Genomic DNA, 57,671 nt, shown 5'->3' with positions numbered 1-57,671 from the left:
TCGCCTTTGCCTTTTTCGACCCCTCTGGGCGCTTCGTCCGGGTCAACTCGACCTTTACGGAGTTGACCGGGCACCCTGTCGAGCGGCATCTGGACCGCCGTCCGGCCGAGCTGCTCCCGGCCGACCTGACGGCGCTGATCGACTCGGCGCTCCGCAGGATCGGTGAGGAGGGCCTGCCGGTCACCGACCAGCGCATCAGGACCCGGGCGGGGAACGGCGACACCCGGCACTGGGCTGTGTCGTTATTCCCGATGCACGGCGAGGAGGGCGTCGTCATGGGCGCCGCGCTGTTCGGCGTTGACCTCACCGAGCGGCAGATGACCGAGGAGGAGCTGCGGCGGAGCGAGGAGCGGTACCGGTCGCTCGTCGAGTCCCAGCAGCAGCTCGTCTGGATCACCTCGCCGACCGGCACGGTGGCCGAGGACGCCCCGCAGTGGCGCGCCATCACGGGCCAGGGGCTCGAGGAGTACCTCGCCCACGGCTGGCTCGAGGCCGTCCACCCGGACGACCGCTCCGGCGCGGAGGAGGCCTGGCGTGAGGCGCTGCGCGGCCGGACCATGTTCGAGTGGAGCTACCGGGTGCGCACCCGGGCCAGCGGATACCGGCACTTCGAGGTGCGGGCCGTGCCGATCATCCGGCACGGCGGCGTGGTGGAGTGGGTGGGCGCCAACACCGACGTCACGCCGCAGCGCGAGGCCGAGGAGATGCGGGGCCGCCTGACCGACCAGCTCGGCGCCGCCGCGCTGCGCACGGCCCGGCTCCAGGGCGCGACCGCCCAGCTGGCCGAGGCGCTCACGGTCGAGCAGGTCGTCCAGGTCATCATCGACGTCGGCCGTACGGCTCTCGCCGCCGACCACTCCGCGGTGGCCCTGCTCGACCCGGACCGGGGAACCCTGAAGGTGATCAACAGCGGTGGCATCCCCGACGCGCCCGGCGCGCCGGGAGAGGAGCTCCAGCTCTCCCAGTCCAGCGTGATGACGATGGCGGTCAACAGCCGGCGCCCGGTCTTCGCCGAGTCGCCGGACAGCCTGCGGGCCCAGCTCGTCGACGCCGGGGCCGAAGCGGACCAGATCGCCAGCTTCGTCGCCCACACCGACGAGCGCGCCTGGGTGGGCCTGCCGCTCCTCGCGGCCGGCCGGGCCCTCGGGGCGCTGCGGTTCTCGTTCACCCGGCCGCAGAAGATCTCGCAGGAGGACGGCGTCTTCCTGGAGGCCCTTGCCGGGCAGTGCGCCCTCGCGGTCGAGCGGGCCACGCTGTTCGAGCGTGAGCACCGGACCGCCGAGACGCTCCAGCGGAGCCTGCTGCCCGACCGCCTGCCGGTCGTGCGGGGCCTGACGCTGGCCCAGCGGTTCCGGTCCGGCTCCCGCCACGTCCAGGTCGGCGGCGACTGGTACGACGCGTTCGTCCTGCAGGACGGGCGCGTCGCGGCCGTCGTCGGCGACGTCATGGGCAAGGGCGTGAAGGCCGCGGCCGGCATGGGCCGGATCCGCAACGCGATGCGGGCCCTCGCGCTGACCAACCCGCCTCCGGCGGCCGTCCTCACCGGTCTCGACCGGGTCTTCGAGGCCACCGAGGAGGAAGAGCAGGTCACGACCCTGGCGTACATGGTCGTCGAGCCGGGCACCGGGGAGGGTACGCTGGCCCTGGCCGGTCACCCGCCGCCGCTGCTGGTGTCGCCCCAGGGCACCGCCCTGCTGCACGAGACCGAGCCCGGGACGCCGCTCGGCTGGGCCACCAGCCGGAGGCAGTTCCGGTTCTGTGTGCCGCCGGGGCACACCGCGGTGCTGTACTCGGATGGTCTCGTGGAGAACCGCAAGCGCGGGCTCGACGCGGGGCTACGGGAGCTTTCGTCCGTTGTGGCCGAGGCGCCCCCGGAAGTCGTGGCCAGCCCGCATATGCTCCTTGATTTCCTGGTGGATCGGATGTTGTCCGGGTATGAACAGGATGATGACGTGACGGTCCTCGCGGTTCATGTACCAGCCGCCACGAAGAGTGACTGAATGAAACAGTCATAACGGTTGCTTTCGGGTATCGGTGACCTCCTTCCGTACGCACTAGTGTCTCGGTCGGCCTAGGGTGGAGGAGCAACCGGCGGGACGTGGCCGTTTCAGGCGTCGTGGCGTGCCACAATGGCATGTCGCGATCCGCGCGGCCTCACCACCGGAAAAGAAGAAGCACCTGGGTCCATTCTCGCCATGCGTTCGTTCGAGAGGTGTTCGTGTCGCCTGCAAGTTCGACTCGCTCGAAGCCATCGGAGCTGAACGAGCCAGTGATTCAGCAGCTCCTCGAGCGTGGGCGCTCGCAGGGTTTCCTCGAGTCCGAGGATGTCCGCAAGGCCTTCGAGGAAGCGGACATCCCGCTGTCGCACGCCGCTGGATTCCTGCGCAGCCTCAGCAAAGAGGGTGTGACCGTCGTGGTGACCGCGGCGGACTCCGCGGCGGCGCCCAAGCGGTCTCGAGGTCAAGCCAAGCGCCGCACCACCGCGCCCGTCAAGAAGACCACCAAATCCGCCGCGGCGAAGGAGTCGCAGCCGGAGACCGTCACCGCCGTGGTGACCGACTCCGCTCCGGCCGCCAAGCCCGCCGCCAAGAAGGGGCCTGCCAAGCCCGCGGCCGCCAAGGCTCCGGCAAAGGCGGCGCCTGCCAAGAAGACCGCGCCGGCTGCGAAGCCCGCCGCCAAGGACGGCCCCGAGGCCCCCTCGGCCGGTCCTGAGCTCAAGGCCGCCAAGGCCGAGCCCAAGCCCAAGTCCGCCGGCTCCGCCGAGGACGACGAAGACCTCGACCTCGAGGCCGACGTCGAGATCGAGGACTTCGACCTGGAGGTCGAGGACGTCGAGATCGAAGCCGAGGTGGAGATCGAGGGCGACGCCGAGGCCGACGTCGAGGTGGAGGCCGACGCAGAGGGCGACGAGCCCAAGGCCGAGGTCATCGTCCAGTCCGAGGACGAGGTTCTGATCCTCACCGACGACGATGACGACGCGCCCGTGGCCCAGGTCGCGGCCGCCGGAGCCACCGCCGACCCGGTCAAGGACTACCTCAAGCAGATCGGCAAGGTCCCCCTCCTCAACGCCGAGCAGGAGGTCGAGCTCGCCAAGCGCATCGAGGCCGGTCTGTTCGCCGAGGAGCAGCTCGCCACGGACGGGGAGCAACTCCCGGTCGACGTCCGCGCCGAGCTTGAGTGGATCGCCGAGGACGGCCGCCGTGCCAAGAACCACCTGCTGGAGGCCAACCTCCGTCTCGTCGTCTCGCTGGCCAAGCGGTACACCGGGCGCGGCATGCTCTTCCTGGACCTGATCCAGGAGGGCAACCTGGGCCTGATCCGCGCGGTCGAGAAGTTCGACTACACCAAGGGCTACAAGTTCTCCACGTACGCCACGTGGTGGATCCGGCAGGCGATCACCCGGGCCATGGCCGACCAGGCGCGGACCATCCGCATCCCGGTCCACATGGTCGAAGTGATCAACAAGCTGGCCCGGGTCCAGCGGCAGATGCTGCAGGACCTCGGCCGGGAGCCCACGCCGGAGGAGCTGGCCCGGGAGCTCGACATGACCCCCGAGAAGGTCATCGAGGTCCAGAAGTACGGCCGCGAGCCGATCTCCCTGCACACCCCCCTCGGCGAGGAGGGCGACAGCGAGTTCGGTGACCTGATCGAGGACTCCGAGGCCATCGTGCCGGCGGACGCCGTCAGCTTCACGCTGCTGCAGGAGCAGTTGCACTCCGTTCTGGACACGCTGTCCGAGCGGGAGGCGGGCGTCGTCTCGATGCGGTTCGGCCTCACCGACGGCCAGCCGAAGACCCTCGACGAGATCGGCAAGGTCTACGGCGTGACCCGGGAGCGGATCCGCCAGATCGAGTCGAAGACCATGTCGAAGCTCCGCCACCCGTCCCGGTCGCAGGTCCTCCGCGACTACCTCGACTAGGTCGCGCCCGGAGACGGTTAACACCGGCGTTACATCGTGGTAGCGCCGGACCACCTTTGCACTCCTAGGCTCGCGCCTCATGGGAGTGATCGAAGTGGATCGGGCGCGTGCTCGGGGGCCACGAGTGATCCCAGACCGCCCGTGGGCGGACAGCGTGCTGGACGACGCGGTCGGCGCCGTCCAGCGAGGCGATCCGGCGGCCGGGGTCACCGCGCTCATGGCGAGCCGGGGAGACGCTGAGCTGCGTTCGCTCCGGCTGGACGCGCTGTCGCGTGCCGCGATCGGCTCCAGCCGGTCGATCGAGGAACTCGTCGCCCGCGACCAGGCCAACGCGGACCTGTGGCTGTGGCTGGGCCGGGTCAGGATCGAAGAGGCCTGGGCTCTCAAGCCCGATGTGCGGGCGCGAGCCGTACAGGCCGATCGGCTGCGGACCTATCACGCGGCGATGGAGCTGGCCCGGCAGCCGCTGCTGTCGGCCGCGGCCCTCTCGCCCGGCGACCCGGTGCCGTGGGAATGCATGATGTGGCTGGCTCTGGGCCTGGAGCGGCCCAGGGCCGACAGGGACTCGGTCTGGTTCGAGTGCTCCCGCCGCTGGCCATGGCTGTATCCGGCCGCGGTCGCCCGCATGATGACCCTTTCACCCGGTTGGGGCGGCACCGCGCAGGAAATGCTGGACTTCGCGCGGATGGCCGCCGCCCGCGCCCCAGAGGGCAGCCCGCTTCCCGCGCTCGTGCCGCTGGCGCACTTCGAGAACGTCGTCTCCGAGCGCACTCCGATCTCGCGCGGCGGCTGGTTCTCGTTCGACGTCCAGCGTGAGGTGGTGTCCGCCGCCGCCCGCTGGTCGGAGCGGCGGCTGGGGGGCGCTCATCCCCGGTCCATCGAGGCCCACAACGCGTTCGGGGCGGCCTTCTACCTCTCCGACCTCCGCCGGCCCGCCAGGGGACACCTGGCCCGGACGGCGGGGCGGTTCAGCAGGCTGCCGTGGTCCTATCTGGGGGATCCCGGGCATCAGTACCAGCGGGCGTGCGGCCGCCTGAATGTGATCAGCGAATGACGGTCACGAAGTGACGATCACGTCCAGGTTCCAGGGCCGGCCCGGCCGGGGCGGGCCGCCCAGCTCCGCGCGGTGCCCGAGGCCGGTCAGGACCTCGGCGAGCTCGTGCGGGTTCCTCGGCCGGTCGGCGCTCTCGGCCAGGGCTCGCGCCACGGCTCCGCGGGTTGCCTTGGCCATGTGGCTGACGACCGTGCGCCTGCCGTCCTCCTCTCGCAGGACGCGGACGGTCACCGACCGCTCGCCCGGCTGCCAGGCCGCGGCGTAGGTGGCCGACCGCATGTCCACGACCAGGCCCTTCACCGGTTCGAGGGCGGCCGTGATCGAGGGCCGCCAGAACGCGGCCAGCCCGCCCATGGGCGGGAGCCGTACGCCCATGGAGAGCCTGTACGGCGGGACGCGGTCGGTGAGCCGCAGGAGGCCCCACAGCCCGGAGAAGACGACGATCCGCCTGGCGGCCCGCCTCCTGGCCTCGGGGGACAGTGTGGAGAGCCCGAGGTTGTCGTACAGCACGCCGGTGTAGAGCTCGGCCACCGGGAGCGCGGGCGCCGTGTGCAGCTCCCGGTTGCGGGCCAGGTCGCCCGCCTCTCCACCCGCCTGGCCTTCCGACAGCCCGAGGACGGTCTGCGCCTCGTCCGTACGGCACAGCGTGACCAGGGCGTCCAGCACCTTCTCCCGGGGCGACGCCAGCTCCGGGAAGCTCAGGCGCCTGAGCCTCGAGGTTCCACGGGCGGCCTTGCCCTCGGACGGTGGTAGCAGGATGAGCACGGTCCACCAGCGTATTAGCCCCGCTGACCGGTCGTGGCGATGCCCTCCACGAAGTATCGCTGTCCGACGAAGAAGATCACGATCAGCGGCAGCGTGGTGATCACACCGGCGGCCAGGACGATCTCCCACTTGGGGTCGCCGCCCTGGTAGAACTGGTCGACGATCGCCTTGAGCCCCCTCGGCAGCGTGAAGAGCCGGGGATCCTGCAGGTAGATGAGCGGCTTCATCAGGTCGAACCAGCTCGCCTTGAGCTCGAAGACGAACGCGATGACCAGAGCGGGCCGCGCGAGCGGCAGCGCGATCCGCCAGAAGAGGTCGAGGTAGGAGGCCCCGTCCACCCGGGCCGCCTCGAACACGTAGCGCGGGATGCTGAGGAAGAACTGGCGCAGCAGGAAGATGTAGAACGCCGACCCGAACAGGTTGCCCGCCCAGAGCGGGACCTGGGTCCCCGTCAGGCCGACGGAGTTCCAGATCAGGTAGGTCGGCACCAGCGTGACGGCCGACGGGAGCATCATGGTGCCGAGCACGCTGCCGAAGAGCACGCCCCGGCCGGGGAAGCGGAAGTACGCGAACCCGAAGGCCACGAACGCGCTCGACACCGTCACGGTCAGCGCCGCCATGAACCCCACGATCACCGTGTTGACCAGCCAGGCGAGCATGGGCGCCGCGTCCCAGACGGCGGCGTAGTTCTGCGGGGAGAACGGGTGCGGCCATGGGACGAACGGGTCGGCGAAGGTCCGCGAACGCGGCTTGAGCGACGCCACGACCAGCCACACGAAGGGGTAGAGGAACACCGCCGAGGCCGCGGCCAGCATGACGAGGAAGAACGCCCGTCTCGTCCCCGGGGTCCGGGTCCGGGTCATCGGGTCTCCCGCTCTGCCGCTCCATGCGGCTCCGACTCGTAGTAGACGAACCGGTTGCCCGCCTTCACCTGGATCACCGTGATGACCGCGATGATGGCGAACAGCAGCCACGCCAGCGCGGAGGCGTAGCCCATGTGGAGGAACTGGAAGCCCTGCTGGAACAGGTAGACGACGTAGAACAGGGCCGCGTCGCCCGACGACTGCTGGGCGCTCTGGCTTCCGAAGAACATCGTGTAGACCTGGTCGAACATCTGCAGCGACGTGATCGTGTTGACGATCACCACGAAGAACAGCGCCGAGCTGATCATCGGCACGGTCACCGACCGGAACCGCTGCCACGGCCCCGCTCCGTCGATCATCGCGGCCTCGTACAGCTCGCGCGGCACGTTGCGCAGCGCCGCGAACAGGATGATCGTGGTCGTCCCGAGGTTCCACAGCGACATCAGCACGATGCCCGGCTTCACCCACGCCGGGTCGGTGGTCCACTGCGGCCCGTCGATCCCGAACAGCCCGAGGAACTGGTTGACCAGCCCCGCCTGGCCGTTCAGCAGGAACAGGAACAGCACGCCGACGGCGACGTACGGCGTCATCGACGGCAGGTAGAAGACGGTGCGGAAGAAACCGGCCGCCCGCCCGGTGATCCGGTTGAGCATGAGGGCCAGCAGCAGCGCGATGGCGATCGCCAGCGGCACGTGCAGCACGGTGTAGAAGGCGGTGTTGCCGATCGCCGCGGCGACCTTGGGATCCTGCAGCATCTCGGCGTAGTTGCCCAACCCGGCGAACCTCGGGCTGGAGATCAGGTCGTAGTCCGTCAGCGAGAGCACGAAGCTGGCGACCATCGGCCCGACCTGGAAGATCACCAGACCGAGCAGCCAGGGAAGCAGGAAGACGTAGGCCCAGCGGGTCTCGGTCCTCAACCGCGGTCGGGTTCTCACGGCTCAGCCCGCTCCGCGCAGGGCCCTCTGGGCCTCACCGTGGGCCCGCAGCAGCGCGTCCTGCGGCTCCGCCCGGCCCTGCATGACCCGGGTGGCCGCGTCGAGCCATGCCGTACGGAACTCCGCGGCGGCGGGGGAGGGCGGCACGACGAAGCCCTCGGCCTGCGCGGCGAGGATCGTCTTGATCGCGTTGTCGTACGGCTCGTGCCCGCTCGGCCTGACGATCTGGGAGAAGATGACCTTGTCGGCCTTCGCGTTGCCGGTGTAGGTGCCGGTGTAGACCTTGCCCTCCTGGGCGCGCTTGGCGGCCCGCGCCTTCGCGGCGGCGATCCAGGTGTCCGCCGAGGTCATGGTTTTGATCCACTGGCAGGCCGCGTCCGGGTTCCGGGCCCCGTTGGGGATCGCCCACGCGTTCCCGCCGACGTTGTTGATCGGGTGGCCCTGCCGGTCCTCGAACGGCAGGACGGTGATCCGGGCGTCCGGGCTGGTGTCGGCCATGGACGTGATCAGGAACTGCTCCGTGAGCATCATCCCGATCTGGTCCTGCGTGACCGGGTTCTTCTCGCCGAAGTAGTCGAAGGTGTCGGTGAACGCCTTGAGCCTGGTCCAGCCGCCCTGCTCCTTGAGCAGGCCGTTGGCGTAGGCGAGGGCCTCGATGACCCGGGGATCGGTGAGCTGGGAGGTCCTGCCGTCGGCCGTCATCAGGTCGGCGCCGTTGGCCTTGGCCCACAGCGGCAGGAACTCGGGGAGCTTGGGATAGAAGCCGAACCGCTCGATCTTGCCGCCGGACACCTTGTTCATCTTCTTCGCGAGGGCGGACAGGCCGTCCCAGTCGGAGGTGTCGATCTTCGCGGGGTCGACCCCGGCCTCCCTGGCGGCCTTGTCGTTCACCAGCAGGACGATCGAGTTGTAGAACTCGGGCATGCCGTACCACTTGCCGGCGAGCCGGACCTGCTGCTGGGCGGCGGGGTAGAAGTCCCCGGTCGCGATGCCCTGCTTGGCGACGCAGTCGCCGAGCGGCTGGATCGCACCCCTGGCGGCGTAGGTGCCGAGCATCTCGCGGCTGAGGTAGACGACGTCCGGCGGGTTGCCGCTCGCGACCGACGAGAGGAAAGCCTGCTCGTCGAACTGGCCCTGGTTGATGGTGAGCTTGACGTCCGGATGGGCCTTCTCGAAGGCGGCCACGCGGGTCGTGGCGATCTCGTCGGGCAGGCCGAAGCCCATCGTCGTCAGGCTGGCCGCGCCGCCCGCGGGCGTGCCGCCCTTGGCCCCCACACCGCCGCACGCGGCCAGTGCCAGTGCCAGGCCGCCGGCGAGGACGACGGCGCCGGCCCGGCTTCCGCGGCGCCCGGTACGGCTGTGCCGGCGAAAGACCGGGGGAAGGGACGCGAGACGAGGCATCGCCGCTCCTCGGGGGTCGAGCGATTGAGACGTCTCCCGTAACTGCCCCAGGGGCGAGCCGCAAACGTAGCAGTGCAGGTCAGGTACGCTGCGCAGAATGGATCACGGCGATTCACGGTTGGATACGCCGACCCACTGATCATGACAGCGCCACTGGCGCAGGCCGGAGCCGTACCGGGCGTGCGGATCGAGGGGAGCCGTCGGAGCGGTGGTTCGACACCTGGTGGCGGGTGGACGGCGGCCGTCACGCGTCAGGAGGCGAGACTCCGCCGCGGGAGTGGGCCCGGCGCATCCTGACGGGAGTCGCCGCGGGCTACACGCACCTGGAGGAGGGCGGCGGCGGGCGGGCGGTGCCGCAGGGGAAGTGGCTTGGGATCTACTGCATGGCCGTCGAGCCCCACGCCAGGCGGCGGGGGCTCGGACGGTCGATCATGCGCGCGCTGCTCGGCTGGGGGCGGGAGCGTGGCGCGGCCCATGCGTACCTGGTCGTGACCGAGGCCAACGCCGGAGCCCGTGCGCTCTACGAGCGGGAAGGGTTCACGGTCGCCGGCCGCTATCACTACCGGGTCGGGCCATGAGCTGGTGCTGGGACGGCGTGGCGGAGAGGTGGGTCACTCCGCCACGCCGTCTATGGTCAGCGTTCGTCGTGAGCGCCGATGAATCAGTGCTCATCGGCTGGGGCGGACGCGGGGGATTCACTGAGTCGGGCCGACTCGTCCTGGATCTCAGCGCCTTTGTCGCGCAACACAGTCACGTGCTGACGCCCGTGATGGGCGCAGAACAGCAACTCCCCACCCACGGGCAGGGTCGCGCGGATGTAGGCCTGAGCACCGCACCGGTCGCACCGGTCCAGGGCTGTCAGCGGCTTGATGGGGGCGAGAGCTCCAGTCACGTATCGCCTTTCGGGTCGCCCCACTCTGTGGGGACGTTGGCGTCAGTCACTTGGCACAACATCTAACCGGATGAGGGCGTTCCCAATCATGCTCCGACTACGCCGAGAGCAGAATGATCCGGAAAGTGACGCAGATCACAGCGGAAGTGCCGAGTACACCGGTGCGCCTGGCAAGCTTGTACGCGTAAAACATGGGTGGCGATAAGCTGCGTACGCGTGTTCGATTGATAAGCGGGAGCTCGGTGTGACGGCGGTTGGCGCGGAGACGGATTATACGGCTCGTCATCTCTCGGTGCTCGAAGGCCTTGAGGCCGTCCGCAAGCGCCCGGGAATGTACATCGGTTCCACCGACACCCGCGGCCTCATGCACTGCCTGTGGGAGATCGTCGACAACTCGGTCGACGAGGCTCTCGCGGGGTTCTGCACGCGCATCGAGGTCGAGCTGCACCCCGACGGCTCCATCGAGGTCCGGGACGACGGCCGCGGCATCCCCGTCGACGTCGAGCCCAAGAGCGGTCTCGCCGGAGTCGAGCTCGTCTACACGAAGCTCCACGCCGGCGGAAAGTTCGGCGGCGGCTCCTACGGCGCGTCCGGCGGCCTCCACGGCGTCGGCGCCTCGGTGGTCAACGCGCTCTCCTCGCGGCTGGACGTCGAGGTGGACCGCGACGGCCGGATCCACGAGATCAGCTTCCGCAGGGGAGTGCCCGGCGTCTTCGAGGGCGACGGGCCGACGGCCAAGTTCCGCAAGAAGTCGGGCCTGCGCGAGGGCGGCAAGGTCGGTAGGCAGGTCACCGGCACCCGCGTGCGCTGGTGGGCCGACCGGCAGATCTTCCTGCCCGAGGCCGAGGTCTCCCTCGACGAGATCCACGTGCGGCTCCGCCAGACGGCGTTCCTGGTTCCCGGCCTCACGCTCGTGCTGCGCGACGCCAGGGGTGACGAGAGGGGCGAGGAGCCGGCCGAGGAGACGTTCCGGTTCGACGGCGGCATCAGCGAGTTCACCGAGTTCCTCGCCCGTGACGAGGCCGTGTGCGACGTGCTCAGGCTGCAGGGCGTGGGCCACTTCCACGAGACCGTCCCCGTGCTCGACGAGCAGGGCCACATGACGCCCACCGAGGTCGAGCGCGAGCTCACCGTCGACGTCGCCGTCCGCTGGGGCAAGGGCTACGAGACGACCGTGCGCTCCTTCGTCAACGTGATCGCCACTCCCAAGGGCGGCACCCACGTGGCGGGGTTCGAGCGCGCTCTGGTCCGCACGATGAACGAGCAGTTGCGTGAGACGCGGCTGCTCAAGAACGGGGACGACCCGGTCACCAAGGAGGACATCCTCGAGGGGCTGACGGCCGTGGTCACCGTCCGCGTGCCGGAGCCGCAGTTCGAGGGCCAGACCAAGGAGGTCCTCGGCACGTCGGCGGCGACCCGCATCGTCGGCCACGTCGTCTCGCGCGAGCTCAAGGCGATGTTCGCCAACCCCAGGCGCGGCCAGAAGCAGCAGCTCCGGGCGGTCCTGGAGAAGGTCGTGGCGGCCGCCAAGGCCCGCATCGCCGCCCGTGAGCACCGCGACAACCAGCGCCGCAAGTCCGCCCTGGAGAACTCGGCGCTCCCCGCCAAGCTCGTCGACTGCCGCAGCGACGACGTGGACCGCAGCGAGCTGTTCATCGTCGAGGGCGACTCCGCGCTCGGCACGGCCAAGCTGGCCCGCGACTCGGAGTTCCAGGCGCTGCTGCCGATCCGGGGCAAGATCCTGAACGTGCAGAAGGCCTCGGTCGCCGACATGCTGAAGAACGCGGAGTGCGCCGCGATCATCCAGGTGGTCGGGGCCGGGTCCGGCCGGTCGTTCGACATCGAGTCCGCCCGCTACGGCAAGGTCATCCTGATGGCCGACGCCGACGTGGACGGCGCCCACATCCGGTGCCTGCTGCTGACCCTGTTCCACCGGTACATGAAGCCGATGGTGGAGGCCGGCCGGGTCTTCGCCGCCGTGCCGCCGCTGCACCGGATCGAGGTCACCAACCCCGGCAAGGGGCAGGACAAGTACGTCTACACCTACTCCGACGCGGAGTTGCACAAGGTCCTGCGCGACCTGGAGCGGCGAGGCAAGCGCTGGAAGGACCCTGTGCAGCGCTACAAGGGCCTTGGAGAGATGGACGCCGACCAGCTGGCCGAGACCACGATGGACCCGCGCCACCGCGTCCTGCGCCGCGTCAGGATCGAGGACGTCGAGCAGGGGGAGCGCATCTTCGACCTCCTCATGGGCAGCGACGTGGCCCCTCGGCGGGAGTTCATCGTCGGGAACGCCGCCGAGGTCGACCGGGACCACATCGACGCCTGAGAGCTCGCCGCCGGGCGCCTGCCGTACGTCAGGCCTTGACCTCGCGGAGGCGGCCGGTCGTGACGTCGTAGACGAAGCCGCGGACCGAGTCGCGGTGCGGGATGAACGGGTCGGCCTTGATCCGGTTCACGGACTGGATGACGTCCTCGTCGAGGTCCGTGAACGCCTCGGCGGCCCAGTCGGGCTTGATCCCGACCTCCTCCTCGATCTGCCGCTTGAACCCGTCGTCGGTGAAGGTCAGCATGCCGCAGTCGGTGTGGTGGATCAGGATGATCTCCCGGGTGCCCAGGAGCCGCTGGCTGATGGCGAGGCTGCGCCGCTCGTCGGCGGTGACCACGCCTCCGGCGTTACGGATCACGTGCGCGTCGCCCTCGGACAGGCCGAGCAGGCCATAGGGGTTGAGGCGGGCGTCCATGCAGGCCAGAACCGCGACGTGCTTCCCAGGAGGCAGCGGCAGGTCGCCTTTGTCGAAGGTCGCGGCGTAACGTTCGGCGTTGGCGAGCAGCTCGTCGGTGACGGACATGAATGCCTCCAGGCGTACGGGGTTGTGGCCCCACTCACCCTTGCCGGTATTTCCTACATAGTCAATAGGTAAGGTAACTCACGGTGAGGCAATGCTCCATATCCGTACTGAATTGTCCCTACTGCCGCTGACCGCGACGGGACCGCCGTTCAGCTCTCCGACGGCCACCGACCACACGATGTCGGTGTGGCCCCTGAGCGGGGACCCGAGGGGCTTGGCCGCGGTGAGGTCCCAGACGCGGACGGTCTTGTCCTCGCCGCCGGTGACCGCGATGGGCGTGCCGTTCAGCGCGCCGAGCGCCACCGCCCAGATGGGACCGGTGTGCCCGGAGAGCGGGCCGCCGGCCTGTTCTCCCTTACCGAGGTCCCAGACACGGACGGTTCTGTCCTCGCCGCCGGTGACCGCGTAGGTGGTGCCGCCGAACTCGCCGACCGCGACCGCGCGCACCCATCCGGTGTGCCCTGTGAGAGGGGGGCCGAGCGGCTTTCGCGCGGCCAGGTCCCACACGCGCACGGTGCCGTCGTCGCCCGTCGTGACGGCGATCGGCGTGCCGTTCAGCCTGCCGAGGGCGACGGCCCAGACGGTGCCCCTGTGACCGATCAGCGGTGCGCCGAGCTGCCGTCGGGTGCTGAGGTCCCAGACGCGGACGGTAGCGTCGGCGCCGCCGCTGACGGCCACGGGCTTGCCGTCCAGCTCGCCCAGGGCCACCGCCTTGACCGCGTCGGTGTGCCCGGTGAGAGGCGTGCCGAGCGGTGCCCGTGTGGCGAGGTCCCAGACGCGCAGGGTGGTGTCGTCGCTCGCGGTCACCGCGATCGGCGTGCCGTTCAGGCGGCCCAGCGCCACCGAGCGGACCCACTTGGTGTGGCCCTCGAAGGGCGCGCCGAGCTCCTTCCCGGCTGAGAGGTCCCAGGTCCGCGCCGTGTCGTCGTCGCTTCCCGTGAGGGCGATGGGCGTGCCCCCGAGCGTTCCAAGGGCGACCGACCTGACGTCGTTGGCGTGCCCGGTCAGCGGCTCGTGGACGGGAGCGCCGAACGGCGCCACCCGGGGCGTGGCGGCCACCGTGCCCGTGCCCGTGCCCGTACTCGTCGTGGTCCGGCCGCGCTGGCTCCCCTGGCTCCCCTGGCTCTGCCGGGTGGTGGTGTGGTCGTCCGGGCCACGGAGCAGGGACGGCACGATGAGGACCGCCGCCACCGCCACCAGGGCCGCCCCCGCGGCCAGCAGAGCGCGGGGCGGGATCACGCGTCCGGGTCTCGACCGTGTCGCGGAGGTGGCCGGCTCCAGCGGAAGGGCCGTCACGGGTGAGGTGGGTGTCGTGGCCGGGGTGCGTGTCTCCGAGGAGACTGCCCGGTGTGCTGTCCCGGGTGGCGGAGTGGGAGACGGCGAGACCAGCGTGATGGCCGGCCCTCCCTCGCCGGTGAGCGTGCGATACAGGTCGGCCGCGATGGGACGGCTCTCCGGGTCCTTGGCGAGGCATCTCGCCAGCAGGGGCCTGAGCGCCTCCGGGACGCCCGACAGGTCCGCGTCCCGGTTGAGGATCGCGTTCAGCACGACCGGCACGGTGTCTCCGGGAAAGGCGGGGTGGCCGGTCGCCGCGTAGACCATCGTGGCCGCCCAGCTGAACACGTCCGCCGCCGGGCCCGCCGTGTCCCCGGTGAACTGCTCGGGTGCCATGTAGCCGGGAGTGCCCACCGATCCCGACCGGGTGACGGTGTGGTCGCCGGCCCGTGAGATGCCGAAGTCGATCACGACCGGGCCTTCCGGGCCGAGGATGACATTGCCCGGCTTGAAATCCCGATGAACGATTCCCGCCCGGTGAATCGCGGCCAGCGCGCTCGCGGTGGCCACGGCGAGGCGCTCCAGGCCGCCGCCGCTTCGCGGTCCGCCCTCCCTGACGACCCGCTCCAGCGACGCTCCGGGGACGTACTCGCTCACGATGTACGGCCGGTCGTCGTGGAGCCCCATGTCCAGCACCCGCGCTGTGCAGAATGGCGCGACCCGGCGGGCGATGTCCACCTCGCGGAGGAAGCGCCTGCGAGCGTCGGCGTCCTCCGTCATCCAGGGGTGCAGCACCTTGACGGCGACGTCGGCCCCGGAAGGCGCCTGTCCCAGGTAGACGACTCCCTGGCCGCCCGAACCGAGCACCGCGACGAGCCGGTAGTCGCCTATCTGCCCGGGCTCTCCCGGGCCGAGCGGGCGAGGACGTGGCAATGCCCACCTCTTAGAAAAGGACCCCGGCGAACGAATGTGATCAAGCCTCTCGATGATACGGCTTGCTTGTCCTGGCCCTAGCCGGATTCGAGCTGCAGCGTGCTCACGCGCGAGCGGGCCTCCACCATGGCCTGCCGGTAACGCTCGTCCCAGTTGGGGTCGTCGTCGGGGATGGCCCGGACGGTCTGCTTGGTGAGCTCCACCGGGCCGCGGCTGCCCTCCGCGACCTTCCTGACGACGATCAGCGTCCAGCCGTCCTCCATCACCGTGTCGACCTCCCAGCGGGGCGTGGCCTGCGTGGCCCGCCCGCCCCGCTCGCGCGATCCCCTGAGGAGGAGCACGAGCAGGTAGACGAGGGCGGCGACCACAATCAAGGTCACCGGGAGGGCGAAGAGTCGCATCGGTTCCGACCCCCTGCTTGGTGGGAAGAGCTACTTGGTGGGGAGCGCGACGCCTCCAGTATTGCCCGGCGCGTACACCGTGATGCCCTGCGGGAGCGCCTTCAGTTTCTCGATGTCGGCACACGTCGGGCACTTGTTGTAGCCGTCCTGGCGCGCCTTGTTCGCGTCGGCCTCGGCGCGGGCCTGGGCGACCTTGGCCTGCGCCTCGGTGACCTTGGCGAAGGCCGCCTGGGCCTGGTCCACGGCGGCCTGGACCTCGGCGGGCAGGGTGACCCTGGACAGGTTGAAATGGATGCCGGTGAGGAAGTCCGCGCCGAGCGTGGACTTGAGGTCCTCGGCCAGGCTGGTGTTCACGGCGTTCTGGATCTTCGCGATGTTGGCGTTGTTGCCCTGCTGCTGGAGCCCGCCCTGCTGGTTGGAGGTGTTCTGCACCAGGGCGCAGGAGGACACGAGCTCGGCGCAGCGGAAGCTGTTTATCTGCGTGCGCAGGTCGTTGTCGATCACCGGGCGGATGATCTGGTCGAGGAAGGCCGACCAGCCCTCGTCGCCGTCCCAGGGGTAGTAGGTTCCGCCGCCCGCGCTGCGGAACTTCCGGGTGCCGAACTTGTCGTCGAACGACTTGAGCGTTCCGTGATCGAGGTTGAGCGCGAAGTACAGCGTGCCCTCGATGCCCATGTTGACGCCGTCGCTGCTCGGCACGGTCACCACGTCGACGCCGGAGCGCTCGCCCCGGCCCGAGTCCGAGGTGATCGTGTAGAAGCGCTGCTGGGCCGGGTAGCGGTGGATCTGGGACCACCAGCCGATCCACGTGACGCTGGACCCCGGATCGATGATCTGCCGGACGCGGTTGTCGTCGAGCGGGCCGCCGTCGCGGACGACGGCCACCTCACCGCCGTTGGTCCGCTCGAACCCGTTGAAGGCTCCGAGGACGGCAGGCACCGCGACGACGATGAGCGCGATCACCGCCAGGATCGCGAGCCTGCGGAAGGAGCGGGATCCGCCCGCGTCCGTGTGGGTGGGGGTGCGGCTGGGCATCTGGGGCTCCTCTGGAGGGACCGCGGAGCCGCCTCGGATGGCTGCCTGGAGGGGCGCATCGAATGGGCTGCCGCGCGGCGATGGAACTCACCAGGAAACGTAGCAGCCCCCCGGCGCGGTTCCCGTTCCCGTACGGCCGGGGCCCGGTCCGCTCCCGTACGGCCGGCGGGCGCCGCCGTACGGGAGCCAGAGGGCGTCAGAGCCCTCAGAGCCCTCAGAGCTCGATGGGCAGCAGCTTGCCGGTGCGCACGTCGTAGATCGCGCCGCCGACGGTCAGCGAGCCGGGGAGGAACGGGCTCGTCCGGATGCGGGTCAGGTCGTGCTTGAGCGCCGCGCCCTGGTCGGGCACGGTGCTGAACTCCAGGCTCCGGGTGTCCACGCCGTACTCGGCGGCGATGAGCTTGTGGACGTCGTCGTCGGTGGACTTGGCCATCCGGCAGTCGGTGTGCGGCATGACCAGGACGCGGTCGACGCCGAGCAGGTAGACGGCGAGGACGAGCGTGCGCAGCACGTCGTCGGTCACCCGAGCGCCCGCGTTGCGGAGGATCTTCGCGTCACCCGCCCGGAGCCCGAGCAGTCCGAGCGGGTCGATGCGGGAGTCCATGCAGGTCACGACGGCCAGGCCGCGAGCGGCTCGACCCGTCAGGTCGGAAGCACTGAAAGTGCTCGCATACGTGTCGTTGGCGGCGAGGAGATCATCAAAGGCACCCGTCATGAGATAGATGTTCCCTCATGGCCGTTTGCGGAGACGCAGGGGGTCGGGGGTCAGGCGAGTCTCAGCCGGGCTCGTTGCCGGGCTTCCACTTGATGCCGCAGCCCAGGCTGGGGTTCTGGTCCGGTACGGCACGGCCTTCGAGCACGGCGTCCGCGGCCGCGCGCAGGGAGGCGCCGGTCACCGGGACGTCGTTCCTCGGCCGCGCGCCGTCGAACTCGCCGCGGTAGGCCAGCCTGTGATCGGCGTCGAACAGGAAGAAGTCCGGCGTGCAGGCGGCGCGGTAGGCCCGGGCGACGTCCTGCGTCTCGTCCACGAGGTACGGAAAGCCGAACCCGGCCCGCTCGGCCTGCTCGGCCAGATGTGGCACATCGTCGTCCGGGTAGTTCACCACGTCGTTGCTGGAGATCCCGATCGTCGCGATCCGGCCCTGGTAGTCGGTTGTGAACCGGCCGAGCCCCTCCTCGATCCTGCGGACGTACGGGCAGTGGTTCGAGAGGAAGACGACCAGGACGGGGGAGTCCTTGAGGTCGGACAGCGCGACCCGGTCACCGGTGATGGAGGGCAGATCGAACTCGGGCGCGGAGGTCCCGAGGGGCACCATGAACGAATTGACGGCCATGGGTTCCATCTTTCCCCATCTGCCCGGGACCGCTGGGCCTGGCCCATCAGGGCGACACCGGTATAGATTCTTTGGCGGTGTTAACCGTTACCGAGGAGGTCGACGATGAGCGGGATCGCCCGGATGCACTCCGTCGTGCTGGACTGCCCTGATCCGAAGGCGCTGGCGGAGTTCTACTCCGCGCTGGTCGGGTGGAAGATCACGCGAGTGGGCCACGACTGGGCCACGATCAGCGACGGGGGACAGTTCCACCTGTGCTTCCAGCTCGCGCCCGATCACAAGCCGCCGATCTGGCCGGACCCGGAGCATCCGCAGCAGGCCCACGTCGACGTGGTCGTCGACGACATGGCGAAGGCGGAGGCCGAGGTCCTGGCGCTGGGCGCGGTGAAGCACGCCCACCAGCCCGCCGAGGAGGGAGGCTTCACAGTCTTCCTCGACCCGGCCGGTCACCCTTTCTGTCTCTGCGACGCCAACTGACGCCCTCTGGTGGTGATCGCGCACCGGCTCCCGTGATCATGCAATGTCTCACAACTGCATGATCACGAGGCGAATGGACGCAGCTCAGGCGGCAGCGAGGGACCCTCTGCAATCACGCTGAGGGCCGGGGCTGCTCAAGGCAGGCCTCCGGGACCCTCTGCATGATCACGACAAGGGGTTGGAGGGCTGGGCGTCGAAGTCGGCCGCCGAGGCTCCGAGTGCCCCGCCGATGGCGGCTATCGCGTGCACGAGCCGTACGCCCGAGCCGTCGCGGCGGCCGAGCTCCTCGGGGAGCGGCACCGGCTTGCCGGTCGAGGACACGGCCTTGGCCGGCAACGGGCCCGCCCACGCCAGCAGCAGCACGTCCTCGCCCTTCAGGAAGCGCTGGGCGCGCACGCCTCCGGTCGCCCGGCCCTTTGGCGGGAACTCGGCGTAGTCGGAGACCTTGCCCGTGCCCATCTGGGTGCCCGGCAGGGCGGTCGAGGAGCCCGCGATCGTCACCACCCGTGACTCGCGGCCGGGATCGACCACGCCGAACCACACGACCCGGGCGTTCCCCTCCAGACGGACCCCGGCCATCCCGCCGGCCGGGCGGCCCTGCGGCCGGACCGCGGAGGCGGGATAGCGCAGGAGCTGGGCGTCCGAGGTGATGAAGACCAGGTCATGGTCGGGGGAGGCCAGCTCGACCGCGCCGACCACGGTGTCGCCCTCACGGAGCCCGATGACCTCGAAGTCGTCGCGGTTCACCGGATATTCGGGAACGACCCGTTTGACCACGCCCTGCGCCGTGCCGAGGACGAGCCCGGGGCTGTCCGGGTCGAGCGAGCCCAGCCCGACGACCTTCTCGTCCGGGTTGAGCACGACATATTCCGAAACGGGGTGTCCGCCCGCCAGCGTGGGAGGATTCGCCGAGGGCGGCAGCGCGGGCAGGTCGAGCACCGACACCCGGATCACGCGGCCCTGGGAGGTCACCACGCCCACCTCGCCCCGGACCGTCGAGCGCACGACCGACACGAGCACGTCGTGGGCCGCCCGCTCGCCGTCGCCCTCGATCGGCGTGGCGTCGGCCGTACGGGCGAGCAGGCCCGTGGAGGACAGCAGCACGAGGCAGGGGTCGTCGGCCACCTCAAGGGGCACCACGGCGGTCCTGGCCGCGCCGGACGACTCCAGCAGGACGGTCCGGCGGGGCGTACCGTACGTCTTGGCGACCTCGGCCAGCTCGCTCGACACCACCTGGCGGAGCCGCGTCTCGGAGGACAGGATCTCGGAGAGCTCGGCGATGTCCGCCTGGAGCGTCTCCTTCTCCCGGTCCAGCTCCAGCTTGTCGTAGCGGGTCAGGCGGCGCAGCGGGGTGTCGAGGATGTAGTTCGACTGGATCTCGCTCAGCTCGAACGTCTCCATGAGCCGCGCCCGCGCCTGGGCCGAGTCGTCCGAGGCGCGGATCACCCGGATGACCTCGTCGATGTTGAGCAGCGCGATGATCAGGCCGTCCACCAGGTGGAGGCGCTCCTCGCGCTTGCGGCGCCGGAAGGACGACCGCCTGCGGACGACGTCGATCCGGTGGTCGACGTAGACCGCCAGCAGGTCGCGCAGGCCGAGCGTGCGCGGCTGCCCGTCGACCAGCGCCACGTTGTTGATGCCGAAGGTCTCCTCCATCGGCGTCAGGCGGTAGAGCTCCTCGAGCACGGCCTCGGGGTGGAAACCGTTCTTGACCTCGATCACCAGGCGGAGGCCCTTGTGGCGGTCGGTCAGGTCCTTGAGGTCGGAGATGCCGCTGAGCTTCTTGGCGGTCACCAGCTCCTTGATCTTCGTGACCACCCGCTCGGGGCCGACGTTGAACGGCAGCTCGGTGACGACGATGCCCTTGCGCCGCGGGGTCACGTGCTCGATCGTCGCCTTGGCCCGCATGCGGAACGTGCCGCGGCCGGTCTCGTAGGCGTCCCGGATCCCGCCGAGGCCGATGATCGACCCCCCGGTGGGCAGGTCCGGGCCGGGGATGAAGCGCATCAGCTCGTCGAGTGTCGCGTCCGGCTTCTTGATCAGGTGCCGGGCCGCCGCGATGACCTCGCCCAGGTTGTGCGGGGCCATGTTGGTCGCCATCCCGACCGCGATGCCGCTGGTGCCGTTGACCAGCAGGTTCGGGAAGGCCGACGGCATGACCGTGGGCTCGGTCTCCTGGCCGTCGTAGTTGGGCTTGAAGTTGACCGTGTCCTCGTCGATCGACTGCACCATGAGCATGGCCGTCGCGGCGAGGCGCGCCTCGGTGTACCGCATGGCCGCCGGGAGGTCGTCCGGCGAGCCGAAGTTGCCGTGCCCGTCCACCAGCGGAAGCCGCATGGAGAACGGCTGCGCCAGCCGCACGAGCGCGTCGTAGATCGCGGCGTCGCCGTGCGGGTGCAGCTTGCCCATCACGTCGCCGACGACGCGCGAGGATTTGACGTGACCTCGGTCGGGGCGCAGCCCCATCTCGCTCATCGAGTAGAGGATGCGGCGCTGGACGGGCTTGAGCCCGTCGCGGGCGTCGGGGAGCGCGCGCTGGTAGATCACGGAGTAGGCGTACTCCAAGTAGCTGTTGCGCATCTCCGCGGAAACGTCGATGTCGACGATCCGCTCCTCGAACTCCTCGTCCGGCGGGCGTGTGGTCGTGCGTCGGGCCATATCGAACATTGTGCCGATGAAGGCGCGTGGTCGCGACTCAGCCTCAGTTCCCGCCCGATTCCGCCGCTCATGTCCCGAAACATGTCGCGCGCAGTCGTTCCTTTGGTCCGGTAATCCGGGACGGCGCGGCTCATGCCGTACGGAATGGGCAGGGCGAGCGGTGGGGTCAGCCGCGGGGGCCGGCTCCCGGCCAGGGACCGGGCGTGGCGCCCTCATCCTCGTCTCCCGGCACGTTGAGCCTGGTGTCGTAGATCCGGAATCCCCGCGCCTGGTAGTTCGCCAGGGCCGCCGGGCCGTCCAGGGAGCAGGTGTGCACCCGGACGCGGCGGGTCTCGTCCAGCTCGGGCCAGCGCTCCGCGATGTCCCAGGCGCGGGCCGCGCCGACGGTGAGGAGGTGCCCGCCCAGCCCCTGGCCGATGGCGTACGGCAGGAGCCCGAAGCCGGCGATCTCCACCACGCCGCCCTCCTGGGCGACGAGCTCCACATATCCGGCGGGCGTGCCACGCACCCAGGCGACCCAGGTCTCGGTGCCGGGGCGGCTGAGCCAGTCCATCCACTGCGCCCATGTCCACGGGAGCCGGTTGGTCCACTGCCAGTCGCCGCCCACGGCGGTGTAGAGGAACCGGCTGAACTCGGGAGCCGGGATCTCGGCGCGGACGACGTCGGCGGCGGCGAGAGGCGGGCGGCCGGGCCGGAGATCGTCGGGGCTGGTCTGTTCGAGGTACCACGTGGTCACGTCCATAGCGGGATTTATCCAACCATGTCGCATTGAGCAGCCAGGGTCGCCGGGATCCGCTTCGCCGGCGGAAGCTCCCAGGCCCGCGCTCTCCTTGTCGCTTGAGCAAGCGGTTGCTTGTTAATGGGCGCCGCTCTACGCTGAGGGAAATCGCCCGAACGGCGTCGATGGAGGCATGATGATCGAGTTTCATCCCGTGACCCGCCACATCGGGGCCGAGGTGACCGGGGTCGACCTGCGCAAGCCGCTGTCGGAGGACGAGGTCCACACGATCCGGCAGGGCTGGCTGGAGCACAAGGTGCTGTTCTTCCGCGACCAGCACATCAGCGACGAGGAGCACATCCAGTTCGCGGTGAACTTCGGCACGATCAACCATCCCGCCTTCAAGAAGGACGGTGGCACCGCGATCCACGTGCTCGACCAGACCGACCCCAAGGGGGAGGGCGGCGACGAGTGGCACAGCGACAACACCTTCGAGCCGATCCCGCCGATGGGGTCGCTCCTGCGCTGCCTCCAGTTGCCGTCCGTGGGCGGTGACACGTTGTGGGCCAACGCGCATCTCGCCTACGAGACGCTCTCCCCGCCCATCCAGAGGCTCTGCGACGAGCTGACCGCGGTCCACGACATCACCAACTCGATGAAGAAGGCGATCTCCAAGGGCCACGACTTCGACCTGGCCGAGGTCCAGCGGAAGTGGCCGCCGATCGAACGCTCCGTCGTACGGGTCCACGCCGAGACCGGCCGCAAGGCGCTGTTCGTCAACCGGTCGTCCACGACCCGGCTCGTCGGCCTGTCCGACCGGGAGAACGAGGCCCTGCTGCCGCTCCTGATCGATCACATCCGATCGCCCGAATATCAGGTGAGGCTCCGCTGGCGGCCGGGTACTTTGGCGTTCTGGGACAACCGGAGCACGCAGCACTACGCGGTCGCCGACTACACCGAACGGCGCCGCATGCACCGGGTGACGATCAACGCCTTCCCCGAGCACCTGGACCGCTGACTCAGCGCGTGCATGATCACGACTGTCGTCGGCCCAGGTCGTGAGAGCAATCCAGGAACCCCGTGCATGATCACGTGCGGCGAGGGGCGGATTCGTCACCGGGACCTGGTACGAATGACCGGGTGAGCGAAGAAGAGACGCTGCGGGAAGAGGCCGAGGCGCGGCTGCGGGCGCTGGCGGGCGAGGGGGCGCGCCTCCGGGACGACCAGTGGACGGCCATCAAGGCCCTTGTCATGGACCGCCGCCGCGCTTTGGTCGTGCAGCGCACCGGCTGGGGCAAGTCGGCCGTCTACTTCATCGCGACGGCGCTGCTGCGCGAGCTGGGCGAGGGCCCCACGGTCATCGTGTCGCCCCTGCTCGCGCTGATGCGCAACCAGATCGCCGCCGCCGAGCGCGCCGGCATCCACGCCGCGACCATCAACTCGGCCAACCCGGAGGAGTGGGAGAAGACCTACGCCCAGGTCGCCGAGGGCATGATCGACGTGCTCCTGGTCAGCCCGGAGCGGCTCAACAACCCCGACTTCCGCGACCACGTCCTGCCCGAGCTGGCCGAGAGCGCCGGTCTCGTGGTGATCGACGAGGCGCACTGCATCTCCGACTGGGGTCACGACTTCCGCCCCGACTACCGCCGCATCCGCACGATGCTGGCGGACCTGCCGCCGGGTATCCCGGTCCTCGCGACCACCGCCACGGCCAACGCCCGCGTCACCCGCGACGTCGCCGAGCAACTCGCCACCGGCGCGTCCCCCGATCCCGGGCTCGGCGACGACGGGCTGGGCGAGGCGCTGGTCCTCCGGGGGCCGCTGGAGCGCGACAGCCTCCATCTCGGCGTCGTACGGCTTCGCGGCGCCGAACAGCGGCTGGCCTGGCTGGCGAAGACGCTTCACGAGCTGCCGGGCTCCGGCATCGTCTACACCCTCACCGTGGCCGCCGCGCAGGAGATCGCGGCCTACCTGCGCGAGCAGGGGCATCAGGTGGTCGCCTACACGGGGCAGACCGAGCCGGCCGAGCGGCTGGCCGCCGAGGAGGACCTGCTCGGCAACAGGATCAAGGCTCTGGTCGCGACCTCGGCTCTCGGCATGGGGTTCGACAAGCCCGACCTCGGCTTCGTCATCCATGTGGGAGCGCCGGCGTCGCCTGTGGCGTACTACCAGCAGGTGGGCCGAGCCGGCCGTGGCGTCGAGAAGGCCGAGGTCATCCTGCTGCCGGGCGCGGAGGACCGGGAGATCTGGGCCTACTTCGCCTCGCTGGCGTTCCCGCCGGAGCCCGTGGTGCGCGCCACCCTCCAGGCGCTGTCGGAGCAGGGCGTGATGTCGACCGCCGCCCTGGAGACGCGCGTCGACCTCAGCCGGAGCCGCCTGGAGATGATGCTCAAGGTGCTCGACGTGGACGGCGCCGTCCGGCGGGTCAAGGGCGGCTGGGAGGCGACCGGAGAGCCGTGGAGCTACGACGCCGACCGCTACGCCCGGGTCGCGGCCGAGCGGAGGGCCGAGCAGGAGGCCATGCTCGGCTACATCACCACGACCGAGTGCCGCGAGGAGTTCCTCCGCCGTCACCTCGATGACGAGACGGCCACGCCGTGTGGCCGTTGCGACAACTGCACCGGGAAGCACCGCTCACCGGAGATCGCGGCGGAAGCCGTACAGGCCGCGCATGAGCGCCTGGCGCGGCCCGGGGTGGAGGTCGAGCCGCGGCGGCAGTGGCCGACCGGCCTGAGCGACCTGAAGGGGCGCATCAAGCCCGAGCTGTCTGCGGAGCCGGGCCGCGCCCTGGGCCGCCTCACCGACATCGGGTGGGGCACCAGGCTCCGTGAGCTGTTCGCGGCCGGCGACTGCCCGGTGCCCGACGACGTTTTCGACGCCGTGGTGGCGGTGCTCAAGTCGTGGAGCTGGGCGGAGCGTCCCGTCGCCGTGGTGAACGTTCCCTCGGCCACCCGGCCCGTGTTGATCGGCACGCTCACCGAGCGGCTGGCGCGGATCGGCCGCCTGGCCTACCTGGGCGAGCTGGGCTACCGGAACGGGCCGCCCGGCAGCCAGTTCAACAGCGCCCAGCGGGTGGGGGCCATCCGCGGCACGCTGGCGATGCCGCGTGACGTCGCGACCAAGATCGCCGAGGTGGGTGGCCCGGTCCTGCTGGTCGACGACCGCATGGAGACCGGTTGGACCATGACGCTCGCCGCTGCCCAGGTCCGCCACGCGGGGGCCCCGGCGGTGCTCCCGCTGGCCCTCGCCACGACGACCTGACCCTGCCGGGGGCTCAGGTCAGAGGCGCTCTCGGGTCAGAGGCGGGGGCGGGCGCCGAGGTTGGAGATGCACTTGGCCGCGAGGGCGTTGCCGGCGGCCAGGGCCTCTGCCGGGGGCTTGCCCTCCAGCCACGAGGGCAGGAATCCGGCGGTGAAGGCGTCACCCGCGCCGGTGCCGTCCACCACCCGGTCGACCGTCTCGGCCGGCACGCGGACCGGCTCCGACCGGCTGTTGGTGTACCAGAGCGAGCCCTCGGCGTTCAGCTTGATGACGACCTGCGGGAACCAGGCGGTCAGCACCTTCGCCGCGGCGTCGGGCTCCTCCCGCCCGGTCAGCACCTTGGCCTGGTCGGCGTTGGCGAACAGCAGCTTGGCGCCGTGCGTCCACTCCAGGAACGGCTCGGCCCCGGTCCGCTCAACGGGGGCGGATGAGGCGCAGTCCACCGAGATCGACATCCCGGCCCGGCGGGCGAGGTCCAGCGCGGCCAGACCGGCGTCGCGCGATCCCTCGTTGATCAGCGTGTATCCCGACATGTGGAGGTGGGTGCCGCCGGTGAACAGGTCACGCGGCAGGTCCTCGGGGGAGAGCGCGGCGTTGGCGCCGGGGTCGGACAGCATGGTCCGCTCGCCCTTGTGCGTGACCAGCACGACACAGGTGCCGGTGGGGCGCTCGGGGTCCATGACCAGCCGGGCGTCCACGCCGTAGCCCATCAGCTCCATGTCGCGGTTGCGACCGGTGATGTCGGCGCCGCGGCGGCCGACGAAGGCCACCTCCGAGCCTTCCACGGCGAGCCAGGAGGCGATGTTCGCTCCGGAGCCGCCACCGTGCATGGTCACGACGGCCGGGGTGTCGCTCGCCCTCGCGAGAGGGAACCTGGCGCGGGCGACCGCATCCGTCATGAGATCGCCCACCACGACGACCCGCGTCATGATGTCACCACCTTGCCAACTGCTTGTGGAGGCGAGCCCGCCAGGCCCGTGGAGGGCCGGCGTCCTCTCCGTGCTATGAGGCTGACGCCCAGAAACCTAACAGTTTCCGGCGTCGCCGTGGGGCATAGAGCGGACACCGGGGCACAGTCGATGCACAAGCGTTGTCCAACCCACCGGCGGCGAGCTGGTCAATCCCGTACAAGTCCGGTCTCCGGGGGGGCCGGGGTCAACCCGGGGTAAGCCAGGAGACTAGCAAAAGTATGGATTCGCCCAATACGGAGCAAGGCGGACACCGATAGCCTCTCGTTCGTGCAAGCTCAGTATCCCGCCCACTGGGAGGCGGACGTCGTGCTCTCAGACGGGGGCACCGCACATCTGCGCCCGATCAGGCCGGACGACGCCGACCTGCTGCGGTCGTTCTACTCCCGGCTCTCCCAGGAGTCGATCTACTTCCGCTATTTCGGCCCGCGGCCCCGGCTGAGCGACCGCGACGTCGTCTATTTCACCAACGTCGACTACAACGACCGGGTCGCGCTGATCGCCACGATCGGCACCGAGATGGTGGCGGTCGTCCGATACGACCGGGTGAAGCCGGAGGACCACGCCGAGGTCGCGTTCCTCGTGGAGGACGCCCATCAAGGGCGGGGCGTGGCCGCGGTGCTGATGGAGCACCTGCGGGCCGCGGCGCGCGAGCGCGGCATCAAGACGTTCATCGCCGACGTGCTGCCGGGCAACCACCGGATGATGGGCCTGTTCCGCCAGGCGGGATACACGGCGCAGAGCCAGTTCGAGGACGGCGTCGTCCGGATGACGCTCGACCTCGCCACCACCGACACCGCCCTGGAGGTCAGGCTCGCCCGGGAGCACCGCTCCGAAGCGCGCTCCATCGAGCGGCTGCTGAAGCCTCAGTCGGTCGCGGTGATCGGCGCGAGCCGGGAGCCGGGCGGGATCGGGCAGACCGTCCTGCGCAACCTGCTCGGGGCCGACTTCTCCGGCCCCGTCTACCCGGTCCACCGGCACGTTCGGGCCGTGGCCGGAGTCCGGGCCTACCGCAACGTCTCGGCGATCGACGGCGACGTCGACCTGGCCGTGCTCGCCGTACCCGCCGAAAGCGTCCTCGAGGTCGTCGAGGAGTGCGCGCGGAAGGGCGTCAAGGGCCTGATCGTGGTCTCGTCGGGCTTCGGCGAGACCGGACCGGAGGGCCGTGAGCGCCAGGACGAGCTCGTCACCATCTCCAGGGCGTACGGCCTGCGCGTGGTGGGCCCCAACTGCCTCGGCATCGCCAACACCGACCCCTCGGTCAGGCTGAACGCCACCCTCGCGGCGACCCTGCCGGGGCGCGGCAGGGTCGGGTTCTTCAGCCAGTCGGGCGCGCTCGGCACGGCCCTCCTCCAAAGGGTCGCCCAGCGGGGCATGGGCATCTCGACCTTCGTCAGCGCCGGCAACCGGGCAGACGTCTCCGGCAACGACCTCCTCCAGTATTGGGAGGAGGACCCGGCGACCGACGTGATCCTGCTCTACCTGGAGTCCCTCGGAAACCCGCGCAAGTTCACCCGGCTGGCCCGGCGGATCTCGCGGAGCAAGCCGATCGTCGTCGTCAAGAGCCGGGGAGTACCCGACGGGCACGCCGCCCCCGTGCTCGGCCTGCCCGACAGCGCGCTCAGCTCGCTGTTCGAACAGGCGGGCGTGATCCGGGTCGACGACCTGACCCAGCTCTTCGACGTGGCGCAGTTGCTGGCCTACCAGCCCCTGCCGGCGGGCCCCCGGGTCGGCGTCGTCAGCAACTCCGACGCGCTCGCGCTGCTGGCCGTGGAGGCGTGCCTCGGCGCGGGCCTGGAGCCGAGCCCGCCCGCCAACCTGGGCGCGCGGGCCGGTGCCGCCGAGTTCGCGAGCGCGCTGACCGGCGTCCTGCCCGACGTGGACGCGGCCGTCGTCGTCTACATGCCGCCGATCCCCGGCAACAGCGACGAGGTCGCCGCGGAGCTGGTGCGGGTGGCCCGCGACTCCGGCAAGCCGGTGCTCGCGACCTTCCAGGGCGAGATGGGCATGCCGCCGGAGCTCCGCGTGACCTCCGAGCCGGCGGCCCCGGAGCGGGGCTCCATCCCCTCCTACCCCGCGCCCGAGGAGGCCGTGCGGGCCCTCGCCCATGTCGTACGGCATGCCCGCTGGCGCGGTGAGCCCGCGGGCACCGTCCCGTCCGTCGAGGGGATCGACGCCGGCAAGGCGCGCGAACTCGTCGCCGGCGCCCTCGCGGGAGACGGCCCACAGGATAGGAAGCAGGATCGGGAGATCGACGCCACCGGGCTGCTGGCCTGCTACGGCATCGACGTCTGGCCCGCCGAGGTGGTGTCTTCCGCCGACGAGGCCGTGGCCGCCGCGGGGCGGATCGGCTGGCCGGTGGTCGTGAAGTCGGCCGACCCCGAATCCTCCCGCCGGACCGGAACCGTCCGGATCGGCCTGAGCGAGCCCGCCGGGCTCCGGCAGGCGTACGCCGACCTGGCGGATCTCCTCGGGCCCGGCGCGAGCCTCGCCGTCCAGCACATGGCGCCGCAGCCCGCGGTGCCGACCGTCGTCGGCGTGCGGCAGGACCGCCACTTCGGCGGGGTGGTGTCCTTCGGGCTCGGCGAGATCGCGGCCCGTCTCCTGGGCGACCACGCGTACCGGCTGGCCCCGCTGACCCTGGAGGACGCCAACGGGCTGGTGCGATCGGTCCGCGCCGCGCCCCTGCTGTTCGGCGAGTACGGCTATCCGCCGGTGGCCGTCGAGGCCCTGGAAGACCTGCTCGTCCGCGTGGGGCTGCTGGCCGACGCCCTCCCCGAGGTCGCCCGGATGGACCTCGACCAGGTCCTGGTCGGCACGTCAGGAGTGGTCGTCCTCGGCGCCCGCGCGGTCCTGCGGCCGGCCTCGGGCCCCCGTCCGGACGTCGGACCCCGCCGTCTGGGCTGAAACCGGGCCCGATCGGATGTGAAAGCGGTGTCCCATACAGGGCAGGATGGACCCATGAGGGAAACCCGAGTCTCCGCCGCGGGCATGCGCGAGGCCATTGACCGCAGCGGCTACTATCCCGACCTGGTCGCGGACGCGGTCGACTCCGCGCTCGGCAAGGAGCAGGTAACGGCATACGTCGTGCATCACGAGGCCACGTTCGACCCGGCGATGGAAGTGCGCAGGCACGTCACGGTGCTGGTGCTGTCTCCCACCCGGCTGCTGGTGTGCCACACCGACGAGCACCCTCCCGCCGAGGGCATGCCGGCGTCGCACGCGTCCACCACCACCGAGGCCGTACGGCTCAGCCGGATCCAGTCGGTCGCGGTCACCAGAGTCGTCCCGGACCCGGCTTCCTACGTGCCCGGGGTGCCCCCCACCGAGGTCACGCTCACGATCGGCTGGGGCGCCATCTCGCACGTCGACCTCGAGCCCGCGACCTGCGGCGACGAGAACTGCGAGGCCGACCACGGCTACACGGGCGCGATCACCGCCGACGACCTGTCCCTCCGCGTCAGCGAGGCGGCCGACGGCCCCGAGGCCGTCAACCACGTCCTGGCATTCGCCAAAGCGCTCTCGGAGGCCACCGCCCGTTCGGCGACCTGACGGCGAGCGTCCTCGACAACCCCTGGGAGGCAACGTGGCCGAGCCCGCGCCGGTGTCAGAACCCGCACCCCCTGTGCCGCCCGCCGTACCACCGACCGAGCCGCTCATTGTGCCGTTCGTTCCCGCGTACGGCGTGGCGTCGCTCGCGGACCTGCCGGGGTCCATGCTCGCCTCCCTCGGGGTCCCCACCACAACCAACACGCTCGGTCTGAACCCCGCCGGGCGCGTATGCCTCTTCCTCGTCGACGGCCTGGGAGCCGAGCTCCTCAGGGCGCACCCCGGCGCGGCGCCGTTCCTGTCCGCGCACCTCCAGCGGACCCTCACGGCCGGGTTCCCGTCCTCGACCCCGACCAGCCTGGCCACCATCGGCACCGGCGTCCCCCCGGGCGAACACGGCATGGTCGGCATCCAGATGGCCGTGCCGGGAGAGGGACGGCTGTTCAACTGCCTCCGCTGGACCGCGCCCGGCCTGTCCATCGACCCCGACGTGTGGCAGCCGGCCGAGACCGTGTACGAGCGCCTGGCCGCCATGGGCATCGATCCGGTCTACGTCGCCCCGTCCGCGTTCGACGGAAGCGGGCTCACCCGGGCCGTCTACCGCGGCATGCGCTACCGGCCCGCCGACACGGTGGACGAGCGGATCGAGGGCGTACGGCAGGCGCTCCGCGAGACCTCGTTCGTCACCGTCTACTACGGCGACCTCGACGCCGCCGGGCACACCACAGGCTGGGGAAGCGCCCAGTGGCTGGAGAAGCTCGCGGTCGCCGACCGCATGGCCGAGCGGATCGCCGAGGCGCTGCCGCCGGGGTCCGCGCTCTACGTCACCGCCGACCACGGCATGATCAACGCCGTCGACAAGGTGGACGTGGACCAGCGTCCCGAACTGCGGGAAGGCGTGGCCCTCGTCGGAGGGGAGGCCCGCGCCCGCCACCTCTACACCGCCCCGGGCGCGGCTGCCGCCGTGCTGGAGACCTGGAGCGAGGCCCTGCGCGGCCGGGCATGGGTCGTCACGCGGGCGGAGGCCGCCGAGGCCGGCTGGTTCGGCCGCGGAGTTCGGCGCGAGTGGCTCGACCGGATCGGCGACGTCATGGCCGTGCCGTACGGCGAGTGCGTGATCGTGGCGTCGCGGGCCGAGCCGCTGGAGTCGTCCCTCACCGGCTACCACGGCTCCCTGACGGCCGCCGAGCAGAACGTGCCGCTGGTGGAGATCCGCCGCTGACGGCCGTACGGGCAGATCGGCTGCCTTGTGAAGGGTAGGCGCTCAGGTTGAGGGAGGTCCGGCGTTGACGGTCGTTGAGGCAGGGCAGAATGGCTGTCGGCCGATGTCCCCGTTCTGAAGGTAGGTGCCGATGAGCCCGCTGATCACGCCCGAGGAGCTGGCCACGCTCGACGGCGTCACCGTCCTGGACGTCCGGTGGCGGCTCGGTGGCCCTCCCGGTGTCGAGTCCTACCAGGAGGGACACATCCCTGGCGCGGTCTTCTGCGACCTCGACGCCGACCTCGCGTCCCCGCCCGGACCGGACGGCCGCCACCCCCTGCCGAGCCCGGACGCGTTCCAGTCCGCCATGCGCCGTCTCGGCGTGTCCGGCTCCCGTCCCGTGGTCGTCTACGACGAGGCCGACTCCACGTCGGCGGCCCGAGCGTGGTGGACCCTGCGCTACTTCGGCCACGGCGACGTCCGCGTGCTCGACGGGGGCCTGCGCGCCTGGGCCCAGGCCGGGCTCCCGGTTGTCAAGGAGACGGCTGCCGTGACGCCGGGCGACTTCACCGCCGTGCCGGGCGGCATGCCGGTCCTCGACGCCGAGCGGGCCGCCGACCTGGCCGGCAGCGGGGTCCTGCTCGACGCCAGGGCGGCCGAGCGGTATCGCGGCGAGGTCGAGCCGGTCGACCCGGTCGCGGGCCACATCCCCGGTGCGGTCAGTGCTCCGACCGGCCAGAACGTCGAGCCCGGCGGCCGTTTCCACGCCAGGGACTTCCTCCGCGAGCGGTTCAACACGCTTGGCGCGGTGGACGGCGTGCCGGTCGGGGCCTACTGCGGGTCGGGAGTGACCGCCGCCCACGAGGTCCTCGCGCTGGAGGTGGCGGGCATCCCGGCCGCCCTCTACGTCGGCTCCTGGTCCAACTGGGTCGCCGACCCCACACGCCCGGTCGCCACCGGCTGAGCCCGCCCCTTCGCCCTGGTCATGCGTGCCGAGCGCCGGCCGGCGGTTCGTCGCCCGAGCCGAAACAGACAAAGCCGCCGATGCCGGTCTTGTCGGCCGCCGCTGCCAGGGCCTCGGCGGGGGAGCGGCCGTCCGCGAGGAGCGCGTGGAAGAGCGTCATCAGCGTCACAGCCTCGTCGTCGCGCACCGGCACCACCCCGGCCACCACGGAAGCGGATCCCCGATCGAGGAAGGCCCCGGCCAGGCCGAGCGCGACCCCGTCGACGGGGGCGTGCGCCATCCCCGCATCGCATGCGGACAGAACGACCAGGCGCGGTGCTGTGCTGAGCTTCAGCAGGTCATAGGCCATCAGCGGTCCATCGTCGAGGTCGATCTTCGACAGCATCGGGCTACGCGGAGAGAACATCCCATGGGCGGCCACATGGACCACGTCCGCCCGTTCCAGCACGGCGAGCACCTCGTCCCTGGTAGCCCCGATCCGGCTTCCTCGGGGGTGTGCCCGGACGACCATGTCCGCCTCCGCCCCCGCATGCGTCAGCCCCGGCCCGGCCACCGCCACGACAAGCGGTCCGCCGCCTGGCGCGGTCACCGCCTCCACGAGAGGAAGGCCCCCTCGCTCCCGCACCGCCGGGCCGTGAGGCCCGGGCATGACCTCCGAGGATGCCTGAGAGATCATCGGGAGACGTCTGGCGAGCCAGGACGCGGCCTCGGAGGCCACCGAGACCGGGCGTCCGCGTAGCGAGGGGAGCAGCGGCCAGGGCAGCGTGCACAGGGCGCCGGTCGGCACGATCACCACCGGCCCGTCGGTCAGGCCGAGCGGTACGAGCACCTGCCGGTCGAGCGCGGCCAGCTCGCGGGCCAGCCCGTCAGCGGCCCCGGCGTCCTGAAGCTCGGCGTCCTGAAGATTGCGGCGGCGCAAGCCGTACCGCACTCGGACGGTCGCCTCCGTCGCCGCCGCGTACGAACCGAGGGGGCGGAGGGCGCACTCCCCTGAATTGACCACCACCGCGGCGAGGTCGTCCCCGTCCCGCACCAGCTCGACAAGCGAGCCCGTCAAGGGGGAGCGGCCCGAAAGAAGCCAGGCGTGGAGAATTCGGGGAGCGGAGACGCAGGGGTTTCCGGGCGGGGAGACGCAGGGGTCTTCGAGACGTGAGAGGGACGACGGCGATGTGCCTCGAACGATGGCCCGCCACCGCTCGGCCCACGTGAGGACCGTCCAGGCGTCGCCGCTCTCCATGGCCACCTTCAGGCCGAAAGCGGCCAGCTCCTCAGCCGGGCGAGCCGCGTGCGCGCGTAGCTCGGGCTCCGCCATAGCGGTCCCACCGGGCCGGTCATCTCCCTGGGCTGCCGCGTGCCCTATGGCTGGATGATGCGGCGGTTCGAGGCCGGCGCGGGCTGCGTCAAGGGCGCCCAGACGATCGCCGTCGAGGTGGAGACGCATGGCCTGAGCGTGGTGCCTGACGACGGGCCGGGTCGCGGAGCCTGCCACCAGGTCGAGCTGGGTCCGCGCGATGGCATGTTCGCCGAGCCGCCGGGCTGTCTCGGCGGCGGTGAGCCGCAGCGCGGAGGAGGCGGTGGCCCAGCCGCCGTCCGCGAGCCTGGACGCGCACGACAACAGGTCCGACAGCAACTCCCCGCTCGGGGTCTCCTGGGCCAGCCGGACGCGCAGCAGCACTTCCGTCGCGAGGGGCGTCCATGCGGCTCTGCCCTGGGCGGCCAGCTCCGACAGCGCGTCCTCCGCTGTGGCTCTGGCCTGGTGGAGGTCGCCGGTGAGGAGCTCGACCTGGGCGAGCGTCAACCGGGCGTCGGGAAGCGACGCCTGCGCTCCGGCGGCCAGCAGGTCGGGTAAGGCCTGCTCAAGGAGCGCCCGCGCCTCGACCGGGAGCCGTGCCGACACAAGCGCCTCCGCGAAGTCCGCCCGCATGGCCGCAAGACGCTCGGGATAGCCCAGCAGGGCCGCCTCCGCCGCCTGGTACCTCTCGAAAGCGGCTGGAATGTCACCTTGCCGCGCCGCCGCGAATGGCAGGTTCCCCTCGGCCAGCATGGCGACGTGGTCAAGGCCCGCCGCCCGAGCGATCTCCGCGCACCTCGACAGGTCGGCCTCAGCTCTGCCGTACTCCTCCAGGAAGGTGTAGGCGATGCCGCGGTTGAGGAGGGCGCCTGCCTGAAACCTGGGGTCCTCGTCCAGCGACTCGATCGCGCCGTGGCAGTGGCCGACCGCGTCCTGGTGGCGGCCGAGCACCATGAGCGCGACCGAACGCTGCACGCCCAGCCGCGCCAGGTCGCTTCCCGCAAGGTTCCGCTCGGCGAGGTCGGCCAGGCGCAGCGCGCCGTCGGGATCGCCGAGCTGGGCCTTGATCGTCACCAGCGACATCTGGGCCTGCGCCACCCGCCGCGGGAATCCCTTCCCGGCCTCGATGGCCTGCCGCAACCGTTCCTCGGCCAGAGCGAGGTCGCCCAGCTCCCGCGCCGCCAGCGCCGACGCCCGCAGCGCGACGGAAACCGCCTCCCGGAAGGCCGGCGGCGTGGACGCCATGTCCGGGGGCGCCTCGCCGTACCGAGGCCGAGGCGCTGGGAGTTCCGCGAGTACGGCTCGCGCCTCGGCCAGGGCGAGGTGGGGGTCGGTGCCGGCGAGGACGACGGCGGCCTCCGCTCGGGCGATGAGCGCGGCGGCGGTCACGGAGTCTTGGGGAGCCGATGTCATGCTCGGAGTCATGCTCGGAGTCATGCTCGGACGTGCAGCCAGCGGGTGGACACCGGGGGCAGGCCCGGACGATGGCAGACCACGCTGACCCAGCCGGGAGGCAACCCGGACACCGCGAAGTGGCCGCTCTCCGAAGGCGCCCGGGTCTTGCTGATATGGGCGGTGCGGACCTCGACCTCCCAGCCCGGGCCCGGCGGTGGGGAGACCTGCCCGGCCACCTCCAGGCGTCCGCCGACGACGGCCGGTTCGACGTCGATGGTCAGGCCGTCCGCTGTGAACCGACGCATCGCCGGGCCGTCCCCCGGCGCCGTGCCGTACGTGCCGGTCTCCGGAGACGTGCCGGTCTCTGGAGACGTCCCGGTGGCCGGCGCGGATCGGGCGCCCGGGGGTGCGGACACCTTGACGGGGGCGGCGATGACACCGCCGGGCAGGCGGAGCGCGAAGGCGGCGCGGGCGTCGGCTGAGACCCGGCCGGGCACCGGGTCCACCCCGGCGGCCATCCGAAGCGCGGCCAGCAGGTATTCCTCGCTCATGCGTGTTCCTCCTCCGGAGAGCCTTCCTCCCGCGTGAAACGGTCTTGGGTACCGATGCCTTGGGGGATCACGCGTCGTCGTCCTGGACCAGGGTGCGGAGGCGGGACAGGCAGCGGGCGCGGGTGGGGCCGATGCTGCCGACGGGGAGGTTCAGGCGGATCGCGATCTGGGCGTATTTCGCGTCGGGGTTCAGCACGTACAGGCGGAGCAGGGACCGGCACGGCTCGCCCAGCGTGTGGAGCCGCTGCCACACGTGCCTGCCGAAGTCGGCGTCGACGATGGCCGCCGCCGGATCGGGACCCGCGACGTCGGGGAGCTCATGGTCGGCCATCACCTCCCCTCGGGCCTTGCGGCTCAGGCGGACGGCTTCGTGCCGGGTCGTGGTGACGAGCCAGGCGCCGATCCGCTCGGGATCGCGGATGCCGTCGAGGCTCTCGACCATCCGCAGCCAGGCTCCCTGGACGGCGTCGGCCGCGTCGGCGGGGCTCAGGCCGAAGGCCCGGGCGACGGCCCACATCCTGCCGTCGAACCGGGCGACGAGCTCCTCCCAGGCGGCCTGGTCGAGGGTGGCGAACGACTTCTCGGATGACTCGGATGACTGTGGTGACTCTGGTGACATCGATGTGACTTCACGCGTTGGCGGGGGGACGGTGCGTGAGCACCCTATCGAGCCGGGGCGACGACGACCCCGAGATCGGGGATTCGCCGGCTTCCGCCGAGTGCCTGCCGTACGGCATCGGGCGGCGGCATGTCGCGGCACAGGCGGGCGACGGCTCCGGTGACGATCGCGGTGGCGAAGGAGGTGCCGCTCCAGGAGGCGTAGCCATGGAAGCCCGAGTGCTCCACGAAGCTGCTCGTCAGGCCGACGCCCTGGGCGCAGGCGTCCACCCACGGGCCGTACGCCGAGAAGGCGGCCCGCGCGTCCCCGTCCAGCGCCGCGACCGCGACCACGCCGGGGAGGGCGGCGGGCCAGAAGGGGCGGGGGGAGCCGGTGTTGCCCGCGCAGGCGACGGCCGCCGGGAAGGCGCTCAGGGCGTCCGCCAGGCCGAGCGGCGGCTGGTCGTCGAAGGTGTAGCCGCCGAAGGACAGGTTCAGCACGTCTACGCCCTGTCCCCTGAGCCGGTCGAGGGCGGCCAGCAGCCGCGCCTCGTCGCCGGCGCCGTGGCTGTCGAGCAGCCGCAGGACCCGCAGCCGCACACCCGGCGCGTGCCGCAGGATCAGCCCGGCGACGAAGGTCCCGTGCCCGGCCTGCTCGTCGAGCGCTCCGTCGCCGTCGGCGTCGGGGGTCTCGGCGATCTCGTCCCGGTACCACTCGCGGAGCCAGGGGTGCGGCGCGAGCCCGGTGTCCAGCACGCCGACCGTGACGTCACAGGGCTTCCCCGGCTCGTACGGCACGGCCCGCGCGGGCGAGGGCCGGCTGCCGGGCCCGCCGAAGTACAGCGGCTGCCCGACGAGGACGTGGTTGGGCGAGGCGAGGTGGCCCCTGTCCCGCAGTGCCGCCGTGAGGTCGAGCACGTCCACGCCAGGCGAGAGCCGTACAAGATGGATGTTGTGGACAGGAGTGGCGCTACGGGTCCAGCGGGCGACGGCGGCCGGGGACGAGGTGAGCAACTCGTCCGGCCGGATAAGGGCGGGGTGACCCGGGATGTGTTCGACCAGTCGCTTTCGCATCCGTTGTCCTTCGGCGGGAGGTTACGGCATGCGTCTTTCCCAATCCATAGCGTTGCCAAGCAGGAATCGGTATGACCCCCCTCTGGTGCCGCGCCACAACGGACGGTAGTCTCTCCTACAGTCAACGCTGATCTTAGAAGTTCGCAAAAGATCAGATAAAACTGTGATCATCCCAGAGCGTGAGGCCGTTGGGGAAGGCGCACCTCATGCGATTTGGGAGGTCCGGTGGCTGCTGCTCGTGGCGTCCTGTACGTCCACTCGGCTCAGCCTGCGCTGTGCCCGCACATTGAGTGGGCCGTCGCAGGCGTTCTTGGCGTACCCGTCGACCTGACGTGGACCGCCCAGCCCGCCGCGCCCGGGACCCTGCGGGCCCAGGCGGAGTGGGAGGGGCGTTCCGGCACGGCGGCGGCGATCACATCGTCTCTCATGGGCTGGCAGCGCATCCGTTTTGAGATCACCGAGGACGCCTCGCCGGGCGTCGACGGCTCCCGGCATGCTTACACGCCGACGCTGGGCGCCTTCACGGCCGTGGTCGGCGCGAACGGCGACATCCTGGTCCCCGAGGACCGCCTGCGCAACGTCATGCTGATGGCCGCCCAGGGCCGGGTCGTCCTGGAGGACGAGCTCGACCGCCTGCTCGGGAAACAGTGGGACGAGGAGCTGGAGTCGTTCCGTTACGCGGGGGAGGGCGCGCCGGTCCGCTGGCTGCACGCGGCTGTCTGATCGGGCCGTCCGATCGGGGCTGTCTGATCGGGCTGTCTGATCGGGCTGTCTGATCGGGCTGTCTGATTGCGCGGAAGTGATAACAAGCCCCTCCGGCAGCTTGTGAAATCAGCATAGAAAGCCGCGTATTTCGCCTATATAACCGGGACTCATCATTTCCCGACGTCCGCGCCTCCGGGCGGGACCCAAGGAGGAGTCCATGAGCGTTCCGGCCAGGCGCCTGGTTGTCGGCGTCGCAGCGGCGGTCCTGCTGGGCGGGCTGGTCACGCCCGCCCAGGCGGCGGCCTACTCCTACCATCCGAGCGACGCCGACTGGGCGGACTGCCCGAAGCTCCCGCAGAACGCCAAGGCCGACACGTGGAGCTGCATCTTCATCATCACCGTCGGCGGCACGATGAAGCTCGGCCAGATCCAGCAGGACATCACCTCGTCCCTGCGAATCACGGTCGCCCAGGGCAAGCTCGCCGACGGCAGCTCAGCGGCGGCGTTCGGCAGCGTGAAGGGCGACCGGATGAAGGTCCCCGGCGGGCTGATCGGCAAGCCGTTCGAGGTGCCGAAGATCACCGACGTCTACGTCGAGACCCAGGGCACCGGGCGGGTCGACGCCGGGCCCATCTTCCCGACCAACGTCGGCGTCAAGATCCGCATGATCCACGCGCTGCTCGGCAAGAAGTGCTACATCGGGAGCGACTCGAACCCGATCCTGCTGAACCCGCAGGTCACCTCGCTGGACCTGACCAACATCGACGGCGTGCCGGTCTTCCAGGTCGCGGCCAAGGACACCACGTTCGTCGTGCCGAAGGCCGGCGGATGCGGCCTCAACTGGGGGCTCGTCAATACCGCCGTGAACCAGCGGGCGGGTCTGCCCTCGCCCAGCGGGAAGAACTCGGCCGAGTTCCAGTGGTTCGTCCGGGGCAAGTCCTACACCGAGCTGCCCGGACTCGCCTCCTAGAGAGCGCCGGTCAAGGAAGGGAAGGAGGTATGGACCGCACCGTCCTCCCTGGCGCTTTGTGGAGCGTGATCATGCATGTCGAGGGTGCGCCCGACGGACAGACAGTGCGTGATCACAAACGGTGTCGGCCCTGATCAGACCGCGTACGGCGGAATCCATGCATGATCACGATCCGGGAAACCCCACGTCCCCGGGATTCCCGGGAAACCCTGCATGATCACGACGGTGGGCCGTCAGAGGGGGATGTTGCCGTGGGCACCGCGGGCCGGCGTGGCCTGGGCGAGCACCCGGGCGATCGCGCCCCGCGTCTTCGCCGGCTCGATCACTTCGTCGACAACGCCGAGGTCGATCGCCCGCTGGAGGCCGCCGGCGATCTTCTCGTGCTCCTCGGCCAACTGCGCCTCGAGCGTGGCGCGTTCCTCCTCCGGCGCCGCGGCGAGCTCACGCCGCTTGAGGATGCGGACCGCCGCGACCGCGCCCATGACGGCCACCTGGGTGGTCGGCCAGCCGAAGACGCGGGTCGCGCCGAGGGCGCGGGAGTTCATCGCGATGTAGGCGCCGCCGTACGCCTTGCGGGTCACCAGCGTGACCCGGGGCACCGACGCCTCGGCGAAGGCGTGCAGCAGCTTGGCGCCCCGCCGTACGACGCCGTCGTGCTCCTGGCCGACGCCGGGAAGGTAGCCGGGCACGTCGACCAGGACGACCAGCGGCACGCCGAAGGCATCGCACATCCGGACGAAGCGGGCGGCCTTCTCCGCCGAGGCCGAGTCGAGGCAGCCGCCGAGCCGCATCGGGTTGTTGGCGACGACCCCGACCGTCCGGCCGCCCAGCCGGCCCAGGGTGGTCACGATGTTCGGGGCCCACTTGGGGTGGAGCTCCACACCGGGCTCGTCGAGCAGGCCGTTCACCAACGGATGCACGTCATAGGCGCGGCGGGGGTTCTCGGGGAGCAGGCTGCTGAAGTCGACCTCGGCCACCTCGCGCACCCGGCCCTGGTGGCCGAGAAGCCCGGCGAGCTGGCGGGCCTTGAGCAGGGCCTCGGCCTCGTCCTTGGTGACCACGTGGACGACGCCGCTGCGCTTGCTGTGCGGCTCGGGGCCGCCCAGCGCCGCCATGTCGATCTGCTCTCCGGTGACGCTGCGGACCACGTCCGGCCCGGTCACGAAGATGCGGCCGTTGTCGGCGAGGATCACGATGTCGGTCAGCGCCGGGCCGTAGGCCGCCCCGCCGGCCGCCGCGCCGACGACGACGGAGATCTGCGGAACGACGCCGGACGCCTTGGTCATGGCGGCGAACACGCGGCCCACCGCGTGCAGCGACTCCACACCCTCCGCCAGCCGCGCGCCGCCGGAGTGCCAGACCCCGATCACGGGGACGCGCTCGCGGACCGCCACATCGTAGGCGTGGACGATGTGCTCGCATCCCTCGGCGCCCATCGCGCCGCCCTGGACGCGGGCGTCACTGCAGAAGGCCACGACCGGGACGCCTTCCACGCGCCCGGTGACGGCCAGCACGCCGCTCTTGTCCTCGGGAGAGATCAGCCTGATCGCCCCCTCGTCGAGGAGGTGCCCGAGACGGGCGCGGGGGTCGCGTGGATCGACGGCCTCCGCATCGGAGGCCGCGGTCACCAACCTGTTTCCACAACAGTCACGTGCGACTCCTTGTCAAACAGTGGTGAAGGCCACGGCGACGTTGTGCCCGCCGAACCCGAACGAGTTGTTGACCGCGGCGATCTGTCCGTCGGGCAGCTTGCGCGGCTCCACGCGGACGATGTCCACCTCGATGCCGTCGTCCAGGTCGTCCACGTTGATGGTGGCCGGGACGATGCGCTCGCTCAGCGCGAGGATCGTGAAGACCGACTCGATGCCGCCCGCGCCGCCGAGCAGGTGACCGGTCATCGACTTGGTCGCGGTGACCAGCGGGTGCGACCCGAGGGCGTCCTTGATCGCGACCGCCTCGACGACGTCGCCCGCCGGCGTGGAGGTCGCGTGGGCGTTGATGTGGCGCACGTCCGCGCCGGTCAGCCCGGTGTTCTCCAGGACTCGCCGCATGGCGAGCCGGATTCCGGCGCCCGTGGGCTCGGGCTGCGCGATGTGGTGGGCGTCGGAGGAGTAGCCCGCCCCCGCCGCCACGGCGTAGACCTTCGCGCCGCGTGCCCGCGCGTGCTCCTCGGACTCGAGCACGACGATGCCCGCGCCCTCTCCGAGCACGAACCCGTCACGGCCCTTGTCGAACGGCCGCGAGGCCCGCTGCGGCTCGTCGTTCCGCGTGGACATCGCCCGCATCGCCGCGAAGGAGCCCACGTTCAGCGGGTGGATGGCGGCCTCGGTGCCGCCCGCGACGACCACGTCGGCGCGACCCTCCTTGATCATCTCGATGGCGTAGCCGATGGACTCCGCGCCGGTCGCGCAGGCGCTGACGGTCGCGTGGACGCCCGCCTGGGCGCCGACCTCGATGCCGATCCAGCCCGCCGCGCCGTTCGGCATCAGCATGGGCACGGTGAACGGCGAGAGGCGCGCCCAGCCCTTCTCCTTGTACGTGTCGTACGCCGCGAGGATCGTGGTGATGCCGCCGATGCCGCTGCCGACGACGACGCCCAGCCGGGTGGGGTCGACCTCCGGGGCGCCCGCGTCCCGCCATGCCTGGCGGGACGCGATCAGCGCGAACTGCTCGGCCCGGTCGAGCCTCCTGGCCTCGGGCCTGGGGATCACCTCGCCGGGGTCGACGGCGGCCACGCCGGCGAACTTCACCGGCACGGTGTCGATCCAGTCCTCGGTGAGGGTGCGGATGCCCGAACGCCCTTCGAGGAGCGCCGACCAGGTCGAGGCGACGTCTCCACCGAGGGGCGTCGTCGCGCCGAGCCCGGTGACGACGACACGTACCCGGTCCTTACTCACTTGTCTGCACTCCTCTGTCGCTCAAGCGTGGTGGTCAAGCGGGGTCTTGCCGATCCGTGGTGAATGTGCCGCGGGACGGCACATTCACAGGGGTGACTCAGGCCTGGATGAAGTTGATGACGTCCTTGACGGTCTTCAGGTGCTTGAGCTGGTCGTCGGGGATCTCGACGCCGAACTCGTCCTGCGCGGCGACGGCGATCTCGACCATGGAGAGCGAGTCGATGTCGAGGTCGTCCACGAAGCTCTTCTCCGGGGTGACCTCGGCCGCCGGGATACCGGTGATCTCATTGACGATCTTGCCGAGGCCCGCGAGGATCTCCTGCTCGGTCAGTGCCATGTCGCGATTACTCCTTGGATTTCGGGATTTTTCGGGTCTGTACGGCATGTGCCGTACAAGTGTTAGGGGATCTCGACCACTTGCGAGGCGTAGGTCAGACCGGCGCCGAAGCCGAGCAGCAGGGCGAGCCCGCCGGAGGGCACCTCGCCGCGCTCGATCATGCGCGACAGCGCGAGCGGGATGGAGGCGGCCGAGGTGTTGCCCGCGAGGACGATGTCCTTGGCGACGACGGCGTTGTCGGCGCCGATCTTGCGGGCGATCGCCTCGATGATGCGCAGATTCGCCTGGTGGGGGACGAACGCGGCGAGTTCGGCGGGGTCCACCCCGGCACGCTCGCACGCCAGGCTGGCCACCGGGTGAAGCGCGGTGGTGGCCCAGCGGAACACGGTCTGGCCTTCCTGCTGAAGGAAGGACTCGCGGTTCCTGATCGCGATCACATCGGCCTTGTCGCCCGCGCTGCCCCAGACCACCGGGCCGATGCCGGGGGTCTCGGAAGGGCCGACGACGGCGGCGCCCGCGCCGTCAGCGAAGATCACGGACACGGCCCGGTCGTCCCAGTCGATCCACTGGGAGAGCTTCTCGGTGCCGACGACGAGCACGTTCGTGGCGGATCCGGCCCGCACGGCGTCGCTCGCGGCGCTGAGCGCGTAGCAGAACCCGGCGCACGCGGCGTTGACGTCGAAGGCGCCGGGGGCGGCGATGCCGAGCCGGTGGGCGACCCGGGCCGCCGCGTTGGGGATCTGCGCCTCCAGGGTGCAGGTCGCCACGATGACGAGGTCGATGTCGCCGGCCGCGAGGCCGCTCGCCGCGAGGGCCTTGCCGCCCGCCTGCACGGCGAGGTCGATCTCGGACTCCTGCGGCCCGGCGACGCGGCGCTCCTTGATGCCGACGCGGCTCTGGATCCACTCGTCGCTGGTCTCGATCCGCTTCGCGAGGTCCTCGTTGGTCACGACGTCGGCGGGCTGATAGCCGCCGAACGCGAGCACCTTCGCGCCGGGGGCGCCTTGGCTGAGCCTCACTTGAGCACCTCTCGGGCGGCGTCCAGGTTGTCCGGGGTCTTCAGGGCGACGGTCTTCACGCCGGGCAGGCCGCGCCTCGCCAGGCCGGTCAGCGTGCCGCCGGGCAGCAACTCGATCATCGCGGTCACGCCCTCGGCGGCCATCGTGGCCATGCAGGCGTCCCAGCGGACCGGGTTGGCCACCTGGTTGATCAGGCGCTCGACGAACTGCGCGCCCGTGGCGACGACCGCGCCGTCCGCGTTGGACAGCAGCCTGACCGCCGGGTCTCCGGGCGTGATCTCCGACGCCGCCTGGCGCAGATGGTCGACCGCCGGAGCCATGTGCGCGGTGTGGAACGCGCCCGCGACGGACAGCGGGATCAGGCGCGCCTTCGCAGGGGGGTCGGCCTTGAAGGCGTCCAGCCGCTCCAGCGTGCCGCCCGCCACGATCTGCCCGGCGCCGTTGACGTTGGCGGGCGTGAGCCCGTGCCTGTCGACGGCCGCGAGGACCTCGTCCTCGGCTCCGCCGAGCACGGCCAGCATGCCGGTCTCCGTCACGGCGGCTGCCTTGGCCATCGCCTGGCCGCGCTCCCTCACCAGGGCGAGGGCCTGCTCGGTGGACATCACTCCGGCGATGGCGGCGGCGGCGAGCTCGCCCACGCTGTGCCCCGCCACCAGGTCCGGCGTGAGGCCCAGCACCTCGAAGGACGCCAGCGCGGCCGCCACGAGCAGCGGCTGAGCGACGGCGGTGTCACGGATCTCGTCGGCGTCGGCGGTGGTCCCGTAGGCGATGAGGTCGAGGCTTGCGATCTCCGACCAGGCGGAGATCCGGGCACGGAATTCGGGGATCTCGAGCCATGGACTCAGGAAGCCTGGGGTCTGGGCGCCTTGGCCCGGAGCGACGATGACGAGCACGTAATCCACCCTGCCCTGTAGAGGTTCGCCACACTGATAGAGATCCGAACGAACTTTGAGGTCGCCGTTTTGTGGGGTACCTACAGTTTCGGTTTCGGCGGGGTTAACACGGCCCCGCTACATTACGGTCAGGCGCCCGAGTATCAGTCCTACTTGGAGCGTAAAAGCGGACCGCCCCTCGGTGGGCTGGTAGCCGGTGAGCTCCGTGATCTTCTTGAGCCGGTACCTGACCGTGTTCGGATGGACGAACAATAGCCGGGCGGTGGCTTCCAGGGAGGTCCCCTGCTCCAGGTAGGTCGCCAGCGTGTCGAGCAGCGGCGTGCCCGCGAGCGGCTTGTAGACGTTCTCGACGAGCTGCGCCCTGGCGTCTTCGTCCCCGTCGAGAGCGCGCTCGGCCAGCAGGTCCTCGGCCAGGACCGGCCGGGGCGCGTCGGGCCATCCGGCCGCGGCCCGCAGCCCGGCGATGGCCGCCCGCGCCGAGCTGGCCGCCGCGTGCAGGTCGGGGACCTCCGGTCCGATCACGATGGGGCCGGGCCCGAAGCGGGGGACGACACTGCGGGCGGCGTCCTTGATGCTGTCGGCGCCGCCCACGATCACGATGAGCCGGTCGCCCTGCACCCCCGCGAGCAGCTCGTGGCCGACCCGGCGGCCCTTGTCGCGCAGGCCGTCGATGATGCTCTGCGGGTCGTCGTCCGGGGCGTAGCCGGCGAACACCACGACCGGGACCGACGTCCAGCCGAGCGCGGCGGCCCAGGAGTGCAGGCCGTCGTCGACCTGCCCGCGGACCAGCGCGTCCACGATGAGCGCCTCCAGCCGGGCGTCCCAGGAGCCGCGCGCCTCGGCCTCCCGCGCGTACACCTGGGCGGCGGCGAAGGCCACGTCGCGGGTGTAGCGGAGCATCGCGTGGCGGAGCAGCTCGCCGCCGCCGGGGGCGGCCAGCTCGTCGACCTGGGCCTCCACGACCTCGACGACGATGCGGACGAGGTCGACCGTCTGCTGAAGTGAGACGCTCCGCTTGAGCTCCCGCGGCGCGGTGCCGAAGAACTCGATGCTGGGCGTCGGCCGCCCCTCGCCGGCGTGCCCGAACCACTCCACGAACGCCGCGATGCCCGCCTGGGCGACCAGCCCCACCCAGGACCTGTCCTCGGCGGACAACGCCCGGTACCACGAGAGCTGCTCCTCCATCCGGGCCATGGCGGCCGTGCCCAGGCTGCCCATCGCGCGGTCGAGCCGTCGTGCCGTGTCCTCCCGGACCTTGTCGTTCATGTCGCTCATGAGGCCTCCTCGATCGGCCACACGAACGATTGTGTCGTCGTGCCTGTCTGCCCGCACCCGGCTGTCCGCCTGCCCGCCCCGCTCGCTCACGCCTCTAGCGTGCCAGGTCATCGCACATGGTGCGCCGAGGCGCCCACGCGGCTCCACTTGACGCACCTCGGAGATGGGGCACGACCACGGCACGCGCGCGCGGTCATCGCGTCCCCTTCCTCGGGATGAACACCCACGCCCGCAGCAGCACGAACCGGAGGAGCGTGGCGAGCCCATTGGCGAGTACCACGACGATCAGCTCGGCCGTACGGGACGTGTCATCCGGAAGGAGCGCCAGGCCGGATGTGGTCAGCGCGAGACCGATGAAGAACACGATCAATCCACCGAGATGATCCCGGAGGGCGCCCGCCCGGCCGGTGACCCCGAACGTGAAGCGGCGGTTGGCGGCCGTGTTGCCGAGTGCGGTGACCAGCAAGGTGATCGCGTTGGCCGTGACCGATGGCATGAACTCCGCGAAAACCCAGAACAGGGCCAGGTAGGTGATCGTGCTGACGACCCCGATGGCCGCGAAGACCGGCAACTGCCGGGCCATCCCCAGGGGAAGCTTCGCATGCTGGATCCGCGGCGGCACCGGAATGCGCGCCATCCCTGACATGCTCTTGCGGGCCACCCGCCACATGCCCTTGAGGTCGTCGGTCGCGGTTCTCAGGATGTCCACCCGGCTGTCGGGGTCGTCCACCCAGTCGACGGGCACCTCGTGGATCCGCAGCCCGTGGTGCTCGGCCAGAACCAGCAGCTCGGTGTCGAAGAACCACTCCTCGTCCTCGACCGAGGGCAGCAGGGCCTGCACGATCTCCGTCCGGCCCGCCTTGAAGCCGCACTGCGCGTCGGAGAAGCGGACTCCCATGAACGATCGCAGCAGCAGGTTGTAGCTACGGGAGATGAATTCCCGCTTCGTACCGCGGACGACGTTCGACCCGGGGGACAGGCGAGTGCCGATCGCCAGGTCGCTGTGCCCGCTCAGCAGCGGCGCCACGAGCGGGAGGAAGGCGTCCAGGTCGGTCGAGAGATCCACGTCCATGTAGCAGACGACGTCGGCGTCGCTCTCCGACCACACCCGCCGCAGGGCGCGCCCGCGCCCCTTCTCGTCAAGATGGATGGCGCGCACGTCCGGGAGCTCCGTCGCCAGGTCATCGGCGATGGCCCAGGTGCCGTCCGTGCTGGCGTTGTCGGCGATCGTGATGCGGAAGCCGTACGGAAAGGTGCGGGTCAAGTAGGCGTGCAGCCTCCGGACGCTCTCGGCGAGCACCCGTTGCTCGTTGTAGACGGGAACCACGATCTCCACAACGCGCGACCTGACCGGATGCCCGAAGGCGATTGTTTCCACCGGACCCCCTGAATGGTCTGAATTACGAGGCCAGTAGACGAGTCGCGCAGAGCATTCCCGGCAAGGCGCGCTCTCTGTTTGCGCGTCGAGCAGCACATCTTGAATCGTGCTGGGATGAATGAAGTCGCTTGGCGGGCTGCTGGATGAAGCCAGATGTTTGAGAAGCGCCGGACAGGGCGCCGCTAATGAGCGGGCCATACGTGGCAGGTGGAATCGATGCCAGTCGGCGTGAAACTCGGCCCTACCTGACTTTCCCTGTGGCCATGATCGAATTTTGGCGCCGTCGGGGGCCGAGTGTGGGGCAACTTTTAGACAGTTCCTCGATTCACCTGTGATTTGTCCACGATGACCGAAGGCTCCCTCTCCGCGATGACATAAACCGCTTGCGCCTGACTTGTGTGTCCACCCGAAGGGACTCCACTTCGACGTGCGAACGTCGGTAATCAGGGTCAAGCGCCCGATTTTACAGCGCGGCACGCCGATGCCTCAGATGAAACGTCGTCGGACCAATCTCTCGCTCCGCTTTTCTTGGTCCATTCTTGCCGCCGGAGAATACCTAGACGGCTCACCGATCAGGGAAGGCTCGAAATGGCCGCGGACGAGCTCATGGAGAATCCCCGGCTCAAGGAGCGGCACTTCTGGAATAGGGAACGTCGCGCGATTCCGGCGCGTGAGGTCCGGCGCTTCGGCGCGACCGGCCGGACGTTGGAAATAGAAGCCGCAGGAGGGGAGAACCGCATAATGCTGAATCGGTGGCGGATTGCCCGGGCGAAGAGCTGTCCCGCGCTGGGGTTCTCGCCTGACGTCTCGCTGTCGGTGCGGGCACGGCGGGCGCTCACATGACAACCATTCTCACCGAAGTACGCTCGGACGCCTTGGCGGCATCTCGCAGCCGGTACCGCATGCTCAGGGAGCTGGGCACGCTCGCGGCAGGAGCCGTGGTGCTGGCTGTGATCATGACCTGGCCCACTCTGGCCCATCCGGCGACTACGATTCCCGGCGATCTCGGCGATCCGCCATGCCTGGCCTGGGAAATCGCGTGGTACGGCCATGCGCTGCTCCATCAGCTCAGCCACCCGTTCGACGGAAACTTCTACTGGCCGGTGCCACACACCGCCGTGATCAGCGACGGCTTGCCGGGCCTCGCGCCGCTGGGCCTGGGTGTCACCGGTGTCGCGGACACCCTCGTGCGCTACAACGTGGCCTACGTCCTGGCCGCCGCGTTCAACTTCGTGGGCGCCTACCTTCTGGCCCGCCAGCTCGGCAGTGGTCGGATGGGCGCACTGGTGGCGGGTGCGGCTTTCGCCTACACGCCGTGGCGGATCTGCCACGCGATCCACATCAACATCCTCATGAGCGGTGGCATCCCGTTGTCGATCGCGCTTCTTCTCCGGGGCCACGGAATCGGCCGGGGACGATGGGATCTGTCGCGGGCGCGGCCGTGGTCGGCTCTGATGGGCTGGGCGCTCGCCGCCTGGCAGATGAGTCTGGGTTTCGCGATCGGCCTGCCCTTCGCGTATGTGCTCATGCTGATCGTCCTGGCGGGAGCCGGTGGGTGGCTGGCCGCCGGCCGGCCGCGCCCTTCTCGGGCGGTGCTGGCCGCGGACGTGGCTGGAGGCGTCGGCTTCGCGGCGGTGACGCTTGGGCTGGGGAGCGTGTTCGCGCGCGTGGCGAAGGAGAATCCCCGGACCCCGATGGGCCGCAGCGTCGCTGTCCTCGACTATTTCTCGCCCCCGGTCCGGGGTTTCTGGGCAGCCCACGAGAACTCGCTTATTTGGGGACCGCTTACCTCGTGGGCGCGCGAGGGAATCCCGTGGACGGTTGAAGCCTGCCTGTTCCCCGGCCTGACGGTGGTCTTGATCGCGATGCTCGGCCTGGTGGTCACCGTTTGGAGTCGTCGCAGGCGGGTGTGGCTGCTGCTGGCTGTGGTGATCAGCGGACTGTTGGCGCTGGGCACCACGCTTCTGGGTGGAAGGTGGACCTGGCTGCCCGCCCGAGATGTGCTCCCAGGTGTCGAAGCACTGCGAACGTCCGGTCGGCTGGTGTTGTACGCCGTTCTCGCCCTGGGGTTGCTGGCCGCGGGGGCGGTGACCCGCCTTGGTCGTACGGCACGGCTCAGGCCCGCCTTGCTGGCGATTCCGTTGCTCGTCTGCGTAGAAGGGCTGTCGACGGTCCCGCATCCGGAGGTGCCCCGGCCGCCATCCGCGCTGGCCCAGGTCAAGGGACCCGTGCTGATACTCCCCGCGCTGCGGTTTCAGGACAGTCTGTCCATGATCTGGTCCACGGACGGCTTCTATCGGATGGTGAACGGAACCGGGTCGTTCCTCCCGCCGAAGATGTCGGAGGTGGCGCGGAGGACCGTGTGGTTCCCGGACCCGCTGTCGATCGACTACCTACGACGCATGGGCGTTCGCGAGGTCGTCATCCCTCGGGAACGCGCGAAGGGGCACATCTTCGAGCGCGCAGCCGACCGTTCCGTCGCTGGACTCCCGGTGGAGCGACGTGACATGGGGGACAGCGTCCTTTACCTCATCCGCTGACAGCCCACTGATGCCGCGCGCGCCGGCCCTGCTCGCCCTGGAGGGCGGCTGGGCTGATGCGAGCCGGCCTTCACCTACGGACGACGGTGCCCCTTTATCCGGACTCCCGGTGACACCCGAACGACTCGGTGACACCCGAATGAAAGGCCTCTTGATGAATCGCATTCGTCTCCAGTACCGCCTGCCAAGTGTCGGCCGCCCTGCTGCAGACACTGGTGCTCATCGCGGACGGCTGCCGGCTCGCGTCTTCCTGGCGGCACGGCGCGTATGTGAGAGCACCAAGCGCCGTGTGGGCAGCCTCTCCGCGTTCGAGATGGCCGCGTTGGCACTGATCGTGGCCGCCATCGTTCTCCGGTTCTACGATTTCTGGAAGCTGCCCGGCATCAACGGCGACGAACCCTGGTACGGCGTACAGGCACTGCGCTTCACCGCAGGTGAGCAGGTCGACGTGCGCACGCCGACGGGAAATCTGCAGAGCCCGCTACAGCCCGGCCTGCTCTGGGCGCTTCATTTCTTCGTGGACCCGGCGCCGTCGCTGCTCCGCATCCCGACTCTCGTCTCAAGTATCTTGCAGATCGGTGTCATGGCCTGGGGCGCTAACCGCGTCTTCGGCAGGCGGGCGGCGTTCGCCGCCGCGACGATGTGCGCGGTGCTCCCGCTGAACATCGCGTATGCCCGCTTTGGGCAGGACCCCGACCATCTGGGATTGGTGGCCGCCCTGGCGACGGTCGCCGTGTTGAATCGGCGCCTGATCCTAGGCGTCGCCCTCTACGCGTTCGGCATCTGGGTGCATCCCACGTGCGTATTCCTCGCGCCGTTCCTGCTGCTCGTGTCCATTGGCGCCGAGTTGCCGGAGCGAAGGAGCGGCAGAGCGTGGCTTCGTTGCGCCGCGGCGATCGTCGGATTCGGCGCAGCGGCACTGTTGGTCAAGCTGATCGTCAGTGACGGCAATCGCTTCGCCAATCTCCATCAGATCTGGGACCGACTGAGCTCGCTTGACCGATGGCTCCTGCAGGGCACTCGTCTCGCGCACTTCTTCCTCGGCGACACGACCTATCAATACATCGCGGGCGCGAGATTCCCCGGTCCACAAGCAGCATGGGCGATCGCATTCTGGCTGATCGCCGGCTTCCTCGTCGGCTTTGGCATGTGGCGACTCATCCGCGCGCGCGACCTCCGCGGCCTTGCCATTGTGGTGGGGGCGATGGCGACGCACTTCGCGTTCTACCTCATCGGTGGTCCCCAAGCCCTGGCGCCATCCGTGGAGCGCTACGGCCTCTGCCTGGTCGTCCCCAGTCTCTTCGCAGCCGTCGTCCTCGCGGGCGCCGGCAAGAAACCGGACTCATCTGAGCTCGCCGCGACCAAAGGCCTCTCGTCCATCGCCGTTTCGAGGCTCTGCCGTACGGCACCTGTAGTGGCCGGCGTCGCGTGGATCGTCATGGGCGTGATGCTTCTCGCGGGCTTCACCCGCTACTACCTCGTGGAGCTCCTGCACACGGGAAGCAGGTCAGAGCAGACGTTCTGGACCGGACCCACTGAGCCGAAGGCGGCCGCCGTCCAGCGCATCCTCAGCGAGCGTCGTCCTGGCTCCTCAGTGGTGATCGTCGCTGACGGTTGGTGGACATACTGGATCGTCCGCTATCTCACATACCGAAGCCCGGACGTCTTGGTCACGGAAGGTCTTTCAAGGGCCACGCTGCGCTCCCCGGGCAAGGACGTATTCGTGATGGGCTACCCCGATGGACCTGTCGGCGACCTCATCGGCAAGTTCGGCGGCACGAAGGAGTTCGAGCGATTCGACGTCCCGGGCTATGGGCGCCAGAGCGTGATCCAACTGTGGCACCACAAGCGGATCGGCACGGCCGCGTGATCACATGGTGACCGATGGGTCTGTCGCTATCCGCCAGAATCGGCACATACTGCGAATCGCCGGGGACGCGGCCGACCAAGCCGCCGAGGTCGAGCGGCTGACGGACGACCACGTCCGGGACGTCAACGGCCAGAGCCGGGAGCAGAGGGTGCCGGCTCACCAGCGGGGAACGATTCCTGGATTCCGCTCTGCGCGATTCCGGCTTTGCGGAATTCACGGAATCCAGCCCCCAGCAACGCCGCCAGAGCGAGCGCCATCACCCCCGCGAGAAGCTTGAATTCCAGAGACGCCGCATCGCCTTGGAACAACGGCATCCCCAGGAACGGCAGGTAGGACAGAGCCGAGGACACCTGCACGGCGATCGGCGCGTACCACAGGCGTCGTGGCAGGTAGAACGCGACCATCACGCTGAGCACGTCGGCCAGGTAAAAGTACCGCTCGTGCATCGATGGCAGGAGAAACGGCACGAGGACGGCCGACGTCGCCGCCAGAAGCGCGATGCGGAGGTTCGTCAACGCCGCCCGATTTACCGCGACGAGCGCGATCAGGGCGATCAAGACTGCGCTGGTGAAGAGTATTCCCGCAGTACGCAGCACGTCGGCGTGCGTGCTGGACGTCACCCATTGATAAATGGACGGCGCATCGAGTGTCAGGTCCTGGTAACTTTCTGTCTGCCTCAAATAGACGGTCAGAAGATTCTCAGGTGAAGCGCCCAGCAGCAAGGCCGGTATGTCCAGCGCCAAATATGTCGCGGGGACGGCGATCAGTGTCTGCCAGGGCAGGCGCTTGAGAAGGGCCAGGACGAGCAGGAGTGGAAAGATGAAAACAGCCTGGAGCTTGAAAGCCAGTGCGAGGCCGAAGAACGTGCACGCCATCCAAGGGCGGTCCCGCATCAGGAGGTAGACTCCGCCCACCGCGAAAGCCGCATATATCGAGTCGGACTGGCCCCAGAGTGCGCCGTTCATGATTACCGTGGGCAGGAACAGGACGGCGGCCGCCGCCATGACCGGCTGCCAGGAATCCGGATAGCGCAGGCTCGCCATCCGATAAGCGAAGAAAGCCAGTAGCAGGTCGAATATCACCGAGATCAGTTTGATCCCGGCCTGTGCTTGAACCGGCAGGTAAGTCAACGCCGCCAGCAAATACAGATAGGGGGCGTTGTAATCCGAGAAATTGTAAGTCGAGAAATTATCTCCGACGGCGCTGAATCCGCCGTGGCCGTGAATATAGTCGTACCAATGTTTCAGGTGGACGGTGTAGTCCGTCGACTCGAAATCGAACTTGCAGGCTCGTACGGCGACCGCCGCCAGGATGATTCCGGTCATCGCCGTCACCCTGTAGGCCGGTTTCGTCAGTGTTCCTTTGCGGAGGCCTCCCATTGTCATCCGGCGAAGAGGGAAGAACCTTTTGGGCATGGCATGGCCTCCGGCTCCAGTGGCGACAGGTTTGATTAGTCGGATTTACCGCGCCCCTGTCACTCGACGGTGGCAAGGCGCGCGAATCCCAGCACGCGTGCCGGTGTACACCGTCCGTGCCGGACCGGCATCCGTCAGTGTCCATGGCGGACGTGTCTTAGTTCGACTTGAGGTCGTGTGTCGATTTCACCGCTGCGACCGGGGGAATCCGTGTGCGCGACGCTCGCCACAGCGCATCACATGGGCGTCGTCCGGTGCCACGACCGGCGGGATCGATTGCCGTAACCTGCCCCGTAATTGTTCGTCGCCAAAGCTCCGGCCCCTCACCTTGTCCGGATCATGGCTCGGGCCCCAACCGGCCTCGTGGCGGGAAGCCGCTAGAGGACGGCGACCGCCGTGATGAGGCCGATGACGAAGTGCGTGACGGCGAGGAGGACGGCGGCCGGCTGCAGGGTGGCCTCGTGCGCGAGTTCGCGGACCGAGATCCCGGCGACCTTGTCGAACACGACCATGCCCAGGGTCTGCACGGCGATGCCGACCAGGCCGAAGACGAGCGTCGCGAGCAGGCCGTCCCGCAGCGCGCCGCCGGAGGACCAGATCGAGGCCGCCACGATCAGCCCGACGGCGGCCAGGCTGGAGGCGGTCAGAAGCGTCGCGTTGGGGTTGCGGTCAGTGCGGATCACCTTGCTGAGGCGGCCGGGCGTGGCGAGGTCGATGACGTAGAACCCGGCGACGAGCAGCAGCACGCCCAAGATGGCGTAGGCGAGGATCGCCAGCGAGCCATGCCCGAGGACGGAGGCGAGCGAGGTGGAGGGGGCGGTGTTCATGCCAGATCGCTTTCAGCCGTGGATGCGATGGGGGACGAATGAGGAGGTGTCATCGGTGATCAGGCCGGAGGTTTCCCGGATGCCCAGCCCGGCGGACTCGTCGCCGACGACCCAGGCGCCGAGCACCGGCCGCCAGCCGTCGAAGTCGGGGAGCGCCGAAAACTCCTGGTAGACGAAGCCCTCGGCGCCGTAGCCGCCGCCGGTCCGCACCTGCTCTCCGGCGCCGGGCGTGACGATCCGCATGGAGGCGCCCTCACGGCCCAGCAGCGGTTTCTCGATATATCCGGATTTATCGGCGAGCTCGCGCGGGCCGTCCAGGTAGGCGGGCAGCAGGTTGGGGTGGCCGGGATACAGCTCCCACAGGACGGCCAGGAGCGCCTTGTTGGACAGCAGCATCTTCCACAGCGGCTCGATCCAGGCCATGGAGATCTGCTGGGCCAGGGCGTGCGGGCCGAACGGCTCGGCGACGATCCACTCCCAGGGGTAGAGCTTGCACAGCGACCGCATCACCCGGTGTTCCATGTCGACGAACCGCCGGTTGAGCGCGTCCCAGCCGATGTCCTCCATGGCGACGGCGACCGTGGTGAGCCCGGCCTGCTCGGCCGTCTCCTGGAGGTAGCCGAGCGTCATGACCTCCTCGCCGGTCTCGTCGGCGTTCGTCCAGGCGAAGTGGACCGGGCCGGTCGGCAGCGTGAGCGACTTCCAGTGGTCGACGAGCCGCTCGTGCAGCGAGTTCCACTGGTCGTCGCCCGGAAAGACGTCGCGCAGCCAGAACCACTGCACGACCGCGCTCTCGACCAGGCTCGTTGGGGTGTCCGCGTTGTACTCCAGCAGCTTGGCCGGACCCGTCCCGTCGTACCGCAGGTCGAACCGGCCGAAGACGTGCTGGTCGCGCCGCCGCCACGACTCGGCGACAGCCGTACGGCACGCGGGCGGGATGCCGAAGTCGGCGAGCCGGTCGGTGGCGACGACGTGCTCGGCCGCGGCCAGGCACATCTCGTGCAGGTCCTCGACCTGGCTCTCCAGGGCGAGGACCTCGTCCATGGTGAAGACGTAGTGGACGCTCTCGTCCCAGTACGGCCGGGCGAGGCCTTCGGGATGGGCCGACCGGTGGAAGGCGAGCCCCTGCGACTCGATGATGCCGGACCAGCCCTCGCGCGGCCGCGCGTGTTCCCTCCGCATGCGTCAGCCGCCGCCACCGGAGTGGAACCCGAAGCCGCCGCGCTGGATGACCCGGCCCGACCGCGTCGTGATCTCGGTGTCCGCCGGCCTGATCGTGCTGCCCCTCGACACGCGCCCGCCGCTGTGGCTGCCGCCGTAGTACCACCCGTAGGCGCCGCGCGAGCCGTGGTAGTGGTGATCGTCGTCGCAGAAGTCGTCGTCGACGACGGTGTAGGACCCGTCGGGCCGGCGGCTGGACATGTCCACGCAGTCCGCGCCGACCTCCTCGTAGTTGTCCTGGGCCGCGCAGAAGCCGACGACGAGCGTGGACAGGACGCCCAGCGTGCCGAGCTTGATCGCGGTGGAGGACTTGATGCCGCTCGACGGCGGAGGCGGCGGCGTCCGACCGGGCTGCCCCGGCGAGCTCATCGCCATCGGGTGGGGCTCTATGGGGGGACGCTCCCCGGGTTGTGCCATCGGGCTCCTGCGGTCGAGATCGGGACAGATTACCGCGTTCCAAACGAACGGGACAGTCCATCGTCTCCGCGCATGCCGCGCGTGCGTGATCCGACCTCGGGTAGCGTGCCGGTGTGGATCCGGTCGAGGCTCTGAAAAGGATCGCGTACCTGCTGGAGCGGGCGGGCGAGCCCACCTATCGCGTCCGCGCGTTCCGCGGCGCCGCCGACACCATCGCCGCCATCCCGCGTGACGAGCTCGTACGGCTCGCCCGGACCGGCGGCCTGGCCGGTCTCAAGGGCATCGGCAAGGTCACCGCCCTGGCGATCGCCGAGGCGCTGAACGGTGACGTGCCGACCTACCTCAGGCGCATCGAGGACACGAAGGACGTCGATCTGGACGAGGCGACGTCGGCCCTGCGGGCGGCGCTCAAGGGGGATCTGCACAGCCACTCCGACTGGTCGGACGGCGGATCGCCCATCGAGGAGATGGCCGCGGCCGCCCGGGAGCTCGGCCACGAATACCTCGCGCTCACCGACCACTCGCCCCGGCTGAGCGTCGCCAACGGCCTGTCGGCCGACCGGCTGCGCAGGCAGCTCGACGTGGTGGAGGAGCTCAACGCCGGGTTCGCCGCCGACGGGGGCCGCCCGTTCCGCGTCCTCACCGGCATCGAGGTCGACATCAACGCCGACGGCTCCCTGGACCAGGAGCCCGAGCTGCTGGAACGGCTCGACGTCGTCGTGGCGAGCGTGCACTCGCTGCTCAGGATGGACGCCGAGGACATGACGCGGCGGATGGTGATGGCCATCGCGAACCCGCACGTGGACGTGCTCGGCCACTGCACGGGCCGGATCGTCCAGGCGGGCGGCAAGCGGGGCGGCCTGCGCCCGGAGTCGAAGTTCGACGCGGAGATCGTGTTCGAGGCGTGCCGGCAGTTCGGCGTGGCCGTCGAGATCAATTCCAGGACCGACCGGCTCGACCCGCCCAAGCGGCTGCTGCGGCTGGCCTACGAGATGGGCTGCGACTTCTCGATCGACTCCGACGCGCACGCCCCCGGTCAGCTCGACTGGCAGCGGAACGGCTGCGCGAGAGCCGTACAGTGCGGGATCGAGCCTGAGCGGATCATCAACACCCGGTCATGGGGTGATGGTGCTGTGGCCTCTGAGTGAGGCGTTTTCGGGCGGTTTCGCCCACGGCGTCGGCGTAGCGTCAAGTCATGCATCGTCGCGACGCCCTGGTGGAGGAGCTCCGGGCCGCCGGATCCCTGTCCGCCCGTGAGCTGGCGTCGCGTCTCGGAGTCAGCAAGCGGACCGTCGTCCGGGATGTCGCCAAGCTCCGCGAGGCGGGCGTTCCCATCCTGCTCGACCCTGGCGGGTACACCTTCGCCCGCGTCGAGATGGTGAAGCGCGCGATCGACCGGGCCCTGCTCGGGCGGCGGGTGCTGCTCATCGAGTACGGCGACGGCAAGGGCACCGTGACCTCCAGGAAGGTCGAGCCGAGCATCTGCCTCGGCGGCAGGGGAGGCCACTGGTACCTGGTGGCATGGTGCAGGCTCCGCGAGGACGTGCGGGTGTTCCGCCTCGACCGGATCCTGTCGGCCGTCGTGACGGCCGAGCGCTTCCCCGAGCCCGGCCGCGCCCGCCTCGCCACCCTTGCGCGTGATCATGCGGGGATTCCCGCGCGCACGTCCTGACCGGCGTGGATTCCCCACGTGATCATGCTTGTACTGCTGCCGCTCAAGTGATCCTTGACGCTCCGGCGTCTGTAAGGAACCCTTACTAATTAATTACTTGCACTCCGCGGAGGACGCCATGAGGCCCGCCGTACCCCCCAATCCCTCCTCGTGGCGGCGGTCTCCGCTCGCCCGACTAGCCGCGGCCCTGATGACGGCCGCACTCCTCGTCACCGGCGCCGGTCTGGCGGTGCTGACCACCGCGACGCCCGCCGCCGCGGCGTCGTTCGCCGACGTCGTGCCCGTCCCCGTCTCGCTGCAGCCGGCCGGCGGGGTCACCTACACGCTGCCGTCCGACGCCTCGATCTTCACGGAGGCCGGGTCCACCCCGGCGGCCGACGTCGGCGCCTATCTGGCCGGGATCCTGCGGCCCTCCACCGGCTACGCCCTGCCGGTATCGGCCGCTTCCGGCACCCCGGTGAGCGGCATCTCGCTGCTGCTCAGCGGGGCCGACCCGAGCGTGGGGTCGCAGGGCTACCAGCTCGACGTGACCGCCTCCGCCGTGGTCATCCGGGCGCAGACGGCCACCGGCCTCTTCAACGGCGCGCAGACGCTTCGCCAGCTCCTGCCTCCGGACATCGAAAGCACGACCGTGCGCCCCGGCCCCTGGACGGCGCCCGGCGGGCGGATCGTGGACTACCCGCGCTTCGCCTACCGGGGCACGATGCTCGACGTCGCGCGGCACTTCCACCCGGTGGCGACGGTCAAGCGGTACATCGACCGGATCGCCCTCTACAAGATCAACTATCTGCATCTGCACCTGTCAGACGACCAGGGCTGGCGGATCGTCGTGGACTCCTGGCCACGGCTCGCCACCTACGGCGGCAGCACCCAGGTCGGCGGGGGAGCGGGCGGTTACTACACCAAGGCCCAGTATCAGGACATCGTCGCCTACGCCGCGCAGCGGCAGATCACGATCGTGCCCGAGATCGACATGCCGGGCCACACGAACGCCGCGCTCGCGTCGTACGCCGAGCTGAACTGCAACGGCGTCGCCCCCGCGCTCTACACCGGCACCAATGTCGGGTTCAGCTCGCTGTGCACGTCGAAGGAGACCACGTACACCTTCGTGAACAACGTGCTGACCGAGCTGGCGGCCATCACCCCCGGCCCCTACCTGCACGTCGGCGGTGACGAGGCCTCCTCCACCACGGCCTCGCAGTACGCCACGTTCATGAACCGGGTGCAGCCCCTCGTCGTGGGCGCGGGCAAGGCCGTCATGGGCTGGCACCAGATCGGCGCGTCGGCGGTGCAGCACTCACCCGGCCGCGTCACGCAGTACTGGGGCACGACGACCTCGGACTCACTCGTGAACAACGCGGTGTCGCTGGGCGCGAAGGTCGTCATGTCGCCTGCCAACAAGGCGTACCTCGACATGAAGTACAACTCCTCGACCTCCCTGGGCCAGGCCTGGGCCGGTTACATCGAGGTCCAGACGGCGTACGAGTGGAACCCGGGCGCCTACCTGAGCGGTGTGCCGGCCTCTGCCGTGCTCGGCGTCGAGGCGCCGCTGTGGACCGAGACGATCGCCACCGAGGACGACATCGAGTACATGGCGTTCCCGCGCCTGCCTGCCATCGCCGAGCTCGGCTGGTCGCCGTGGTCCACGCACAACTGGACCGCGTTCAAGACCCGCCTGGGCGCTCAGGGGCCGCGCTGGACGGTCATGGGCATCAACTTCTACAAGTCCTCCCAGGTGCCGTGGGCGACCGCTCCTCCGCCTCCGCCGCCGGGCAACCGGTATGAGGCCGAGAACGCGACGATCTCGCAGGGGATCCTGGAGACGACGCACACGGGGTTCTCGGGCACGGGTTACGTGAACTATGACAACGT

Annotated in this window: 49 protein-coding genes (1 of these 49 running past the window's edge); 20 read left to right on the top strand and 29 right to left on the bottom strand. The window is 70.1% G+C overall.

Features of this window, described 5'->3' with window-relative positions; genetic code table 11:
* The 3 genes from ABH927_RS29825 to ABH927_RS29815 all read left to right on the top strand — a co-directional run.
* Positions 1-2,000, top strand: partial view of a SpoIIE family protein phosphatase gene (locus ABH927_RS29825; protein WP_370027035.1) — the 3' portion only. The gene continues 94 nt to the left of window position 1, outside the view; 2,000 of the gene's 2,094 nt are visible here — the last part of the coding sequence; its start codon lies beyond the left edge, outside the window; the stop codon is at positions 1,998-2,000.
* 218 nt (positions 2,001-2,218) lie between these two features.
* Complete coding sequence (locus ABH927_RS29820; protein ID WP_370027034.1) at positions 2,219-3,919, top strand: RNA polymerase sigma factor; 1,701 nt, start codon at positions 2,219-2,221, stop codon at positions 3,917-3,919.
* Between the two features lie 124 nt (positions 3,920-4,043).
* The gene (locus tag ABH927_RS29815) at positions 4,044-4,973 is read left to right on the top strand and encodes a hypothetical protein (protein ID WP_370027032.1); all 930 of its coding nucleotides are present in this window, start codon (positions 4,044-4,046) and stop codon (positions 4,971-4,973) included.
* A 3-nt stretch (positions 4,974-4,976) separates the two neighbouring features.
* Here ABH927_RS29815 and ABH927_RS29810 read toward each other — a convergent pair whose 3' ends face one another.
* Genes ABH927_RS29810 through ABH927_RS29795 form a run of 4 tightly spaced genes read right to left on the bottom strand, consistent with a single transcriptional unit; the run spans position 4,977 to position 8,937 of the window.
* Positions 4,977-5,738 carry a YaaA family protein gene (locus tag ABH927_RS29810; RefSeq protein WP_370027031.1) on the bottom strand — a complete coding sequence of 254 codons (762 nt, stop codon included), beginning with the start codon at positions 5,736-5,738 and terminating at the stop codon, positions 4,977-4,979.
* 14 nt (positions 5,739-5,752) lie between these two features.
* Complete coding sequence (locus tag ABH927_RS29805) at positions 5,753-6,601, bottom strand: carbohydrate ABC transporter permease (RefSeq protein WP_370027029.1); 849 nt, start codon at positions 6,599-6,601, stop codon at positions 5,753-5,755.
* Positions 6,598-7,536 (bottom strand): carbohydrate ABC transporter permease, encoded by a 939-nt coding sequence (locus ABH927_RS29800; RefSeq protein WP_370027027.1) that lies wholly within the window; start codon positions 7,534-7,536, stop codon positions 6,598-6,600. Before ABH927_RS29800 ends, ABH927_RS29805 begins: the two co-directional genes overlap by 4 nt.
* 3 nt (positions 7,537-7,539) lie before the next feature.
* Positions 7,540-8,937 (bottom strand): extracellular solute-binding protein, encoded by a 1,398-nt coding sequence (locus ABH927_RS29795; protein WP_370027025.1) that lies wholly within the window; start codon positions 8,935-8,937, stop codon positions 7,540-7,542.
* Between the two features lie 230 nt (positions 8,938-9,167).
* On the opposite strand from ABH927_RS29795, the gene ABH927_RS29790 reads away from it, so the two are divergent.
* Positions 9,168-9,515 (top strand): GNAT family N-acetyltransferase, encoded by a 348-nt coding sequence (locus ABH927_RS29790; RefSeq protein ID WP_370027023.1) that lies wholly within the window; start codon positions 9,168-9,170, stop codon positions 9,513-9,515.
* A gap of 83 nt (positions 9,516-9,598) precedes the next feature.
* Here ABH927_RS29790 and ABH927_RS29785 read toward each other — a convergent pair whose 3' ends face one another.
* On the bottom strand, positions 9,599-9,829 hold the full coding sequence (locus ABH927_RS29785; protein WP_370027021.1) for a hypothetical protein: 231 nt from the start codon (positions 9,827-9,829) through the stop codon (positions 9,599-9,601).
* Positions 9,830-10,073: 244 nt separating this feature from the next.
* Between ABH927_RS29785 and ABH927_RS29780 the strand changes: the two genes are divergently transcribed.
* Positions 10,074-12,158 carry a type IIA DNA topoisomerase subunit B gene (locus tag ABH927_RS29780; protein ID WP_370027019.1) on the top strand — a complete coding sequence of 695 codons (2,085 nt, stop codon included), beginning with the start codon at positions 10,074-10,076 and terminating at the stop codon, positions 12,156-12,158.
* A gap of 28 nt (positions 12,159-12,186) precedes the next feature.
* Here ABH927_RS29780 and ABH927_RS29775 read toward each other — a convergent pair whose 3' ends face one another.
* From ABH927_RS29775 to ABH927_RS29750, 6 genes are all read right to left on the bottom strand, one after another.
* The gene (locus ABH927_RS29775) at positions 12,187-12,681 is read right to left on the bottom strand and encodes a beta-class carbonic anhydrase (RefSeq protein WP_370027017.1); all 495 of its coding nucleotides are present in this window, start codon (positions 12,679-12,681) and stop codon (positions 12,187-12,189) included.
* A 78-nt stretch (positions 12,682-12,759) separates the two neighbouring features.
* Positions 12,760-14,889: a serine/threonine-protein kinase gene (locus ABH927_RS29770; protein WP_370027015.1), complete on the bottom strand. Its 2,130-nt coding sequence runs from the start codon at positions 14,887-14,889 to the stop codon at positions 12,760-12,762.
* A gap of 77 nt (positions 14,890-14,966) precedes the next feature.
* A complete protein-coding gene (locus ABH927_RS29765) occupies positions 14,967-15,290 on the bottom strand; it encodes a hypothetical protein (RefSeq protein ID WP_370027013.1) in 324 nt (107 codons plus the stop codon).
* A gap of 30 nt (positions 15,291-15,320) precedes the next feature.
* Positions 15,321-16,325, bottom strand: coding sequence for an SPFH domain-containing protein (locus ABH927_RS29760; protein WP_370027011.1), 1,005 nt, complete (start codon positions 16,323-16,325; stop codon positions 15,321-15,323).
* A gap of 214 nt (positions 16,326-16,539) precedes the next feature.
* Positions 16,540-17,040 (bottom strand): beta-class carbonic anhydrase, encoded by a 501-nt coding sequence (locus tag ABH927_RS29755; RefSeq protein ID WP_370027009.1) that lies wholly within the window; start codon positions 17,038-17,040, stop codon positions 16,540-16,542.
* 61 nt (positions 17,041-17,101) lie between these two features.
* Positions 17,102-17,659 carry a thioredoxin family protein gene (locus tag ABH927_RS29750; RefSeq protein WP_370027007.1) on the bottom strand — a complete coding sequence of 186 codons (558 nt, stop codon included), beginning with the start codon at positions 17,657-17,659 and terminating at the stop codon, positions 17,102-17,104.
* Between the two features lie 105 nt (positions 17,660-17,764).
* Between ABH927_RS29750 and ABH927_RS29745 the strand changes: the two genes are divergently transcribed.
* A complete protein-coding gene (locus ABH927_RS29745) occupies positions 17,765-18,136 on the top strand; it encodes a VOC family protein (RefSeq protein ID WP_370027005.1) in 372 nt (123 codons plus the stop codon).
* A gap of 165 nt (positions 18,137-18,301) precedes the next feature.
* On the opposite strand, the gene ABH927_RS29740 is transcribed toward ABH927_RS29745, so the two are convergent.
* Together ABH927_RS29740 and ABH927_RS29735 are read right to left on the bottom strand one after the other, a co-directional pair.
* Positions 18,302-20,794 carry a DNA topoisomerase (ATP-hydrolyzing) subunit A gene (locus tag ABH927_RS29740; RefSeq protein ID WP_370027003.1) on the bottom strand — a complete coding sequence of 831 codons (2,493 nt, stop codon included), beginning with the start codon at positions 20,792-20,794 and terminating at the stop codon, positions 18,302-18,304.
* A 166-nt stretch (positions 20,795-20,960) separates the two neighbouring features.
* Positions 20,961-21,536, bottom strand: coding sequence for a GNAT family N-acetyltransferase (locus ABH927_RS29735; RefSeq protein ID WP_370027001.1), 576 nt, complete (start codon positions 21,534-21,536; stop codon positions 20,961-20,963).
* A 172-nt stretch (positions 21,537-21,708) separates the two neighbouring features.
* Here ABH927_RS29735 and ABH927_RS29730 point away from each other — a divergent pair, with 172 nt between their 5' ends.
* Both ABH927_RS29730 and ABH927_RS29725 read left to right on the top strand, forming a co-directional pair.
* Positions 21,709-22,530, top strand: coding sequence for a TauD/TfdA dioxygenase family protein (locus tag ABH927_RS29730; protein WP_370027089.1), 822 nt, complete (start codon positions 21,709-21,711; stop codon positions 22,528-22,530).
* Between the two features lie 122 nt (positions 22,531-22,652).
* Positions 22,653-24,773, top strand: a complete 2,121-nt coding sequence (locus tag ABH927_RS29725) for a DEAD/DEAH box helicase (RefSeq protein WP_370026999.1) — start codon at positions 22,653-22,655, stop codon at positions 24,771-24,773.
* Positions 24,774-24,808: 35 nt separating this feature from the next.
* Here the strand turns inward: ABH927_RS29725 and ABH927_RS29720 are convergent, their stop codons facing one another.
* Positions 24,809-25,702 (bottom strand): carbohydrate kinase family protein, encoded by an 894-nt coding sequence (locus ABH927_RS29720; RefSeq protein WP_370026997.1) that lies wholly within the window; start codon positions 25,700-25,702, stop codon positions 24,809-24,811.
* A gap of 309 nt (positions 25,703-26,011) precedes the next feature.
* Here ABH927_RS29720 and ABH927_RS29715 point away from each other — a divergent pair, with 309 nt between their 5' ends.
* The 4 genes from ABH927_RS29715 to ABH927_RS29700 all read left to right on the top strand — a co-directional run bounded on the left by ABH927_RS29715 (position 26,012) and on the right by ABH927_RS29700 (position 31,455).
* On the top strand, positions 26,012-28,648 hold the full coding sequence (locus ABH927_RS29715) for a GNAT family N-acetyltransferase (protein WP_370026995.1): 2,637 nt from the start codon (positions 26,012-26,014) through the stop codon (positions 28,646-28,648).
* A gap of 54 nt (positions 28,649-28,702) precedes the next feature.
* Entirely contained in the window at positions 28,703-29,293 is a 591-nt protein-coding gene (locus ABH927_RS29710) for a DUF5998 family protein (RefSeq protein ID WP_370026993.1), read from the top strand.
* Between the two features lie 163 nt (positions 29,294-29,456).
* Positions 29,457-30,512, top strand: a complete 1,056-nt coding sequence (locus ABH927_RS29705; protein WP_370027087.1) for an alkaline phosphatase family protein — start codon at positions 29,457-29,459, stop codon at positions 30,510-30,512.
* A 130-nt stretch (positions 30,513-30,642) separates the two neighbouring features.
* Positions 30,643-31,455 carry a sulfurtransferase gene (locus ABH927_RS29700; protein WP_370026991.1) on the top strand — a complete coding sequence of 271 codons (813 nt, stop codon included), beginning with the start codon at positions 30,643-30,645 and terminating at the stop codon, positions 31,453-31,455.
* Positions 31,456-31,474: 19 nt separating this feature from the next.
* Here the strand turns inward: ABH927_RS29700 and ABH927_RS29695 are convergent, their stop codons facing one another.
* From ABH927_RS29695 to ABH927_RS29680, 4 genes are all read right to left on the bottom strand, one after another.
* The gene (locus tag ABH927_RS29695; protein ID WP_370026989.1) at positions 31,475-34,159 is read right to left on the bottom strand and encodes a CHAT domain-containing protein; all 2,685 of its coding nucleotides are present in this window, start codon (positions 34,157-34,159) and stop codon (positions 31,475-31,477) included.
* Positions 34,160-34,179: 20 nt separating this feature from the next.
* On the bottom strand, positions 34,180-34,692 hold the full coding sequence (locus tag ABH927_RS29690) for a hypothetical protein (protein WP_370026987.1): 513 nt from the start codon (positions 34,690-34,692) through the stop codon (positions 34,180-34,182).
* Positions 34,693-34,759: 67 nt separating this feature from the next.
* Complete coding sequence (locus ABH927_RS29685) at positions 34,760-35,311, bottom strand: RNA polymerase sigma factor (protein ID WP_370026985.1); 552 nt, start codon at positions 35,309-35,311, stop codon at positions 34,760-34,762.
* A gap of 44 nt (positions 35,312-35,355) precedes the next feature.
* The gene (locus tag ABH927_RS29680) at positions 35,356-36,363 is read right to left on the bottom strand and encodes a S8 family serine peptidase (RefSeq protein ID WP_370026983.1); all 1,008 of its coding nucleotides are present in this window, start codon (positions 36,361-36,363) and stop codon (positions 35,356-35,358) included.
* Positions 36,364-36,588: 225 nt separating this feature from the next.
* Here ABH927_RS29680 and ABH927_RS29675 point away from each other — a divergent pair, with 225 nt between their 5' ends.
* Positions 36,589-37,086, top strand: coding sequence for a DUF3145 domain-containing protein (locus tag ABH927_RS29675; protein WP_370026981.1), 498 nt, complete (start codon positions 36,589-36,591; stop codon positions 37,084-37,086).
* A gap of 199 nt (positions 37,087-37,285) precedes the next feature.
* Positions 37,286-38,038 (top strand): hypothetical protein, encoded by a 753-nt coding sequence (locus tag ABH927_RS29670; RefSeq protein ID WP_370026979.1) that lies wholly within the window; start codon positions 37,286-37,288, stop codon positions 38,036-38,038.
* A gap of 233 nt (positions 38,039-38,271) precedes the next feature.
* Here ABH927_RS29670 and ABH927_RS29665 read toward each other — a convergent pair whose 3' ends face one another.
* The 7 genes from ABH927_RS29665 to ABH927_RS29635 form a co-directional block, all read right to left on the bottom strand.
* Positions 38,272-39,669, bottom strand: a complete 1,398-nt coding sequence (locus tag ABH927_RS29665) for an acyl-CoA carboxylase subunit beta (RefSeq protein ID WP_370026977.1) — start codon at positions 39,667-39,669, stop codon at positions 38,272-38,274.
* Positions 39,670-39,702: 33 nt separating this feature from the next.
* Positions 39,703-40,935, bottom strand: a complete 1,233-nt coding sequence (gene fabF, locus ABH927_RS29660; protein WP_370026975.1) for a beta-ketoacyl-ACP synthase II — start codon at positions 40,933-40,935, stop codon at positions 39,703-39,705.
* 97 nt (positions 40,936-41,032) lie between these two features.
* Complete coding sequence (locus ABH927_RS29655; protein WP_036330501.1) at positions 41,033-41,272, bottom strand: acyl carrier protein; 240 nt, start codon at positions 41,270-41,272, stop codon at positions 41,033-41,035.
* Between the two features lie 62 nt (positions 41,273-41,334).
* Positions 41,335-42,291 carry a beta-ketoacyl-ACP synthase III gene (locus tag ABH927_RS29650; RefSeq protein WP_370026973.1) on the bottom strand — a complete coding sequence of 319 codons (957 nt, stop codon included), beginning with the start codon at positions 42,289-42,291 and terminating at the stop codon, positions 41,335-41,337.
* Positions 42,288-43,184: an ACP S-malonyltransferase gene (locus tag ABH927_RS29645; protein ID WP_370026971.1), complete on the bottom strand. Its 897-nt coding sequence runs from the start codon at positions 43,182-43,184 to the stop codon at positions 42,288-42,290. Before ABH927_RS29645 ends, ABH927_RS29650 begins: the two co-directional genes overlap by 4 nt.
* A gap of 117 nt (positions 43,185-43,301) precedes the next feature.
* A complete protein-coding gene (locus tag ABH927_RS29640; protein WP_370026969.1) occupies positions 43,302-44,459 on the bottom strand; it encodes a PucR family transcriptional regulator in 1,158 nt (385 codons plus the stop codon).
* 193 nt (positions 44,460-44,652) lie between these two features.
* The gene (locus ABH927_RS29635; protein WP_370026967.1) at positions 44,653-45,837 is read right to left on the bottom strand and encodes a glycosyltransferase; all 1,185 of its coding nucleotides are present in this window, start codon (positions 45,835-45,837) and stop codon (positions 44,653-44,655) included.
* A 588-nt stretch (positions 45,838-46,425) separates the two neighbouring features.
* Between ABH927_RS29635 and ABH927_RS29630 the strand changes: the two genes are divergently transcribed.
* The 3 genes from ABH927_RS29630 to ABH927_RS29620 all read left to right on the top strand — a co-directional run bounded on the left by ABH927_RS29630 (position 46,426) and on the right by ABH927_RS29620 (position 50,247).
* Entirely contained in the window at positions 46,426-46,680 is a 255-nt protein-coding gene (locus ABH927_RS29630) for a hypothetical protein (RefSeq protein WP_370026965.1), read from the top strand.
* 32 nt (positions 46,681-46,712) lie between these two features.
* Complete coding sequence (locus ABH927_RS29625; RefSeq protein ID WP_370026964.1) at positions 46,713-48,377, top strand: hypothetical protein; 1,665 nt, start codon at positions 46,713-46,715, stop codon at positions 48,375-48,377.
* Positions 48,378-48,666: 289 nt separating this feature from the next.
* Positions 48,667-50,247: a hypothetical protein gene (locus ABH927_RS29620; protein ID WP_370026962.1), complete on the top strand. Its 1,581-nt coding sequence runs from the start codon at positions 48,667-48,669 to the stop codon at positions 50,245-50,247.
* Between the two features lie 122 nt (positions 50,248-50,369).
* Here the strand turns inward: ABH927_RS29620 and ABH927_RS29615 are convergent, their stop codons facing one another.
* The 4 genes from ABH927_RS29615 to ABH927_RS29600 all read right to left on the bottom strand — a co-directional run bounded on the left by ABH927_RS29615 (position 50,370) and on the right by ABH927_RS29600 (position 54,127).
* Entirely contained in the window at positions 50,370-51,572 is a 1,203-nt protein-coding gene (locus ABH927_RS29615) for a glycosyltransferase 87 family protein (RefSeq protein WP_370026960.1), read from the bottom strand.
* 467 nt (positions 51,573-52,039) lie between these two features.
* The gene (locus ABH927_RS29610; RefSeq protein WP_370026958.1) at positions 52,040-52,489 is read right to left on the bottom strand and encodes a DUF350 domain-containing protein; all 450 of its coding nucleotides are present in this window, start codon (positions 52,487-52,489) and stop codon (positions 52,040-52,042) included.
* Between the two features lie 12 nt (positions 52,490-52,501).
* Complete coding sequence (locus tag ABH927_RS29605; protein ID WP_370026956.1) at positions 52,502-53,671, bottom strand: glutathionylspermidine synthase family protein; 1,170 nt, start codon at positions 53,669-53,671, stop codon at positions 52,502-52,504.
* Between the two features lie 3 nt (positions 53,672-53,674).
* Positions 53,675-54,127, bottom strand: coding sequence for a hypothetical protein (locus ABH927_RS29600; protein WP_370026954.1), 453 nt, complete (start codon positions 54,125-54,127; stop codon positions 53,675-53,677).
* Positions 54,128-54,240: 113 nt separating this feature from the next.
* On the opposite strand from ABH927_RS29600, the gene ABH927_RS29595 reads away from it, so the two are divergent.
* The 3 genes from ABH927_RS29595 to ABH927_RS29585 form a co-directional block, all read left to right on the top strand.
* Positions 54,241-55,275, top strand: coding sequence for a PHP domain-containing protein (locus tag ABH927_RS29595; RefSeq protein WP_370026952.1), 1,035 nt, complete (start codon positions 54,241-54,243; stop codon positions 55,273-55,275).
* 47 nt (positions 55,276-55,322) lie between these two features.
* Positions 55,323-55,799: a helix-turn-helix transcriptional regulator gene (locus ABH927_RS29590; protein ID WP_370026951.1), complete on the top strand. Its 477-nt coding sequence runs from the start codon at positions 55,323-55,325 to the stop codon at positions 55,797-55,799.
* Between the two features lie 190 nt (positions 55,800-55,989).
* On the top strand, positions 55,990-57,671 hold a 1,682-nt coding region (locus ABH927_RS29585; protein WP_370026949.1), incomplete at its 3' end, for a family 20 glycosylhydrolase.

The organism is Planotetraspora sp. GP83, from assembly GCF_041262585.1.
Taxonomy (GTDB): domain Bacteria; phylum Actinomycetota; class Actinomycetes; order Streptosporangiales; family Streptosporangiaceae; genus JAOEGB01.
Note: the sequence above shows the minus strand (reverse complement) of the source record. Positions and strands in the feature narration are given on the sequence as shown.

Coding starts and splice junctions, on each gene's coding strand:
- ABH927_RS29695 (WP_370026989.1), bottom strand. CDS start 34,159: ATGACATCGGCTCCCCAAGACTCCGTGACCGCCGCCGCGCTCATCGCC.
- ABH927_RS29740 (WP_370027003.1), bottom strand. CDS start 20,794: ATGGCCCGACGCACGACCACACGCCCGCCGGACGAGGAGTTCGAGGAG.
- ABH927_RS29750 (WP_370027007.1), bottom strand. CDS start 17,659: ATGGCCGTCAATTCGTTCATGGTGCCCCTCGGGACCTCCGCGCCCGAG.
- ABH927_RS29705 (WP_370027087.1), top strand. CDS start 29,457: ATGCTCGCCTCCCTCGGGGTCCCCACCACAACCAACACGCTCGGTCTG.
- ABH927_RS29710 (WP_370026993.1), top strand. CDS start 28,703: ATGAGGGAAACCCGAGTCTCCGCCGCGGGCATGCGCGAGGCCATTGAC.
- ABH927_RS29765 (WP_370027013.1), bottom strand. CDS start 15,290: ATGCGACTCTTCGCCCTCCCGGTGACCTTGATTGTGGTCGCCGCCCTC.
- ABH927_RS29775 (WP_370027017.1), bottom strand. CDS start 12,681: ATGTCCGTCACCGACGAGCTGCTCGCCAACGCCGAACGTTACGCCGCG.
- ABH927_RS29600 (WP_370026954.1), bottom strand. CDS start 54,127: ATGGCACAACCCGGGGAGCGTCCCCCCATAGAGCCCCACCCGATGGCG.
- ABH927_RS29805 (WP_370027029.1), bottom strand. CDS start 6,601: ATGACCCGGACCCGGACCCCGGGGACGAGACGGGCGTTCTTCCTCGTC.
- ABH927_RS29610 (WP_370026958.1), bottom strand. CDS start 52,489: ATGAACACCGCCCCCTCCACCTCGCTCGCCTCCGTCCTCGGGCATGGC.
- ABH927_RS29745 (WP_370027005.1), top strand. CDS start 17,765: ATGAGCGGGATCGCCCGGATGCACTCCGTCGTGCTGGACTGCCCTGAT.
- ABH927_RS29590 (WP_370026951.1), top strand. CDS start 55,323: ATGCATCGTCGCGACGCCCTGGTGGAGGAGCTCCGGGCCGCCGGATCC.
- ABH927_RS29755 (WP_370027009.1), bottom strand. CDS start 17,040: ATGACGGGTGCCTTTGATGATCTCCTCGCCGCCAACGACACGTATGCG.
- ABH927_RS29630 (WP_370026965.1), top strand. CDS start 46,426: ATGGCCGCGGACGAGCTCATGGAGAATCCCCGGCTCAAGGAGCGGCAC.
- ABH927_RS29690 (WP_370026987.1), bottom strand. CDS start 34,692: ATGAGCGAGGAATACCTGCTGGCCGCGCTTCGGATGGCCGCCGGGGTG.
- ABH927_RS29615 (WP_370026960.1), bottom strand. CDS start 51,572: ATGACCGGAATCATCCTGGCGGCGGTCGCCGTACGAGCCTGCAAGTTC.
- ABH927_RS29680 (WP_370026983.1), bottom strand. CDS start 36,363: ATGCGAAAGCGACTGGTCGAACACATCCCGGGTCACCCCGCCCTTATC.
- ABH927_RS29795 (WP_370027025.1), bottom strand. CDS start 8,937: ATGCCTCGTCTCGCGTCCCTTCCCCCGGTCTTTCGCCGGCACAGCCGT.
- ABH927_RS29730 (WP_370027089.1), top strand. CDS start 21,709: ATGATCGAGTTTCATCCCGTGACCCGCCACATCGGGGCCGAGGTGACC.
- ABH927_RS29605 (WP_370026956.1), bottom strand. CDS start 53,671: ATGCGGAGGGAACACGCGCGGCCGCGCGAGGGCTGGTCCGGCATCATC.
- ABH927_RS29735 (WP_370027001.1), bottom strand. CDS start 21,536: ATGGACGTGACCACGTGGTACCTCGAACAGACCAGCCCCGACGATCTC.
- ABH927_RS29655 (WP_036330501.1), bottom strand. CDS start 41,272: ATGGCACTGACCGAGCAGGAGATCCTCGCGGGCCTCGGCAAGATCGTC.
- ABH927_RS29760 (WP_370027011.1), bottom strand. CDS start 16,325: ATGCCCAGCCGCACCCCCACCCACACGGACGCGGGCGGATCCCGCTCC.
- ABH927_RS29720 (WP_370026997.1), bottom strand. CDS start 25,702: ATGACGCGGGTCGTCGTGGTGGGCGATCTCATGACGGATGCGGTCGCC.
- ABH927_RS29670 (WP_370026979.1), top strand. CDS start 37,286: ATGAGCGTTCCGGCCAGGCGCCTGGTTGTCGGCGTCGCAGCGGCGGTC.
- ABH927_RS29700 (WP_370026991.1), top strand. CDS start 30,643: ATGAGCCCGCTGATCACGCCCGAGGAGCTGGCCACGCTCGACGGCGTC.
- ABH927_RS29640 (WP_370026969.1), bottom strand. CDS start 44,459: ATGAGCGACATGAACGACAAGGTCCGGGAGGACACGGCACGACGGCTC.
- ABH927_RS29685 (WP_370026985.1), bottom strand. CDS start 35,311: ATGTCACCAGAGTCACCACAGTCATCCGAGTCATCCGAGAAGTCGTTC.